This is a genomic window from Cupriavidus sp. 05T41 (assembly GCF_056396525.1).
In genome coordinates this window covers 1-43,236 of sequence record NZ_JBFTLQ010000068.1, presented here as the reverse complement: position 1 = coordinate 43,236, position 43,236 = coordinate 1, and the positions used below count along the sequence as shown (strand labels likewise).

Genomic DNA, 43,236 nt, shown 5'->3' with positions numbered 1-43,236 from the left:
TTGTAAGCTCCGATGCTTGCGCACCGGGCATCCGCTATCAAGCGCCCACACTTATCGGTTGTTTGTTTGTTAAAGAACTTGCCGCGATTCGCTTTGCTTACCGCGTCGCTGCTTTGTTGTCAGCAGCAGAGAAACGAGATTATGAAGAACTTTCTACGTTTCGTCAACAGGTTTCGCAATCTTTTTTTGCTCCGGTTCGCCGCGCTATCCGCACCGCCAACCTCACCCGTTCACCCCGCAACCCTTGTCCCGTCTGCTTTGCAGCCGCGCTTCGTGTTGCGAGGGAGCGAATATTAAGGTCCCGACTCCGCCTTGGCAACCGTTTTGTCACAGAATCATGAGTGGCATCCGCGATCGCGGGAAGCAAGCCTTTGATATTCAAAGGAAATATGGCTTTTCAGAAAGTCGCGGAGAAAGGAATACCCAATTGAGTTACTCGGGTATTTCCCTATCAAGTTTTTAGCGATGGCGGAACTCGGGTGCTCGTTTCTCCACAAACGCCGCCATTCCCTCCTTCTGGTCGTCCGTCGCAAAGGTCGAATGGAACAGGCGCCGTTCCAGATGCACGCCTTCGCTCAGGCTGGTTTCGTAGGCGGCGTTGATCGACTCCTTGATCATCATGACGACAGGCAGGGAAAAGCCGGCAATCGTCTCCGCCGCGCTCACGGCTTCATCCAGCAGCTTGTCGGCAGCAACCACGCGCGACACCAGGCCTGCGCGCTCGGCTTCGGCCGCATCCATCATGCGCGAGGTCAGGCACAGGTCCATGGCCTTGGCCTTGGAGACGGCGCGCGGCAGGCGCTGCGTGCCTCCGGCGCCCGGCATGGTGMCCAGCTTGACTTCCGGCTGGCCGAAGCGGGCGCTGTCCGCCGCGATGATGATGTCGCACATCATTGCCAGCTCGCAGCCGCCGCCCAGCGCGTAGCCGGCCACCGCGGCAATCACCGGCTTGCGGATGCGGCGGATGGTTTCCCAGTTGCGCGTGATGTAGTCGCCCTTGTACACATCCATATAGGAGTACTTGGCCATCATGCCGATATCGGCACCGGCGGCGAAGGCTCGCTCGCTGCCGGTGATGACGATGCTGCCGATGGCGTCATCGGCGTCGAACGCCAGCAGGGCGGCACCCACTTCGTCMATCAGGGCATCGTTGAGCGCGTTGAGCGCCTTCGGCCGGTTCAGGGTCACCAAGCCCACGCGTCCGCGCGTCTCCACCAGAATGTTCTCGTACGGCATGTGTTCTCCTCTTTGGATATGKATCGGGATGGGGATATATCAGTCGTCCGCGAGACGATACTCGCTCCGGGAATCGCTGGCTATACGGCGCGCGGGCCATGCTGGCACCTGCCGGCCGCTGAGGCACGCTCGCCCGATCGCTTCGAGCGGAGCCGGAAATGGCCAACCCGTTTGCCCCAGATCGTGGCGCCGCCGCCTCAGCGTGGCGCCCGGCAGTATTACGCTACTGGTCGGTTTGCCGGGGGCGCTCGGCGCTTGCCTCGTCGTGCTCATCCGGGCCGTGCGGTGCGCCGAAGTCCGCCTCGCGCCATACCTGGCGGCCCTGGGTTTTCATCCGTGCCACACCATCCCTCACCCGGCCGAAATAATGCTACCATTGCCCGACCGACTGGTCGGTTAATTTTTAATGTGCGGCAGATCCCTCTATATAGAAGAGGAACCGCGGCCGCGTGCCGGGTACCGGGATCCGCGCCATCGGCCCCGATCCGCGATCGCACCGCGGCCAGGACTACCAGCCACCATCAAGGCAGGAGACAAAGATGCCAGATACGCCCCCTCAGGCCAGCCTGACTTCCGGCCCGGTATTGCTAGCCTGGCATGGCCAGGTCKCAGTGATCACCCTCAATCGTCCCKACAAGCTCAATGCCTTCACGCGCGAGATGCATGGCGTGCTCCAGCAGGCGCTCGACCATGTCGAGGCCGGCGGTGCCCGCGCCCTCCTGCTGACGGGGTCCGGCCGCGGCTTCTGCGCCGGGCAGGACCTGGCCGACCTGGACTTCACCCCGGGCGCCATGACTGACCTGGGCGAGTTGATCGATGTCTGGTTCAACCGGCTGATCCGCCGCCTGCATAAGCTGCCCTTGCCGGTGATTGCCGCCGTCAACGGTACCGCCGCCGGCGCCGGCGCCAACCTGGCGCTGGCCTGCGACATGGTGCTGGCGGCGCGCTCGGCCAGTTTTATCCAGGCCTTCGTCAAGATCGGCCTGGTGCCGGATTCCGGCGGCACCTGGCTGCTGCCCAAGCGCATCGGCATGGCGCGCGCCATGGGCCTGGCCATGACCGGCGACAAGCTCAGCGCCGACGAGGCCGAAAAATGGGGCTTGATCTGGGAGGTCATGGACGATCCCTTGCTGCCCGAGCAGGCGCTGGCGCTGGCCACCCACCTGGCGGCGCAACCCACGCGCGCGCTGGCGGCCATCAAGCAGGCCATGCACGCCGGGGCGACGCAGGGGCTCGATGCCCAGCTGGACCTCGAGCGCGACCTGCAGCGCGAGCTCGGCGCCTCGCACGACTACGCGGAAGGCGTGAACGCCTTCCTGGAAAAGCGCGCGCCCCGCTTCAGCGGGCGCTAGCACCACGGCTTTCGTCCCCCGCCCCACCAGGAGACCAGCTTGACCCAGCTTCCCCAGACTCCCCAGGCCCTCGCCGAAGCGGCCGCCGCCAGCATGTACGAAGCCGATGCCTGCAGCCGCTGGCTCGGCATCACCCTCGAAGCCGTGCGCCCCGGCTATGCGCGCCTGTCCATGCCGGTGCGGCAGGAGTTCCTCAACGGCCATGGCATCTGCCACGGCGGCCTGATGTTCACGCTGGCCGACTCGACCTTCGCCTTCGCCTGCAACAGCCACAATATCAATACGGTCGCGGCCGGCTGCAGCATCGAGTTCCTCAAACCCGTGCAGGGCGGCGACCTGCTGACGGCCGAGGCTACCGAGCAGGTCCTGTCCGGGCGGCATGGCATCTACGATATCCGCGTCACCAACCGCGCCGGCGAGACGGTGGCGATGTTCCGCGGCAAATCCGCCCAGATCAAGGGGMACGTGGTCGCCCCGCCCGGGCCCGCGCGGTAAGCTCCCTATCCGTACGCATACCAATCGAACGCATACCAGTCGAACGCAAGCCAGAAACATAAGCCCCGCGCAGGAGACAATATGAGCACGCGCCTCACAGATCTGCCGCTAGAGCCGATCGAGACCGCCAGCCGCGACGCATTGCAGGCCTTGCAGCTTGAACGGCTGAAATGGTCGCTCAACCACGCCTACGGGAATTCGCCGGTCTACCGGCGCAAGTTCGACGAGGCCGGCGTGCATCCGGACCAGTTGCGCACGCTGGCCGACCTTGCCCGCTTTCCGTTCACCTCCAAGCAAGACCTGCGCGACAACTATCCGTTCGGCATGTTCGCCGTGCCGCAGGACCGCATCGCGCGCATCCATGCCTCGTCGGGCACCACCGGCAAGCCGACCGTGGTGGGCTACACGCTCCGCGACATCGAGACCTGGGCCACGGTGGTGGCGMGCTCGATCCGCGCGGCCGGCGCGCGGCGCGGCGACAAGGTGCACATCAGCTACGGCTATGGCCTGTTTACCGGCGGGCTCGGCGCGCATTACGGCGTGGAGAAGGCCGGGCTCACCGCGATTCCCTTCGGCGGCGGCCAGACCGAGCGMCAGGTGCAGCTGATCCAGGATTTCAAGCCCGAGGTGATCATGGTCACGCCCAGCTATATGCTGGCCATCGCCGACGAGTTCGAGCGCCAGGGCATCKATCCGGCCTCCACCTCGCTGCGCGTGGGCATTTTCGGCGCCGAGCCGTGGACGCCGGAAATGCGCCTGGCCATCGAGAAGCGCATGGGCATCTCGGCTGTGGATATCTACGGGCTGTCCGAAGTGATGGGCCCGGGCGTGGCCAGCGAATGCGCCGAGACCAAGGACGGCCCGACCATCTGGGAAGACCATTTCTATCCCGAGGTGATCGACCCGGACACCGGCGCAGTGTTGCCCGACGGCGAATTCGGCGAACTGGTCTTCACCACGCTGAGCAAGGAAGCGCTGCCGATCGTGCGCTACCGTACCCGCGACCTGACCCGGCTGCTGCCCGGCACCGCCCGCGCCGCCTTCCGCCGCATGGAGAAGGTCACCGGCCGCTCGGACGACATGATGATCATCCGCGGCGTCAATGTGTTTCCCTCCCAGATCGAGGAGATGATCCTCAAGCACCCTGAGCTGGCGCCGCATTACCAGTGCGTGCTGACCAGGGACGGCCATCTCGACGTGCTGACCGTGCGCGTGGAATGCGCACACGGCGTGGAKCCTGGCGCCACGCAGCAGGCCAGTGCGCAGCTGACCTACGACATCAAGGCATATATCGGGGTGACCGTGGGCATCGAGATCCTGCCCGCGGGCGGCGTGGAACGCTCGGTGGGCAAGGCGCGCCGCATCGTCGACCAGCGCCCGCGCTGACGAGGCAGCCCGGCCCGCGGCGGGCCGGGCGTACTCGCGTCAGCTGCGCGGCATCAGCACCCACATGCGCCCGCCCTGCTTCATGCGGCCGGCCGCTTCGCCCGCCGCATCGCCGGCGCCCCAGAAAAAGTCCGCGCGCACTCCGCCCTTGATGGCCGATCCCGTATCCTGCGCGAACATCAGGCGCTGGATCGGTTCGGCCGACAGCGGCCTGGTGGTGGAGAGGAAGACCGGCACCCCCAGCGGGATCGTGGCCGGGTCGACCGCGATCGAGCGCTCGGCCGTCAGCGGCACCCCCAGCGCGCCGACCGGGCCTTCATTGGTCGGCGGCAGCTCACGGAAGAACACGAAGCGCGGATTGACGTTGAGCATTTCCTCGACGCGGCCCGGATTGGCGCGCGCCCAGCCCTTGATGCCCTGCATGGTGGCCTGCGCGGGCGTGATCTCGCCGCGATCCAGCAGCCACTTGCCGAAGGAGCGGAACGGCTGGTCGTTGGTGCCGCCGAAGCCCACGCGCATCACGGTGCCATCTGCCAGGCGGATGCGGCCCGAGCCCTGGATCTGCAGGAAGGCGGCCTCCACGGCGTCGTCCACCCACGCCAGTTCCTGCCCGCGCAGCGCCGGGTTCTGCAGCAGTTCGCCGCGCGCCGGCAGCGGCCGGTTGCCCCATTGCGGCGGCTTGCGGTAGAGMGGGACCTGGTACTGGCCCTGGCGCGTGCGCGAACCGTGCAGGATGGGTTCGTAGTAGCCGGTGATCAGGCCGCTGTCGGTGCCGTCGCCGTTGACCACGCGGAACGGCTGGAAGTTGGACTCGAAGTAGGCGCGCATGGCGCCCAGGTCGCCGGCGTCGACCATCAGGCCGATCGCGCAGACGCGGTTCCACTCGGCGCGCTTCTTCAGTGCCTGGCAGCTGGCCTGCAGCGCCGGCCACGCGGCGCGCACGTCGTCCTGGCCCCAGCCGCCGATTTCGGCCCAGCTGGCCGCCTGCAGTTGCCCCTTCTGCGCGGAGGCGGCCGGCGGCGTCACGGGCTGCGTGCCAGGKCCTTCGATGCGCGGCGGCGGGCCGCTCATGCAACCGGCCAGCAGCGCAGCCGCGGCGGACAGCCCGAGCCAGCCGAGCCGGCGGGCCCCTGCGGCGCCGCGCGAAGCGCGCGCGGGAGGAATGGGTAAGCGGAAAAAGGAATCCAGGTATGCCATCTTGATTGGGTGAGTACGCGGAGACAGGCGGCCGGTCGCATCTGCGGATGCCCTACAATGCCCAGCGTCGCCTCCACGTGGTCCTGTCATGAGCAAGTTTTTCGAAGCCCATCCCATGCTGCTGTTCGCCCTCGAGGCCGGAGTGGCGCTCTTCTTGCTGATCTTCATCGTGGTCTGGACCATGGGCACGGCGAAGAAGAACCCCCGCCCCACCCGCGCGCCGGACGATCACCCTTCGCGCGCCGGCCAGGGCGACAGCCAGTCCGGCGCCCACGCCCGACAGGATCAGGACAGCACGCCAGGCCGCTAGGTTTCGCACCGCGCGGGCGGAAGGCCGCTCTCAGTGGAGCATGCGCGGCAGTACCAGCGCGAACTCCGGGATCGGCACCTCGAAGCGATGGCCATCCTCGGCCACGCAGAAATACTCGCCCTTCATCGAGCCGATCGGCGTCGAGATCGTGGCCCAGCTGGTGTACTCGAAATGCTCGCCCGGCTTGAGCAGCGGCTGGTGGCCCACCACGCCGAGGCCCGCCACTTCCTGCGTGCCGTTGTCGCTATCGGTGATCACCCAGTGGCGAGAGATCAGCTGCGCGGCCACCTCGCCGGTGTTGTGGATGGTGATGGTATAGGCGAAGGCGTGGCGCCCGCGCTCGGGGTCGGACTGATMGGCCAGGTACTGGGTACGCACGGCCACGGAAAACGCGTATTCGCTCATTGTCGGCACATCACGGCGGGCTAAGGTAGGCGCATTGTGCGGCAAGGCCGGGGGGGCGGCAAGCCGGGCCCCGCCGGCAGGAGGGCCGGCGGCGGGGCCGCCCGGCAGCGAAACCCCGCCCGGGAAGGGTAAAATAGCGGACTTCGCGCTGGAATTGCGCTGAACGCACCCCACGAGCCCGCCGCCATGAGCACCCCCGACTACCGCATCGCCCCGTCCATCCTGTCCGCCGATTTCGCCCGCCTGGGCGAAGAAGTCAAACGCGTGACCGCGGACGGCGCCGACTGGATCCACTTCGACGTGATGGACAACCATTACGTGCCGAACCTGACCATTGGCCCGCTGGTGTGCGAGGCAATCCGTCCGCACGTGACGGCGCCCATCGACGTGCACCTGATGGTGCGCCCGGTGGACCGCATCGTCCCGGATTTCGCCAAGGCCGGCGCCAACATCATCACCTTCCACCCGGAAGCCAGCGAGCACGTCKACCGCACCCTGGCGCTGATCCGCGACCACGGCTGCCAGGCCGGCCTGGTATTCAACCCGGGCACGCCGCTGAACTACCTGGACCACGTCATGGACCGCCTCGACGTGATCCTGCTGATGTCGGTCAATCCCGGCTTTGGCGGCCAGTCCTTCATCCCCGAGACGCTCAACAAGCTGCGCGCGGTGCGCCGGCGCATCGACGAATACGCGGAGCGCAGCGGACGGCGCATCCTGCTGGAAGTGGACGGCGGCGTGAAGGTGGACAACATCGCCGAGATCGCCGCGGCCGGGGCCGATACCTTCGTGGCCGGCTCGGCCGTGTTCGGCAAGCCGGACGCCGACGGCGGCTACAAGGGCGTGCTGGGCGCCCTGCGCGCCGAACTGGCCAAGGCCGGCAAGGCAGGCCAATGAGCGCGGCCCGGCTCAAGCGCACCGACTGGCACGGCATCCGCGCCGTCATCGTCGACCTGGACGGCACCATGGTCGACACCGCGGGCGACTTCCATGCCGCGGTCAATGCKATGCTGAGCGCGCTGGTGCGCCTGCACCCGCAGCTCCGCCCCGCGGCGCCGCTGGGCCGGGAAGAAATCGTCAGCTTCGTCGGCAAGGGCTCGGAAAACCTGATCCGGCGCGTGCTCGACGCGCGCTTCCCGCCGGCCCACGCCAATGGCATGTTCGCCGATGCGCTGGCCCTGTACGACCGCGAGTACCTGCGCATCAACGGCCAGTTCTCGCAGGTCTACGCCGGCGTGGGCGAGGGGCTGGCAGCGCTGAAGGCGGCCGGCCTGCGCCTGGCCTGCGTGACCAACAAGCCACACAACTTCACCGAGCCGCTGCTGGCCAAGACCGGCCTGGCGCGCTTTTTCKAACTGGTCTACGGCGGCGACGCCTTCGCCCTGCGCAAGCCCGACCCGCTGCCGCTGCTCAAGGTGGCCGATGCATTCCGGCTCGAGCCGGCCGAGATTGCCGCCATCGGCGACTCGGAGAATGATGCCCAGGCGGCACGCGCGGCCGGCATGGGTGTGCTGCTGGTGCCCTATGGCTACAACCATGGCAATCCTGTACAAGGCGTCGACGCCGATGGTATAGTCGATTCCATTGCCCAGGCTGCAGAGGTGTTTGCAGCACACCGGGCATGATCCCCGCGGCCCGAGGCACCACCCGAACCGCCGCATCCAAACCGTAAATCGCTGAACACGATTTCATGTTTCTGAACCGCAAACGCATCTCTTCTGGCAGTGATCGGCAGGCCTGGCCCTGGCGTCGCTGGCGCGCCTCCCAACAGGCGTAAAGTGCGTTCGCGAGTCTCCTGACCGCCCCCGTTTTCCTGCATCGCCGCGGTACCGGCCGATGCACTAAGATGGAACGGGGCCGGCCAGGCCGGCAGGTTGCCGGACCTTCACAGAATTTCCAGCCGCMCGACATCCCAGGCATTGCGCCTGCTGTCACCCGAACGCGCTGCACGCCCACCCCGGCCGTGCGCGGACTGCTGTCCGTGCCAGGTCCTTCCCCGGGGCGGGTCTGACGACCTTCCAGCCCCAAACTGCCGACACCGCGGCCGAGCGCACAGCCCAGGGCACCCGCGCCGCCGCACAAGAGGATCGACATGACCGAACTGGAATTMAAATCGCTGGCCGAGCAGGGCTACAACCGCATCCCCCTGATCGCGGAAGCCTTCGCCGACCTGGAAACGCCGCTGTCGCTGTATCTCAAGCTGGCGCAGTCGCAAACGCGCGGGGTCAACACCTTCCTGCTCGAATCGGTGGTGGGCGGCGAGCGCTTCGGCCGCTACTCCTTCATCGGCCTGCACGCCCGCACGCTGCTGCGCGCCTCCGGCATGCGCACCGAGGTGGTCACCGACGGCCGCGTGGTGGAAACCCACGAGGGCAACCCGCTCGACTTCATCGCCGATTTCGAGAAGCGTTTCAAGGTGGCGTTGCGCCCKGGGCTGCCGCGTTTCTGCGGCGGCCTGGCCGGCTACTTCGGCTACGACGCGGTGCGCTACATCGAGAAGAAGCTGGCCAGCACACAAAAGCCGGACGACCTCAACCTGCCCGACATCCAGCTGCTGCTGTGCGAAGAGCTGGCCGTGATCGACAACCTCTCGGGCAAGCTCTACCTGATYGTCTACGCCGAYCCGACCACGCCCGAGGCCTATGCCCGCGCCCGCCAGCGCCYGCGCGAGCTGCGCATGAAGCTGCGCCAGCCGGTGGATGTGCCGATCACCAGCCCCTCGGTGCAGACCGACGTCTACCGCGAATTCGACAAGGCCGACTACCTCACCGCCGTGCACAAGGCCAAGGAGTACATCATGGCCGGCGACATGATGCAGGTGCAGATCGGCCAGCGCCTGGTCAAGCCGTACCGCGACTCGCCGCTGACGCTGTACCGCGCGCTGCGCTCGCTGAACCCGTCGCCGTACATGTATTTCTACAACTTCGGCGACTTCCAGATCGTGGGCGCGTCGCCCGAGATCCTGGTGCGCCAGGAAAGCCGCCGCACCGGTACCAACGGCGAGCAGCGCGAAGACCATATCGTCACCATTCGCCCGCTGGCCGGCACCCGCCCGCGCGGCAACACGCCGGAGAAGGACGCGCAGCTGGCCACCGAACTGCTGAACGATCCCAAGGAAATCGCCGAGCACGTGATGCTGATCGACCTGGCGCGCAACGATATCGGCCGCATCGCCGAGATCGGCTCGGTCAAGGTCACCGACCAGATGGTKATCGAGAAATACTCGCACGTGCAACACATCGTCAGTTCGGTGGAAGGCACGCTCAAGCCCGGCATGAGCAACCTCGACGTGCTGCGCGCCACCTTCCCGGCCGGCACGCTCTCCGGCGCGCCCAAGGTGCACGCGATGGAAATCATCGACGAGCTGGAGCCGCGCAAGCGCGGCATCTACGGCGGCGCGGTGGGCTACCTGTCCTTCGGCGGCGAGATGGACCTGGCCATCGCTATCCGCACCSGCATCGTCAAGGACGGCAACCTGTATGTGCAGGCCGCCGCCGGCATCGTCGCCGACTCCGACCCCGAAGCCGAATGGAKGGAAACCGAAGCCAAGGCGCGCGCCGTGATCCGCGCCGCCGAGCAGGTCCAGGACGGACTGGACTCGGATATCTGACGGTTTCGACACGGCGGGCCGCGGCGGGCCCGCAGAGGCCGCAGAGGGCAGGACCCCGGCACCGGCGTCCTGCCCCTGCCGCGCTACATCCCCCAGCGCAGCGCCGGCGTATGCACCGGGCTGTCCCAGTGGTGCAGCATCTCGTCGTCAGGCACGCATAGCGTGACAGACGCGCCCGCCATMTCGAGCGAAGTCGTCAGGGCGCCGACCAGCGCCCGCCCGACCCGCAGGTCCCGCTGCTGCAGCCACAGGCGCGTCGAGTTGAAGAGCAGGTATAGCTCGCTCAGCGGCGTACCACCCAGGCCGTTTACGAGCACCAGCAACTCGGTGCCAGCCGGCGGCCGGAGGTCGTCGACGATCGCCGTGAGCAACTCGCCCGCAATGGTATCGGCCGATGCGAACCTGGCGCGGCGCCTGCCCGGCTCGCCGTGAATGCCGACGCCGACCTCGATCTCGTCCTCGCCGATCTTGAACGTGGGCGTACCCGCCGCCGGCACGGTGCAGCTCGTGAACGCCACGCCCATGGTCGCCGTGCGCTTGTTGATGCGGTCGCCGAACGCCTTGCATTGCTCGAGGCTGGCGCCGCCTTCGGCCATGCTGCCGACCATCTTCTCGACGATCACCGTGCCCGCCACGCCGCGCCGCCCGGTCGTGTAGCTCGAGTTCTCGACCGCGACGTCGTCGTTGATCAGCACCATCTCGTTGGGCACTTCCGACATCTCCGCGGCCATCTCGAAGTTCATCACGTCGCCGGAATAATTCTTCACGATGAACAGGACCCCGGCGCCGGTATCGACCGCCTTGGCCGCGGCCATCATCTGGTCCGGCGTGGGCGAAGTGAAAATCTGCCCGGGGCAGGCGGCGTCCAGCATGCCGTAGCCGACGAAGCCGCTGTGCAGCGGCTCGTGCCCCGCGCCGCCGCCGGACACCAGCGCGACCTTCCMTGGCTTCAGGGCCTGGCGCCGCACGAACACCGGTTCGGTATTGAGCGCGACCAGCTCGCCGTGCGCGGCGGCGAACCCGGCCAGGCTCTCGGTCAGAAAATCGTCGACGTGATTGATGAATTTTTTCATGGTCTCTACTCCTTGCCGTCGATCGATTGAGCCAGTCGTTCGCACACCGCCTTGATCATGAGCTGGCTGGAGCGCGCGCCGGGGTCCAGGTGGCCGCGCGAGCGCTCGCCGAGGAACGATGCGCGGCCCTTGGTGGCGACCATGTCGCGGGTGGCCAGCATGCCCTGCTCCGCCACGCGCGGCAGTTCGTCGAGCACGGTGCGGGCGGACGCGCCCGCCGCGGCGAGCTCCTCGCCGCGCATCGCCACGGGAATCAGCACATCCATCATGGTCTTGCTGCCCACGCCGGTCTTCCCGCGCAGGCCGACCGCGTCGACACCGGCGGCGTAGATGCGCGCGAACCCCGCGACATCCATGGCCTGCGCGKGCACCGCCTTCGCCATGCCGCTGAGCAGCGAATAGAACAGCGGACCGGCCGATCCGCCGACCGTGGACAACACCTTGGCCGCGGCGAGTTCCAGCGCCGCCCCGGGTGCCGCCGCCTCGATCTCCGCGCGCAGCGAGCGCAGCGCCTCCATGCCGCGCAGCAGGTTGAAGATATGGTCGCCGTCGCCGATCTGCTGGTCGAGCAACGCGATCTCGTCCATGTTCTCTCGCAACGCCGCATGCGCTGCGTCGATGCATGCCATGACCGTCTTGCCGTTCATGTCGGGATCCTCCTGCCGTCGGAGCGGAAATATAAGAGGCTGCGTGCTGGCAGCGAAACGCCAACGGATTGCCCGAGGCTGAAATTGCGCTCGCCCACGCTGGTCGCGACCACGGTCGTGCCTTGGTGATCCAGGATCAACAGGTGCCGCAACGGCGAGTACTCGAGCACCTTCAAATCGAGCACGTGGCTCTCCTGCGCCTCGTGCACCACGATGTCTTCCGGGCGGATGGCCACCGTGGCCGTCTCCGCCGGCACCGCCACCGAGTCGAACAAGGCCGGCGGCAGCAGGTTGATGGGGGGCGAGCCGAGCCGCTGGGCCGCGCTCAGCGACGCCGGGTTGCCGTAGACCTCGCGCGGCGTGCCGATCTGCACCAGGCGGCCGTGCTCCAGGATGCCGATGCGGTCGGCCAGCGTGGTGGCCTCGACCTGGTCGTGCGTGACGTAGAGGATGGTCGCGCCGATGGTGCGGTGCAGGCGCTTGAGCTCGATACGCAGTTCCTCGCGCAGCTTCGCATCGAGCGAAGACAGCGGCTCGTCCATCAGGAACACGCGGGGTTCGCGCACCAGCGCGCGCCCGATGGCCACGCGCTGCATCTCGCCGCCCGACAGGTGCGTTGCCATATTGTCGAGCTTGGAGCCGATATGCAGCATCTCCGCCACCGCCTGCACGCGCGCGCGGATCTGCGCCKCGCCGGTGCGCCGGCGCGGCGCGCGCAGCGGGAAAGCCAGGTTGCCGAACACMGTCAGGTGCGGATACAGCGAGTATTGCTGKAAAATGAACGCCACATCGCGATCGGACGGGTGCACGCCGGTGGCCACCTCGCCGTCGATCAGCACATCGCCGGCATCGGGCCGCTCCAGCCCCGCGATCAGGCGCAGCGTGGTGGTCTTGCCGGCACCGCTCGGCCCCAGCAGCACGACGAACTCGCCGTCCTTCACGTCGATCGAAAGATCGTCGACCGCGCTCACGTCGCCAAAGTGCTTCGACACATTGCGCAACTGGATTTCAGCCATGCCGGTCTCCCGCCTGCGTCGCGCCGGGCAGCAGGCGCCCCGACGCCTCGTCGTAAAGCAGCGTGCGCTCCTTGCGGAACGACAGGCCKACCGGCGCGCCCGCCGCCAGGCCTTCGTCCTTGCCGACCCGCGCGCGCACCACGCCCAGCGCCGTCTCGATCATCAGCACCTGGTGCGAGCCGAGGTACTCGTCCGCGATCACGCGCCCGCGCAAGGGGCTGCGCTCGTCGATGACGATATGCTCCGGGCGGATGCCCAGCAGCGCGCGCTCGGCCGCCATTGCKCAGCGCGGGACMGGCACCGGCGCGCCGCGCAGGAAGACCTGTTCCTGGCCGGCGGCGACGGCGCCGTCGACCGCCAGGAAGTTCATCGGCGGGCTGCCGATGAAGTTGCCCACGAACACCGTCGCCGGAAAATGATAGATCTCGTGCGGCGCGGCAGCCTGCAGCACCTCGCCCTCGTTCATCACCACGATGTCGTCCGCCATGGCCATCGCCTCGCTCTGGTCGTGCGTGACGTACACCGTGGTGGCGGCGAGCGCGTTGTGCAGCTTGCGCAGCTCCAGGCACATCAGCTCGCGGAAATCGGCGTCCAGCGTGCCCAGCGGCTCGTCCATCAGGAATGCCTTCGGTTGCCGCACGATGGCGCGGCCGAGCGCCACGCGCTGGCGGTCGCCACCGGACAAGCCGCCGGTCTTGCGGTCCAGGATGGCTTCGATGCGAAGCATGCGCGCCGCCGCGCCGACGCGCGCGGCGATCTCATGGCGAGGCAAATGCTCGTTGCGCAGCGGAAAGGAGATGTTGTCGCGCACCGTCATGTGCGGGTAGAGCGCGAACATCTGGAACACGAAGGCGATGTCGCGCTGGCGAGCGCGCAAGGCGGTCACGTCCTCGCCGTCGATCAGGATCTGACCGGCGCTCGGCAGCTCCAGCCCGGCAATCATGCGCAGCGTGGTGGTTTTGCCGCAGCCCGAAGGGCCGAGCAGGACCACGAAGCGCCCGGCGCCGACAGTGAGGTTGGTGTTGCGCACCGCGACGAAATCGCCGAAGCGCTTGTGCAGGTTCGCCAGCGCGATGGTGGCCATGGTTCAGTCCGGGAAATGGCTGGTGACGACGAACGCGGCCGCGCCCACGAGGATCACCGGGAACGACCACGTGAACAGCGCCAGCGAAAACGGCTGCACAAGCATCGCGATACCAGTGCCGATCACTGCCGTCGCCGCACCTTCGCCGAAGCGCCGGCGCAGCATGCGGGGCCGGCGCGCAACTGTCGGGTTTTTCATTTGCGGACCGCTCCGAAGGTAATGCCCCGCAGCAGGTGCTTGCGCAGCACGACGGTGAAGAACAGGATCGGCAGGACGAACAGCGTGGTGGCCGCCGCCACCGCCGGCCAGTCCTGCCCGCCCTCGCCGATGATGAAGGGAATGAACGGCGGCATGGTCTGCGCATCGCCGCTGGTCAGCAGCAGCGCGAACGCGTATTCGTTCCAGGCGAAGATCAGGCAGAAGATCGCGGTCGCCGCGATGCCGGTGATCGCCTGCGGCAGCACCACCTTCACGAAGGCCTGCAGCCGCGTGTATCCGTCGACCAGCGCCGCCTCTTCGTACTCGCGCKGGATCTCGTCCATGAAGCCCTTGAGCAGCCACACCGCCAGCGAAACGTTGACKGCCGTGTACAGCACGATCATGCCGAGATAGCTGTCGCTCAGCCCCAGCGCGCGGTACATCAGGTAGATCKGGATCGCCACCGCGATGGGCGGCATCATCCGCGTCGACAGGATGAAGAACAGCAGGTCATCCGCCCACGGCACCTTGAAGCGCGAGAACGCGTACGCCGCCAGCGTGCCGAGGAAGACCGCGAGAAAGGTCGAGCCGAAACCGATCACCAGCGAGTTGACGAAGCGCGGCAGGACCTTGGACGGCCCGGCGATCACCATGCCGCGCTTGCGCACGTCGCGCTCGTACCAGGTCTGCGCGGGCGGCAGGCTCGCGATGAACTCGGGCGTCTGCCGCGAGCGGATCGTGAACAGGTTGACATAGCCTTCGAGCGACGGCTGGAACGAAACGACGGGCGGATAGGCGATGGCGTCTTCCTGCGTCTTGAAGCTCGTCATGATGATCCAGACCATCGGCAAGGTCGCGATCAGCGCATAGGCGATGACCACGATCGCCGCGAAGGTCTTGCCGCGCGTCGACGCGGCCACCACCGAATGCGCGCCGGCGGGCTGTGCTGTCTTGCTCATCGCTGTTTCACCCGGTTGAGTGCCTTGATGTAGATGTTCGCCGCGCCGAACACCGTGACGAACAGGATGATCGCCAGCGCCGACGAGTAGCCGGTCTGCCACTTCTCGAACGCGGCGCGCTTGAGCGTGATCGACACCGTTTCCGTGACCGAGCCCGGGCCGCCCGAGGTCAGCAGGTTCACCAGGTCGAACATCTTGAAGTTCTCGATGGCGCGGAACAGCACGGCCAGCATCAGGAACGGCAGCGTCATCGGCAGCGTGATCGACCAGAACTGCCGCCACGGCGTGGCGCGATCCACTTCCGCGGCTTCGTAGATGTATTCCGGGATCGAGCGCAGCCCGGCCAGGCAGATCAGCATGACGTAGGGCGTCCACATCCAGGTGTCGACCATCACGATGGTCCATGGCGCAAGCGAGACGTCCCCGATCATCTGGAACGAGCCTGGCGCAACGCCCGTGAAGAAGCTCACGATATCGTTGAACAGGCCTGTCTGCGGCTGCAGCAGGAAGGTCCAGAAATTGCCGACCACGGCCGGCGACAGCATCATCGGCAGCAGGATCAGGGTGGTCCAGAAACTGTGCGTGCGAAAACGCCGGTTGATCAGCAAGGCCAGGCCGAAGCCCAGCAGCACCTCCAGCCCGACCGACCAGAACACGAAGCGCGCGGTGACMTGCATGGCGTACCAGATGTCCTCGTCCGTCAGGATGTCGACGTAGTTGTCGATGCCGACGAAGCGCGCCGGGATGCTCGGCATGTTCGACTTGAAGTTCGTGAACGACAGCCGCAGCGCCCAGATCAGCGGAAAGATGTTGACCGCGAGCAGCAGCAGGATCGTGGGGAGAATGAACAGCCATGCGATCGTGCGGTCCGACAGGCCGCGCAGGCGCGCGGCACCGTGCACCGGCGCAGCGGCTGCCAGGTTCTGCGCGGGAAAAGGCTTGTCTGCCAGCATGGCTGACTCCTTGTCGCGGGCCGGCGGCGGCCGGCAAGCCCGATGCATGTCGCCGCAATGCCCGCTCGTCTCGGTTTCAGTTCTTTCCTTCCGCCTTGAACACCTTGTTCCAGTCCTTCACCAGCAGGTCGAGCGCCTCCTTCGCCGTACCCTTGTCGGCGACGACGTAGTCATGCACGCGCTTCTGCATGTCGAGCAGGAGTTCGGCATAGGCAGGCTCGGCCCAGAAGTCCTTGACGATTGCCATCGACTTCAGGAACGCCGGCGCGAAGGGCTGGCTCTTGGGAAAGTCAGGCGCATCGACCACCGACTTGGCCGCCGAGTAGCCGCCCAGCTCCCACCACTTCTTCTGCACCGCGGGCTGGGCAAACCACTTGATGTACTCGAGCGCATCGGCCTTGTGATCCGAATAGGAGACCACCGAGATGCCCTGCCCGCCAAGCTGCGTGAACTGCTGCACCTCTTTCGGATTGACGAAGAAGCCGATCTTGTCGCCCCCCACGTTCGGGTCCTTGTAGAGGCCGGGGAAGAACGCGAACCAGTTCATCTKCATCGCCACCTGCMCGGACTTGAACGCGTCGAGCCCTTCCTGCATGTACGCGTTGGTCATGCCCGGCGCGGTGCAGCACTTGTACAGCGCCTTGTAGAACTCCAGGCCCTTGACCGCACCCGGCGAGTTGACGAAGCCCTCGAGGCGATAGGGCTTCTTCGGGTCCTGGTACTGGAAGCCGAAGTTATAGAGCACGTTGGTCACGCCCATCGTGATGCCCTCGGAGCCGCGTTCGGTGAAGATATACGCGCCGTACACGGTCTTGCCGTCGATCTTGCGCCCCTGGAAGAACTCRGCGGTCTGCTTGAGCTCATCCATCGTGGTGGGCGGCTCCAGTTCCCTCTTGTACTTCTGCTTGAACTCCGCGCGCAGCTCCGGCCGCGCGAACCAGTCCTTGCGATAGGTCCAGCCCACCGCGTCCGCCATCGCGGGCAGGGCCCAGTAGTTGGGCGTGTTCTTCGGCCATTCGGCATACCCCACCACGGTGGCCGGCACGAAGTCGTTCATCGAGATATTGTTCTTCGCGAAGAAATCGTTGAGCTTGACGTAGTGGCCGTTCACCGCCGCGCCGCCGATCCACTGGCTGTCGCCGATGATCAGGTCGCACAACTTGCCGTGGGAATTGAGTTCGTTGAGAAACCGGTCCGCATAGCTGGTCCAGGGCACGAACTCGAATTTCATCTGTATGCCGGACTTGGCCGTAAAGTCCTTCGACAGCTCGACCAGCGCGTTGGCCGGATCCCACGCCGCCCAACATAGCGTCAATTGCTTCGCCTGCGCGTGCGCGCCGGTTGCCAGTCCCAGTGACAAGGCGGCCGCCGCCATCACCCTTGCTAATAGACGTAACATTTGTCTTCTCCTTTTACTTCCCAGTTGTCTCCATTCCTGCTGACAAGCAACGTCCATGCGCCGGGCGCTGTATTTCGGCTCTGGCAAATTCAAGCGTCAGTCCGGGTGTCGCGAGCATCAGGCATGCGCATTCTCACGAAGATAGATTCGGGTTTCCGGCGTGGGGATCGCAAGCGCCCCGCGCACATCGTTCAGGAAGTCCACCGCGGCAAGACCCGCGCGATGCACGATGCCGCGCACGTCCTGGTCCAGGATCACATCGATCGCGCGCCCGGACAGTTGCTCGCGCGTGTCCGCCGTGCGCTCGTGGCCGATCAGGAAGATGCGGGCCTTGTCGCCGGAATCMTGCAAGGCCGAGGCAATGCCGCGGATGCCGCCGCCGGTGACGTAGATGCCGACCAGGTCGGCGTGACGCGCCAGCAAGCCCTGCACGGCCAGGTCGGCGCCGTCGTCGTCCTCGGTGAAGTCCGGCTCGGCGATGCCGCGCAGATTGCGGAAATCCTCCTCCAGCACCTGCGAAAAGCCGGTGCGCCGCTCCACCTGGTCATGCAGGCGCGACGACCCCGACAGCACGGCGACCGAGCCGATCCGCGAGCCGAGAAAGCCGCCCATCAGCAGCCCGGCCGTGCGCCCCGCAATGCGGTTGTCCACGCCGATGTAGGCGGCGCGGCGGCTGCCCGGCAGATCGGAGAACGCCGTGACGACCGGCACGCTCGCGTCGCTCAGTTCCTCGATCAGGCGGCCGACCCACGGGTAGTCGAGCGGCACCAGGACCAGCGCGTCGTACCCCGCCGCCTGCTCGGCAAAGCGCGACGTGTCGCGCTGGCTGGCGAAGTCGCAGCGGTAGAACGAAGGGATGACGCGGTGCTCGCGAAAGAAACTGGCAGACAGCGCGATGTCGCGCTCGACCTGGTCGAGGAAGCGGGAATTGATCTGCGGGAGGACGAATGCAATGCGAAACGCAGCCGCCTTCGGCGGGCGCCCGCGGCTGGCCCGTTCGTCACGCAGGTCCGCGAGGGCCTGGTGGACGCGGGCAGCCGTCTCGGCACGCACGGAGGCATCGTCGCGCAGCACACGATCGACCGTGGCGACGCTGACGCCAGCCCGGCGCGCAATCATCATACGTGTCGCCGGCATGGTCTCCTCCAGTGCCGAGATACGGTTCACTTTGTATGTCTAAGGTAGTTTTCCGGACGCCAAATGCAAGCATTTTCGCGAGGATAAATGCGTCATTTGCTGACGTCATTTCCGCTGCAATCCGGGGGCGGGATGCAGCCGGCAGCAACGGACATCGGTCGAGGCTCGTGATKAAAAATGCACAACCTTCGGGCCGCGCGTGCCGTGAAGAAGCGAAGGTTTTCAAAGCGCGTCCGGCGACAGTAATGGCCGGCCGCATCGTATTGGCTAGCCGGTGCGGGCACCGGCACCACCAACGCCATATCCGGGACCCGCGAGCGCAGTTTGATGCCCMGGGCCCGGCGTGATCGGCCAGGTGATGCCGGTTGGCATGGTGTGGGGTACGTGATCGCGTTCGGCGCTTATCTTCCCGCCCTGCTCCGAAAGGCCTTGGTGAAAGGAGTCCCCCCACGGGCTTGTGCCGCCGTCTGTCGATGCGCTAGGGAAAATACCCATTTCTCCTGCTTATCCACTGTCCCAGAATCATCGAAATTGTTCAACAATCCTCGGCAGCAAAATGCCTCTCGGTGCAAGGAAGACCGAGTTTTTTGCGGGTTCCAGTGCGTTMAGCAGGAGTAATCATGTCCACTTCGACCTTGGCGTCGTCGCGGCGCCGACGCACGGCCGCCGTGGCCGCGCTGATCTTGTGCGCGGCMTCCACATGGGCGCTTGCCGCCTCCACCATMAAGGCCGACAGTCTGACGATCGGCTCGGACCTTACCTATCCCCCCTATGCCTACATGGAGGCTGGCAAGCCTGTTGGCTTCGATGCCGACTTCTCCCGTTTGCTGGCGGCCAAGCTGTCGCTCAAACCCGTATTCGTGGATACCCGCTTTCCTGACCTGATCCTGGGGATGCGTGCGCGCCGTTTCGATGCGATTGCTTCGGCGCTCTACGTGACGTCGGAGCGCTCGAAGCTGATCGATTTCATTCCCTACCTGAAGACGGGCGCGTCTCTGGTGGTGCTGGCGGCAAGCCCGTATGCGCCGCCGTCGCCCGAGGCGCTTTGTGGCAAGCGTGTGGCATCGATCAAGGGCGCCTCCTGGACGCCCAAGCTGCGCAAGGTGTCGCGCGAGACTTGCCGGCCGAAGGGCGAGKACGAGATCAAGGTGCTGGAGTTTCCTACTTCGCCCGAGGCCATGATGGCGCTGCGTTCGCAGGCAGCGGACGTCATGATCGAGGATGCGGCCGTGGTCCACGGCATGCTTGCGCAGTCGCAGAACAGCTTGAAAGTCACCTCCACCTCGCTGCTTTACCCCATCGTGATAGGGCTGGGTCTCCACAAGGAGGCCCAGCAATTGCAGGGCGAGCTAAAGATGGCTTTGCAGCGCGCCCACGATAGCGGCGAATACCAGGCCTTGCTCACCCGCTACGGGCTTGAAGCGCCTACCGCCGCAGAAGTCCAGAGCGCGCTCATCGGCACGAGCCAGTAACGCCGCAGCGGAAGGGGAGGCAGGACAAATGCGTTTTGATTGGGACTATACCGTCAGCTTGTTCTGGGATGCCGATTTCTGGCATGCATGCTGGGTAGTGGTGAAACTGAGCACGGCCACCTGGTTCGTCGGGGTCGCGGCGGGCTTTCTGCTGGCGCTGGGCAAACAGGCGAAGAACCMTGTGCTCAGGCGTCTGGCAGGCTTGTATATCTGGTTCTTCCGCAGCCTGCCTTTGCTGGTGCTGCTGGTGTTCATCTACAACCTGCCCCAGGTCTTCCCCGCGACTGGCGCCGTGCTGGGCGACCCGTTCTACGCGGGCCTGGCCGCGCTGGTGGCGAGCGAGACCGCGTTCATTGCGGAGATACACCGCGGCGGCATTCTCGGCGTACCGCGCGGGCAGATCGAAGCGGGCCGCGCGCTGGGCATTCGCTACACCGGCATACAACGCATGGTGGTCATTCCACAGGCGTTGCGCATTGCCCTGCCGGCGCTGAGCAACGAGTTCATTACCATCGCCAAGCTGACATCGCTGGTGTCGGTGATTTCTCTGGCCGAGATCCTGCTGGTGGGGCAGCGTTTGTACACACAGAACTTTCTGGTGTTCGAGACCATGCTGGCGGTCGCGCTTTACTACGTGCTGATCGTCACCCTGTTCGACAAGCTGTTGGGTTGGCTGGAGTCGCACATGAACATCCTGCGCCGCGCGCCCAAKCCCCTGGCATTGGATGCGGAAACCCGGCGTCAGGTGCAGGAGGGGATGGCCCAGCCCACGCTGACCGCCAGCGGCAACGCGGCGGCACTGGAGGTGCGGCAGGCGCGCAAGCGCTTTGGCGACCACGAGGTGCTCAAGGGCATCGACTTGCGGGTCAGGGCCGGCGAAGTCATCAGCATCATCGGTCCGTCCGGTTCGGGCAAGACCTCGCTGATACGTACACTCAACGGCCTGGAGACGTTGGATGGCGGTCAGGTGCTGCTACACGGCAAGCCATTCCTGGGGTCGCCCGAGACCGGCACCACGGCCGCACAGGGGGACCGCATCCTGGACATCGGCATGGTGTTCCAGAGCTTCAACCTGTTCCCGCACAAAACCGTGCTGCAGAACGTGATGCTGGCGCCCGCCTACCACCGTCGGGGCAAGCCGGCCTCATTGCGGCGCGAGGCGCTGGTACTGCTCAACAAGGTGGGCATGCTCGACCACGCCCATAAATACCCGCACCAACTCTCCGGCGGCCAGCAGCAGCGTGTGGCGATTGCCCGGGCCCTGGCCATGCGGCCATCCATCATGTTGTTTGACGAACCCACGTCGGCGCTCGACCCCGAGTTGGTCGCGGAAGTGCTCAAGGTGGTGGAAACGCTGGCGCGCGAAGGGATGACGATGCTGATCGTGACGCACGAGATGGCCTTTGCCTTCAAGGTGTCCGACCGAGTGGTCTTCATGGAAAACGGTCGCATCCTTCTGGATTCCCCGCCCGCCGCMGTGCAGGCAAGCCAGGATGCGCGTATCAAGGACTTTCTGAGCCATGTMCATGTGTCCTGAACGCACGGGCACGCATGCCGGCGCGTTKACGCAATGCCTGCGGAATATCGAGGCCTATCCCACTAGCGCGTCGAGCGCTTTGCTGGCCCGCCGCGACGACGACGCGCGGCGTGAAGCCCATGCGCGCGATGCGATGGCACGGCTGTCTGGACATGATGCGCCGCTGGCGGGCGTGGTGCTGGGCGTGAAGGCCTGCTTTGACGTGCGCGGATGGGTCACCCACGCGGGATCGCAGGTGCTGGCGGACGCTCCTGCCGCAAGCGAGGACGCGGCGCTGGTGCGCGCGTTGCGGCAGGCGGGCGCGGTGCTGCTGGCGCAGAACAACATGACCGAGTTCGCCTATGGCGCGCTGGGCTTGAACCCCTGGTTCGGTACGCCGGTATCGCCGTTGCCCAGCGACGTGCCTCGCGTGGCCGGCGGTTCAAGTAGTGGCGGCGCAGTGGCGGTGGCGCTGGGCATGGTGAGCCTTGCGCTCGGTTCGGACACCAGCGGCTCCGTCCGGATTCCGGCCGCGTTCTGCGGCGTCGCGGGTTTCAAGCCTTCGCGGGGCCGTTACGACGATGCGGGCATGATGCATCTGTCTCCCAGCTTTGACGTTCCCGGGRTGATCGCCGCGGACGTCGCGCAATGCTTGCGGGTGGATCAGGCCCTGGCGCCGTGGGACCGCTCGGCGCCGACTGCCGGCACATCGCTGGCGCGAACATCGTTCGTGATACCGGACCACCTGGATGATGAACTGGAGCCTGGGGTACGGCACGTGTTCGCAACATGGATGGAGCGCCTGGGCGCGGCGGGCGCCGTGTTGCGCCGCGCGCCCATGCCCAGCCTGCCGTTGGCCGGCAAGGTGGCGCGGGAGGGAGGCATCATCGCGGCGGAAGCCTACGCCCTGCATGCCGGCCGGCTGGCTGCCAAGGCGTCGGCCTATGACCCTCGCGTGGGGCCGCGCATGCTGCTGGGCGCGCAGGTGCCGGCCCACGCCTATGCGCTTGCCCAACAACGGCTGCTTGCCCTGGGCAGGCAGTACGAAGACGAACTGGGCGGCGCCGATGCCGTGCTGACACCCACCGTGCCGATGCTACCGCCGTCGCTGGCCGAACTGCGTGACGACAGCACGTACCTGAGCAAGAACGCCAGGGCGTTCAGCCTGACCGAATTTGCGAACCRCCTGGATCTGCCCAGCATTTCCCTGCCGGGCGACCTGAATGCCAGGCAGGCAGTGGGGCTACTCGTGACGGGCCGCACCAGGCGCGACCGTKGGCTGCTTCAGATGGCGCGCGCGATCGAGTGCGTGCTGCGTCCCGGGACGCAGCCCATGTCGCGGCATTGAGTCATCGTCACTACTTTTCCTCTGGAGCGTCTCCATGATCGTCATTCACAGCGAAGACCTGACCGATACCGAACGCCATGCCCGGGGGCCCGGTTGGGAAAGCAGGCGCATCGTCGTCAAGCGTGATGGCATCGGCTATTCGGTACATGAAACCCGAGTCTTTGAAGGCGCGGAACTGCACCTGCATTACAAGCACCACTACGAGGCGAACTACTGCATGGCCGGCGAAGGCGAGGTGCTGGACGTGGCCAGCGGCGCCGTGCATGCCATCAGGCCGGGCACGCTGTATGCGCTGGACAAGAACGACAAGCATGTGTTGCGKGCGACCAAGGGCGACCTGCGGTTGGTGTGCATATTCAACCCGCCCTTGAGCGGGTGCGAGACACATCGCGAAGACGGCAGCTACGCGGAGCCGGAGGATGCAACGCCGACGTGAAGCCGGTCGTGTGCAACCCATCAAGCGGACAGGGTGTGGTGGCCGGATTGCCCTGGCATCCGGCACCGCGTGATGGGTGACGCGCGCTTGATCTCCGGTGGCATGCCGCCAAGCCTCCGCACCCTACCTCTGCCCTACTTGGCTGGCTKGTTTTTCAGGCGTGTAAGCACGGCCATCAGGGTGCGCTCGGAATCGTCGAGGTAGGCTGACAGGGCTTGTGCCGCTTCTCCGCGTTGGTCGCGCACCAGCAGGTCATGAATCCGGTGTTCACGCTCGATCCAGTCGGGTGTCTGGATGCGACTTTCATCGGCCTCCGAGGCAAACACCAGGCGTAGCTGCGCGCACAGTGTGCGAAAGAATTCGTCCAGCAATCGGCTGCCCAACTGCGCCACGATGTGCTGGTGAACTTGCAGGCTCAGCGTGCCGACATGGCGCCAGTTCTTCTTGGCCAGCGCGCGTTCGGCGGCATGGATGGCGGTGAGCATCTTGTCGAGCAGGGCGGGCTGCAAGGGTAGATCGCCGTTGATGGCTTGCAGCTCCAGTGCGCGGCGCGCGGCATAGATTTCGCGCAAGTCCTTGCGTTCCATGCGCCGCACGACAACGCCTTTGTGGCGGATAAACGTGGCCAGGCCCTCCCGTCCCAGTTGGTGCAGAACTTCGCGGACGGTGTTGCGCGAGGCCCCGTAGAGGGCCGCCAGGTCCACCTCGACCAGTTGCGTGCCCGGAGGGAGCTTCCCTCCCATGATGTCGTCGCGCAGTTGATGACTGATGCGCTCGGCGATTGAGATCCCGTTCTCGCGTTCTGCAGGCATGAAGGTGTGGCTCCGGTTGTTATTTCCACTCGATCTTTTCKGGGTGCAGTCCGTGGACGCCCTTATACGGGGAGACTTCGGGTGAGGCCCAACCTTGAAGCAAGGCGGGATCCAGCTCATAGACCTCGACGCCCAACGGCCGGCACACGTCGATGGGATCGCGCGCATCCGGTCCCCACATCGGCACGGAGAGATCGCCGCCCGGGCAGGTGGACAACGCACACAGCAGGTCCATTTCCGCGAAGCACTCCAGGTAGTCGCCTGGCTTGGCGGGGCACGCCTTCATGAAGTACTTGTCGTCGTCGTTCAGGCCCGTTACCTGGAATACGTTGAGCACGTCATGTACATCGAACTCCGTCAGGCCATGCGGTGCCACCGCGCGTGTCAGGTTGGAGTGGCAGTGGAAGTGGAAGTCCTCGCCCGTCAGCAGCTTGTTGACGTAGGGGTCGCAGCKGGTGCCCAGCAGGTCATGCACGCGGCCGCCATCGCCATCCTTGCCGTAGTCGGCCAGCGTGTCATCGGTGATGGTGACCATGGGACGCAGGTACGGCAGCGTGGACCAGAGTCGGTCATACGTACTGACATGCGCCTGCTGTAGCTGCCGGGTACGGGAGGCCCACATGCGCTCGCGCGGATTGTGCAGATTCCACATATTGAAGTCCGCGACCTGGGGGCCTTCCAGGGTCACGATGCGAAAGACGTGGCCCGCGGGGACCTTCCAGGCAAAGCCGCTGCGGATGGGGACAACGTGGGAAGCGATCAGCTTGCGCTGGGACGCATCGGTGGCGATGGCACGGTAGAAGTCCCGGTCCACATGCAATACCGAGCCCTTGCTTACCTGGTACGCCGCAGGGTAATTCGACATGGTCTGCCTCCTGAAATCATCTTGGCTTTGCTGGCAATGATTGTTGAACAATCAATCGCCAGTATAGGGCAGGAGTCGTGCGTTGCGGGCGCTCTTTCTGAGGGCTGCCGTGGCGTCGGCCGAGTGTCGCCTGGTGCGGTCAGCGGCGGGCGGATCGCTGACCAGCCCGCGCGGGACATACCAACAACGAAAGGATGCGGCACATCTGCCAAGTCCTCCGGCGCACCGGCAGCAAATAGTTTGCTGTTCGTTTTGTAGTTCCTCGTTTCTGCCCCGGAGGCATCCTTTGCCTGGCGTGGAAGAACGGCGTTACCGATTTGCCGTCTCCACACCTGGGCKAACGCACAAGTGCAGACGGGGCCGCCATGGAGACGGGCGCCGACCCCGCCACAATGGCGAAAAATAGGAATCGACGAGACGACAAAATCGACGCTACAATCACGCGTGTGTTTGATCAGGCATGGCCGTCGACCATGTCCCGTTTTCCCCTCTATGGCTAGGTAGCATGACCTGCATCGCAACGAACCGTTTCGCTCAGTGGTGGCGCTTCCAATAGGAAGCGGCACGTCGTTGCGGTTTGAAACCGAACCCTGCCGCCATCATCGGCAAGCAGGTTTCMAGGACCCCGATAGCTCACCGATGTGGCGGCTCCAATCTCTAGGAGATCGCCCCATGCCAAGCAAGTCTTCCCTGTACTGCAAACCTGCTCCAGGACGCCCGTTGCGCGCGTTCCGTGGCCGGGCTTKGCGTGCCGCAGCGGCAGGCATGGCATGGCCCACTTCCAGCGCCTGGCATGCCGCTCCGGCATTGCCTGCAACGGCCATGGATTGCCGTGGGCTCTCCGACACGCTGAGATCAGCACCCGCGGATGCCTTCGGTCGCCCTTTTGCTACCGCTGTGTATATCAAGGCGCATATCAAACAGTAGTTGCTAGAATTTTCCCCTTTAAAATCAAGTAATTAGGTGTGATATGCTGCTGATKATCGACAACTACGATTCGTTTACCTACAACATCGTCCAGTATTTCGGCGAGCTCGGTGCCGACGTGCGCACCTATCGCAACGACGAAATCACCCTCGAGGAAATCGAGGCGCTGGCGCCCGACCATATCTGCGTCTCGCCCGGACCGTGCAGCCCCAGGGAAGCCGGCATCTCGGTGGCAGTGCTGCAGCACTTCGCCGGCCGCGTGCCCCTGCTGGGCGTGTGCCTTGGCCACCAGGCCATCGGCRAAGCCTTCGGCGGCAAGGTGATCCGCGCCAAGCAGGTGATGCACGGCAAGGTCAGCCGCATCGAGACCACGCAGGAAGGCGTGTTCGCCGGGCTGCCCAGGCATTTCGACGTGACGCGCTATCATTCGCTGGCGATCGAGCGCGAGACGCTGCCGGATTGCCTGGAAGTGACGGCCTGGACGCCGGACGGCGAGATCATGGGCGTGCGCCACAAGGAGTTCGACATCGAAGGCGTGCAGTTCCACCCCGAGTCGATCCTGTCCGAGCACGGCCACGCGCTGCTGGCCAACTTCGTCAAGGCGCGCCGATGAGGCGCACCGACACGCCCAGCGCGCCCACGCCGGCCAGCGGCCACCCGAGACTTCACGCGAACGCCGAAGAACAACACCAGACCGAGACCGCYATGTCCATCACGCCCCAGGAAGCCCTCACCCGCTGCATCGAACACCGCGAGATCTTCCATGACGAAATGCTGCACCTGATKCGGCAGATCATGCAGGGGCAGATGTCCCCGGTGATGGCCGCGGCCATCCTGACCGGGCTGCGCGTGAAGAAGGAAACCATCGGCGAGATCTCCGCGGCCGCGCAGGTCATGCGCGAATTCGCCAACAAGGTGCCGGTGCAAGACCGCGAGAACTTCGTCGACATCGTCGGCACCGGCGGCGACGGCTCGCATACCTTCAATATCAGCACCGCCTCGATGTTCGTCGCGGCCGCGGCCGGCGCGCGCATCGCCAAGCACGGCAACCGCGGCGTGAGCTCCAAGTCGGGCAGCGCGGACGTGCTGGAAGCGCTGGGCGTSAACATCATGCTCACGCCCGAGCAGGTCGGCCACTGCATCGAGCAGACCAGCATCGGCTTCATGTTCGCGCCSACSCACCACCCGGCCATGAAGAACGTGGCGCCGATCCGCAAGGAAATGGGCGTGCGCACCATCTTCAATATCCTGGGCCCGCTGACCAACCCGGCCGACGCGCCCAATATCCTGATGGGCGTGTTCCATCCCGACCTGGTCGGTATCCAGGTGCGCGTGATGCAGCGCCTGGGCGCCAAGCACGCGCTGGTGGTCTACGGCAAGGACGGCATGGACGAGGTCTCGCTCGGCGCCGCCACGCTGGTCGGCGAGCTCAAGGACGGCGAGGTGCGCGAATACGAGATCCACCCCGAGGACTTCGGCCTGTCGATGATCTCCAACCGGGGCCTCAAGGTGGCCGACGCCACCGAGTCCAAGGAAATGCTGCTCGAGGCGCTGACCGATGTGCCTGGCACCCCGCGCGAGATCGTCTCGCTCAACGCCGGCGCCGCGCTGTACGCCGCCAACGTGGCCAGCTCGATCGAGGACGGCATCCGCCGCGCACGCGAAGCCATCGCCAGCGGCGCCGCGCGCGAGAAGCTCGACCAGTTCGTGCGCGCCACCCAGCAGTTCAAGTAAGCCGGGCCGCGAGCCGCGCCGACACACCGCAAGAGAAACACGCATGTCCGATATCCTGCAGAAGATCCTGGCCGTCAAGGCCGATGAAGTCAGCGCCGCGCGCAAGAAGCGCGACCTGCCCAGCCTGCGCGCCGAAGCCGAGAGCCTGCGCGCCGAGCCCGGCCTGGCGCCGCGCGGCTTCGAGCGCGCGCTGCGCGAGAAGATCGCCGCCGGCCACGCCGGCGTGATCGCCGAAGTGAAGAAAGCCTCGCCGTCCAAGGGCGTGCTGCGCGAGCAGTTCGTGCCCGAGGCGATCGCGGAAAGCTACGCCAGCCACGGCGCGGCCTGCCTGTCCGTGCTGACCGACGTGAATTTCTTCCAGGGCCACGCCGATTTCCTCAAGCGCGCGCGCGGCGCCTGCCCGCTGCCCGCCCTGCGCAAGGACTTCATGGTCGACCTGTACCAGGTCTATGAAGCGCGCACCTGGGGCGCCGACGCCATCCTGCTGATCGTCTCCGCGCTCGACCCCGGCCTGATGGCCGAGCTCGAAGCCTGCGCCCACGAACTCGGCATGGACGTGCTGGTGGAAGTGCACGGCGGCGAAGAGCTCGATGCCGCGCTGCGCCTGAAGACGCCGCTGCTGGGCGTGAACAACCGCAACCTGCGCACCTTCGAGGTCTCGCTCGACAACACGCTGGAACTGCTGCCGCGCATCCCGTCCGACCGGCTGGTGGTGACCGAATCCGGCATCCTCGGCCCGGCCGACGTGCAGCGCATGCGCGATGCCAATGTGCACGCCTTCCTGGTCGGCGAAGCGTTCATGCGCGCGCCCGATCCGGGCGTCGAGCTGGCACGCCTGTTCGCCTGAATGTTCGCCTGAACGTTMGCCCGGGCATTCGCCCKACCCGCGCCCGTCCGCGGCTCCCACCGGAATCCTCGATCAAGATGGCCCAGGAAATCGAACTCAAGCTGGCAGTGCCGGACGGCGCCATGCCCGCGCTGGCGGCATGGCTGGACGCGCACGGCGAGGCCCGCGGCGAGCACACGCTGCTCAACGTCTACCTCGACACCCCCGCGCGCGACCTGGCCCGCGCCCGTGCCGCGCTGCGGCTGCGGCGCCGCGGCGAGCAATGGCTGCAAACCCTGAAGACGGCGGGCAAGAGCGAGGCCGGCCTGGCCGCCCGTCATGAATGGGAAACCAAGGTCGCCGCCGAGGCCATCGAACTCGACGCCTTCCCGCCCGAGGCCCGCGCGTTGCTGGCGCCGCTGGCAGCCACGCTGGGCCCGGTGTTCCGCACCGATTTCACGCGGCGTACCTGGCTGGTCGAGCAGGACGGCGCGCGCATCGAAGCCGCGCTGGACGTGGGCGAGATCACGGCGCCGGGCACGACTGCGCGCGACACCATCCACGAACTCGAGCTGGAATGGCTGCCAGGCGAGGCAGACCAGTCGCCCACGCAGGCCGTGGCCGAAGCCGCGCTGCGCGCGCTGGCGAGGCGCCTGCAGAACGTGGCGCCGCTCACGGCATCCGACCAGAGCAAGGCCGCGCGTGGCTACCGGCTTGCCGGTGTCGCCGGAGCCTGACGCGCCGGCGTGCCGCACCCGGGGTGCACCCTGCGCCCCACCAACCCCTATCCTCCGCAAAGCACCCGCATGAGCAAACCAATGAGCGCACAGGCCGACCTGTTCGCCCCGGCCGCCGCCAGGGCGCCATCGGCCCCGGCCAGCCTGGCCGCCCAGGCGGCGGCGCTGCCCTCCGCCTGGCGTGAACTGCTGGCGCCGTGCATGCACGGYGCCGGCTGGCAGGAACTCGCCGCCTTTGTCGACGGCGAGCGCGATGCCGGCAAGCCGGTCTTCCCGCACGACGTTTTCCACGCCCTGCATCTCACCCCGCCCGGGACGGTCAAGGTGGTGATCCTGGGCCAGGACCCGTATCACGGCACCGGCACCGTCGGCGGCAGCGAGATCCCGCAGGCGCACGGCCTGGCCTTCTCGGTGCCGGACGGGGTGCGCGTGCCGCCGAGCCTGCGCAATATCTTCAAGGAGATCGCCGCCGAATACGGCGACGGCGTACCCGCGCCCGCCTCCGGCAACCTCGAAGGCTGGGCGCGCCAGGGCGTGCTGCTGCTCAACACGGTGCTGACGGTGGAACAGGGCCAGGCCGCCAGCCACGCCAAGCGCGGCTGGGAAGCCGTGACCGACTGCCTGATCCAGGCACTGTCCGCCGCCCGCCCGAACCTGGTGTTCCTGTTGTGGGGCAGCCACGCGCAGGCCAAGAAGCCGCTGCTGGCCGGCGCGCATTGCGTGCTGGAAGCGCCGCACCCGTCGCCGCTGTCCGCCCACCGCGGCTTCCTTGGCTGCGGCCATTTCAAGCTGGCCAATGCATGGCTGGAGAAGCACGGCGTGGCGCCGGTGGACTGGCGCGCGAGCTGAGCCGCCAGGCCCCGGCCCCTGGACCCTAGGCCGTCGGACGGAAGTCGAAACTGTCGAACTCGCCCTCCCCGGCCTGTACCTCCAGCCCGCTGACCTGCGCGGCGGGCGGCCCGCGCCGCATCCATTCGCGCAGCGCCGCCAGCTGTTCGGGCGGGCCGTAGGCCATCACCTCCACCGAACCGTCGTGCCGGTTGCGCACCCATCCGCCCAGGCCCAGCGCGCGGGCCTGGTCCTCGCAGGCGGCGCGGTAACCCACGCCCTGCACCCTCCCCGTGACAACGATGCGCCAGGCTACCGGCCGATGCGCCCACTGGGGTCCCGTGTGCTGTTCCATCTGGCGATCCATCTGGTCCCTCCTCGCCGTTGCTTGAAACGGCTGCAAAACACAATACAGGTAAACTAGGCGGCCACCCCGAGCGTTACCAGTATGGGCATGCCACCCGGGGTAACGCCGACAGCGCCGCGCCGGYGCCCTGCCGGGGCMTCCGGGTTCCGTGCACAACCCGCCCGCGGCCACGCAGCGCCGCACGCCCCGCGCGCCGGTCTTTCCGGGCCAGCCGGGCCATCCGATCCCGCCGGCAACCGCGGCCACCGAACTTCAGCCAACAAGATGCAGCAAGCCGAACACGACCAKGCCAGCTCGATCAACTCTCCTGGCTACGTCAGCCAGTTGCTGACCGCGCCACCGAACCGCTTCGACCTGGCGCTGCTGCCCATCATCCTGGCGGTGATCGTGCTGGTGGCCTTCGCCGCGCGGGGGATGGACGTGCCCTACCGCCCCGGCGAGCCGCTGGAAGTGCACCTGGACATCGCCTACCTGCCGTACTACCTGCTGCGCACCAGCATCCGCATGCTGCTGGCGCTGGCCGCCTCGCTGCTGTTCTCGTTCGCCTTCGCGGCGCTGGCTTCCAAGAACCGCACCGCCGAGAAGGTCATGGTGCCGGCGCTGGACATCCTGCAGTCGATCCCGGTGCTGGGCTTCCTGTCGATCACCGTGACAGGCTTTATCGCGCTGTTCCCGGGCAGCCTGGTCGGGGTGGAATGCGCGGCGATCTTCGCCATCTTCACCTCGCAGGCGTGGAACATGGCATTCAGCCTGTACCAGTCGATCCGCACCATCCCCAGCGACCTGGTCGAGGCCGCGGCCATGTTCCGGCTTTCCGCATGGCAGAAATTCTGGCGCCTCGAAGTGCCGTTCGCCATGCCGGGGCTGCTGTGGAACATGATGATGTCGATGTCCGGCGGCTGGTTCTTCGTGGTGGCCTCCGAAGCCATCTCGGTGTCTGGCAACGATATCAAGCTGCCAGGCATCGGCTCCTATATCTCGCTGGCCATCCAGCAGCAGAACCTGGCGGCCATCGGCTGGGCCATCCTGGCGATGCTGGTCGGCATCGTCCTGTACGACCAGTTGCTGTTCCGCCCGCTCATCGCCTGGGCCGACCGCTTCCGCTTCGAGACCATGGCGCAGGAAAACGAGCCGCAATCGTGGCTGCTMAACCTGCTGCGCCGCTCGGAATGGGTCAGCCTGCTGCTGGGCCGCACCGCCGCGCTGGCCGAGCGCACGCTGGCCTGGGGTTCCGCGCGCAAGGCAACCGCATCGCAGAACGGCGACAGCCGGCGCACGCTGTGGTTCGAGCGCGCCAGCACCATCGTCATTACGCTGATCGCGGTGGCGGCGCTGTACCGCGTGATGCACTTCGTGCGCACCGAGGTGGGCTGGAGCGAGGTCGGCCACGTGCTGTGGCTGGGCACGCTGACCATGGTGCGGGTGATCGTGCTGATCTCGCTGGCGGCGGTGATCTGGGTGCCGATCGGCATCCGCATCGGCCTGAACCCGAAAGTGGCGCGCATCGCCCAGCCGGTGGCGCAGTTCCTGGCGGCCTTCCCGGCCAACCTGATGTTCCCGCTGGTGGTGATGCTGATCGTGCGCTTCGGCCTGAACCCGGAAATCTGGCTCAGCCCGCTGATGATCTTCGGCACGCAGTGGTACATCCTGTTCAATGTGATCGCCGGCGCCTCCGGCATCCCCACCGAACTGAAGCTGGCCGCGCGCAACTTCGGCCTGCGCGGCTGGCTGATGTGGAAGCGCTTCCTGGTGCCGGCGGTGTTCCCCAGCCTGCTGACCGGCCTGGTGACCGCGGCCGGTGGCTCGTGGAACGCCAGCATCGTGTCCGAATACGTGACCTGGGGCGACCGCACGCTGGTCGCCACGGGCCTGGGCAGCTATATCGCGGAGATGACCGCCAAGGGCGACTTCCCCCGCATCGCGCTGGGCATCGGCGTGATGGCGGTGTTCGTGGTGGGCTTCAACCGCCTGCTGTGGAACCGCCTCTACCTGCTAGCGCAGGAACGCACCCGTCTCTGATTTTCAGCATCCGTACCGGAATTCCATCATGGCAAGCTCTCCCGCAACCACAGCCGCAACCGTAGCCGAACCCGTGGTCGAACTGCGCGGCGTCTCCAAGATGTTCCGCACCGCGGACCGCACCGACCGCGCCGTGCTTGAAGGCGTGGACCTCACCCTGAAGCGCGGCGAGATCGTCGCCATGCTGGGCAAGTCCGGTTCGGGCAAGTCCACCCTGCTGCGCATCATGGCCGGGCTGGTGCGCGCCGACCACKGCGAGKTGCAGTTCCGCGGCCASCCGCTGCGCGGCACCGCCGAGGGCATCGCCATGGTGTTCCAGTCGTTCGCGCTGTTCCCGTGGCTGACCGTGCAGCAGAACGTGGAGCTCGGGCTCGAAGCGCAGGGCGTGCAGAAGGAAGCGCGCGCACGGCGCGCCGAGGCGGCGATCGACATGATCGGCCTGTCCGGCTTCAACAGCGCGCTGCCGCGCGAGCTCTCCGGCGGCATGCGCCAGCGCGTGGGCATTGCGCGCGCGCTGGTGACCGAGCCCGACCTGCTGCTGATGGACGAGGCTTTTTCCGCGCTCGACGTGCTCACCGGCGAGACGCTGCGCGACGAAATGCTCGACCTGTGGGAAGACGGCCGCACCAATATCAAGTGCATCCTGATCGTCTCGCACAATATCGAGGAGGCAGTCATGATGGCMGACCGMATCGTGATCCTGTCGAGCGACCCGGGCCGTATCCGCGCCGAGGTGAAAATACCCTTCCCGCGTCCGCGCAACCGCGATTCGGCGCAAGTGCGCGGGCTGATCGACGAGGTCTATACGCTGATGACCTCGCCCGCCGCGCTGGGGCCGCGCGTCACCGCGCTGGCGKCCGCCAGCAATATCGGCTACCGCCTGCCGGACGCCGACATCAGCCAGATGGAAGCCATCCTCGACCTGCTGTGCGAGGCGCCCTTCCACGGCCGCGCCGACCTGCCGCACCTGGCCGAGGAAGCCGGCCTCACCGACGACGACCTGCTGCCCGCCTGCGAGGCGCTGCATCTGCTGCAGCTGGCCACCATCGAGCGCGGCGACATCAGCGCCACCGGCCTGGGCCGCGTCTATTACGAGACCGAGCCGCCCGAGCGCAAGGTGCTGTTCGGCAAGCAGTTGCTGCTGCACGTGGCCCTGGCCGCGCATATCCGCCGCGAGCTCGAGCAATCGGAGGACGGCGAGATCCGCGAGGAACATGTGCTGCGCGAGCTCGAGGACTTCCTMAAGCCGGAAGAAGCCGAGCGCGTGCTGACCGCCGCCATCGAATGGGGCCGCTATGGCGAGGTGTACGAGTACAGCTACAACAGCGGCATGCTGACGCTGCCGCGCGAGGAGCATCCGGCCGGCGGCACAAGTACCCAGCCCTGAGCGGCCGCACGCGACGCTAGCGCTGGCGCATGGCGCGCCCGATGGCGCCGGTGCGCAGCGCGATCTTGGCGGCGTCCTCGCGCAGCGCGCGCAGGCGGCGCTCCAGGATGGCGTTGGCTGCGCGGCCCGTGGAACTGGCCGTGCTGGCGGTGCCGCCCGGCTCGCGGGTGGYGCTGCTGGCGCGGGACAGCTCGCCCGAGGCGGCGGCCTGCGCCAGCACGTCGGCGCGGCGGCGATCGGCGGAATCGGCCAGGCGGGCCCGGCGCTCGCTGGCCTCGTCTGCGGTGGAGGTGGCCTCGAGCGCAGCATTGAGCGCGGCCGCCGCCAGCGGGGCCGCGCGGGCAGGCCCGGCCTCGACACCGGATTGCGGCGCGGCATGCGCCACGGCGGTTGCCGGCTCCCCCGCCGCCCGCACGAACCCCGCCCCCCGGCCGCCCGCGCGGTCATCTTCCACCAGCCGCTCGCTTGCCAGCGCCAGGCTGTTGGTGGCGGCGTCGGTCGCCTGGCGGATGGCGCCTTCGGCGGCCGGCAGGTCAAGCTCGCCGTAGTGCTCCCGCACCTGGATACGCATCGCCGCCACATGCGCGGCCACCAGGTAGTTCTGCACGATAAAGCGGTTCAGGTTGTCCACCGCGCGGTGCCGGCTCTTGGGCTCGTCCAGCATGCGCTGGAACGAGCCGATCAGTGCCGACAGGCTGTCCATGAACTGCTTGCGCTGCACGCGGTAGGCAAAGTCGTCCTTGGCCACGCGCAGCAGCAGGTCGCGCGTGGCGGCGATATAGCGGCGGTTGGACTGCAGCACGTTCTCTACCAGCGCGGGCAGCGCGCGGTACTCCCAGCTCGGCAGCACGAAGCTGAACACCGAGGCGATCACCCCGCCGATCACCGTGTCGATCAGCCGCTCCCCCGCCACCGTGGCGCTGCCCGGCATCAGCAGGTTGATCTGGATGAGCACCTGCACGCAGGCGGCKATGGCCGTGTAGCGGTACTTGATGGTGGAGAACGCCGTGCTCGCCACCAGCGCCAGGAACAGCACGCCCAGCAGCACCAGCGGCTGGTGCACCACCCGCAGCACGGCCACCGAGATCACGCAGCCGATCAGCGTGCCGATCAGGCGGTCGTTGTAGCGTTGCTTGGTCATGCTGAAGTTGGGCTTCAGGATGACGATGATGGTCAGCAGGATCCAGTAGCTGTGCGAGACATAAGGCAGGTGGTCGGCGATCCACAGCMCTGCCCACACCGCCATCGTGATGCGCAGCGCAAAGCGGAAGGCCGGGGACTTCCAGTTGAGGTTGTCGCGCAGCACCTTCAGCTCATAGCGCTGGCGCGTGAGGAACGGCGTCATGTCCGGGCCCGGCAGCACCTTGGAAGGCTCCACCGGCGTGCGTGACGCCTCGTGCAGCTGCCCCACCAGCGCGATGGCGCCCTTGATCATGTCCAGCGTCTCGACCACCGCTGTCATCGCCGCGGGATTGATGTGGTGATGGCGCAGCTGCGCGATCTCGTCCTGGACCGCGCGCAGCTCCTGCCGGTAATCCACCTCGGCATAGGAGTAGCGCCCGCGCGTGATGTCGTAGGCGATCGACTCCACGTCCTCGCACATCAGCTGCACCAGCCGGCGCAGGTGGTCCAGCACCGGCGTGGCGGCAAAGGTCTGGCGCAGCAGCGGGTAGTCGTTGTTGGTGGAGAGGATGTACTCGTAGAGGTCCAGCATGCGCATGTGGACCTGCACCAGCAGCCCGTCATGCGTGGTGCGGTTGCCGCGCAGCACGAGGTCGCGCGCGGCCTGCTGGCGCTCGGCCACCACGATCTGCTGGCGCACMAGCTGGTTGAACTGCGCTTCGTAGTCGTTGCCGGCGTCGTAGAAGCCGGCCTTGATGTCGAGGTAGCCCGCCATCTCGTACAGCGCTTCGGCCAGGATCTGCTGCTTGGTACGCCGCTGCGTGGCCCAGCTCACCACCATGGCGTAGGCCATGTAGGCCACCGCGCCCACGCCGAACAGCAGCGCATGCTCCAGCGCGCGCCGCACCACGAAGTCCTCGTTGATGGTGAGCGTCATGACGAACAAGGCCGAGAACTGCAGCGGCAAGGTCTTGTTGCCGTACACCGTCATCATGCCGGCCATGAACGTCACCAGCACCAGCACCACCGGCATCACGCGCGGGAACGGCGTGGCCATGGCCACCGCCAGCGTGACTGCCGTGCACAGCAGCACGCTGGCCAGCATCTCGTTGAACTTGTGGTTGAACGGGCTGGGCAGGTCCATCAGGCTGGTGCACAGCGCGCCCATCGACACCACCATGGCAGTGGGCAGGTCCGCGAACTGCATGGCGATCAGCGTGGCGCCGATCACCCCCGTGGCCGAGCGCAGGCCACGGTACACATAGTGCGAGTAGATAAAGGTGCGGGCGTCGTGCGCGTATTGCATGTGGCGGCTCGGGGGCTGGGCCTTGTCGGCGGAATGTCTGCCTGCCGGCCTACTGGCCGAGCCAGCGCGCCCGCATGGCCTGGCGGCCACCCTCGGCCGTCACGGTGTACTGCAGCGCCGGCTCGCGCGCGAAGGTCACCGGCAGCACATGCAGCTCGTCGCGGCGGAATACATGACATTCGGCGCTGTCGCCGGCGCGGTAGCGCGCCAGCAACTTGTCCAGCTGCCCGGGCGCCGCGCGCAGGCCGTCCACCGCGGCCAGCAGGTCGCCCGCCGACAGCCCGGCCGCCTGGCCGGCGCCGCCGTCGAGCACCTGCGTGATACGCACCCAGCCGTCCTCGCTCTTGGTCTTGATGCCGAGCGCGGCATTGCGCTCCGGCTTGGTGGGCACCGCCTTGATGCCGAACGGCTTGAACAGCGCCGCCAGCTGCAGCTCGCCCGTGCCTTCGGTCAGCGCGCGCAGCAACGAGCCCAGGCGCAGGCCGCTGACCTCGTCGACCAGGGCATGAACTTCGGCCTCGGTCACGCCGCGCTGCTGCGCGCCCGGCGCATAGAAGCCGCTGCMGTAGCGCTGCCACAGCGCACGCATGATGTCGTCGAGCGAGCGGCGGTTGCGGGTCTTGGCGCGGATGGTGAGATCGAGGGCCAGCGCCACCAGGGAACCCTTGGTGTAGTAACTGACGATGGCGTTTGGCGCGTTCTCGTCCTGGCGGTAGTACTTGGTCCAGGCGTCGAAGGAGCTGTCGGCCACGCTCTGCTTGGTGCGGCCGTTGCCGCGCAACACGCCGTTCCAGGTCTTGGCCAGCAGCTCGACGTACTGCGCCTCGGTGATGGCGCCGCTGCGCACCAGCATCAGGTCGTCGTAGTAGCTGGTGAAGCCCTCGAACAGCCACAGCAGCGGCGTGTGCGTTTCCTCGCGCAGCCGGTACGGCACGAAGGCCGCCGGCTTGATGCGCTTGACGTTCCAGGTATGGAAATACTCGTGGCTGCACAGGCCGAGGAAGGTGCGATAGCCCTCGGTGGCCTCTGCCTTGCCGATTGCCGGCAGGTCGGCGCGCGCGCACATCAGTGCGGTGCTGGCGCGGTGCTCCAGGCCACCGTAGCCATCCGTGGTGACCATCGTCATGAAGACGTAGCGGCGGTTGCTGTCGAGGAACGGCGCGCGCTCGGTCTTGGGCTCGAACAGGCGGATCTGCGCTTCGCAGATCCGCTTGAGGTCGCGGCACACGCGCTCCAGGTCCAGCTGCGGCACGCGGCCGGTGAAGACCACGTCGTGCTGGGCGCCACAGGCGCGGAAGCTGCCCAGCGTGAAGGTGCCCATCTCGACCGGGTGGTCGACCAGCTCGTCGTAGTCGGCCACCTGGTAGCGGCCGAAGCCGTAGCGCCTGGCGCCGCCGCGGCCCGGGGCCTCGCGCATGGCGGTGGCAACGCGCCAGCCGGCATACGCCTCGCCCGCGGGCGGCAGGATGTCCACCGTGCAGGGCTGATGTTCCTGCCCTTCGGCGCAGAGGAAGACCGAGCTGCCGTTGAAGAAGCCGTGCGTGGCGTCCAGGTGCGCGGCGCGCACCGACAAGTCCCAGGCATAGACCTCGTAGCTCAGCGTCAGCGGCCCGCTTGCGGGCGCCGCCTGCCAGCTCTGCTTGTCCAGCTTGGTCAGCGCGACCTGCTTGCCGGCGGCATCGGCGCGGATGCGCACGATATTGCGGGCGAAGTCGCGGATCATGTAGCTGCCGGGAATCCACGCAGGCAGGTAGAACTGCTGGCCGGCGGGATCGGGGGCGTCCACCGTGACGGTGACGGCGAACAGGTGCGCTTCGGGTTGAAGCGGGGCGATGGCGTAGTGGATCGGCTTCATGAGCGTGATTGTAGCGCCATGCCCGCGCGATCCTCCGGAGCCGCCCGTGCCCGGCGCGGCTCCGGACGCTGATGTTCAGGCGTTCACGTTGACCACCACGCGCCCGCGCATGCMGCCCTCGACGATCTTGCGCCCGGCTTCGATGGCCCCGGACAAGCCGATCTCGGTCGTGATGGCGCGCAGGCGGTCCGGCGCCAGGTCGGTCGCCAGCCGTTGCCAGGCCTCCTCGCGCCGGGCCATCGGCGCCATCACGCTGTCGATCCCGTACAGCGTGATGCCGCGCAGGATGAAGGGTGCCACCGAGGCCGGGAAATCCAGCCCCTGTGCCAGCCCGCAGCATGTCACCGCGCCGCCGTAGCGCACCTGCGCGCAGGCATTGACCAGCGTGTGCGAACCTACCGAGTCCACCACCGCGGCCCAGCGTTCCTTCTGCATCGGCTTGTTCGGCTTGCCCAGTTCGGTCCGGTCGATCACCTCCGACGCACCCAGCGCCTTGAGGAAATCGGCCTCGGCGGTCTTGCCGGTGGACGCCGCCACGCGGTAGCCCAGCCTGGACAGCAGCGCGATCGCCACCGTGCCCACGCCGCCCGAGGCGCCGGTCACCAGCACCTCGCCGTCGCCCGGCTTCACGCCGGCGCGCTCCAGCGCCAGCACCGACAGCATGGCGGTGTAGCCGGCCGTGCCGATCGCCATGGCCTGCTGCGCGTTGAACGCGTCGGGCAGCCTGACCAGCCAGTCGCCCTTGAGCCGTGCGCGCTGCGCCAGGCAACCCCAGTGCGTCTCGCCCACGCCAAAGCCGTTGAGCACCACGCGGTCGCCGGCCTTCCAGCGCGGATGCGCGGACTCCAGCACCGTGCCGGCCCCGTCGATGCCCGCCACCATCGGCCATTTGCGCACCACCGGCGCGCGGCCCGTGATGGCCAGGCCATCCTTGTAGTTGATGGTGGAATAGTCGACCGCGACCAGCACGTCGCCGTCGGCCGGCAGTGCGGATTCTTCGAGCGCGGTAACGGCGGCCTGGGTGGCGCCGTCGGCCTGGGTCAGCAGCAATGCCTGGAACGTCATGATGTCTCCCTCCGGATATGCGGATGTCGAAAGTCTGATGAACGAGGCGCCGGCCGGTCCGGCACGCACGGCGCCGGAAAGGCCGCCGGCGCGGAGCTTACTTCTTGAGGCTGGCGAGCTTGCGCTCGAGCGTGGCGGCGTCGGCKGCGCCGGGGATGCGGGTGCCGTCCATGAAGAACACGGCCGGGGTGCCAGTGATATTGAGGCTCTGGCCCAGGCTCAGGTTCTCGTCCACGGGGGTCTTGCAGCTGCCGTTGCCGGTCAGCGCGACGCGGTTGAGCATCCAGTCGCGCCAGGCCTTGGTGCGGTCGGTGGCGCACCAGACCTGCTTGGCCTTCACCTCCGAATCCGGCGACAGCACCGGGTAGAGGAAGGTGTAGACCGTKATGTTGTCCATCTGCTGGAAGGTCTGCTCGATGCGCTTGCAATAGCCGCAGTTCGKGTCCGAGAACACCGCCACCTGGCGGCTGCCGTCGCCCTTGCTCCACTTGATGGCGCGCGCCAGCGGCAGGTCCGACCACTTKATGCGGTTCAGGTCGGCCACGCGCTCTTCGGTCAGGTTGGTGCCGGTCTTGGTGTCGACCATCTCGCCGTTGATGACATAGCGCCCGGTGGCGTCCGTATAGACCACCTGCCCGCCGATATTGACCTCGAACAGGCCCGGCACCGGCGTCTTGGACACGCTCTTGACCTCGGCGCGCCCGCCCAGCATCTTCTGGATCGACTCCTTGATGCGATCGGTGCCGGGCTCGCCCGCCGCCATGGCGTGCAGCGCGAAGCCGGCCGCAGCCAGGCCGCMAGCGATGGTGGCGACGGTGGCCGACAGTGCGGGGCGGCGGCGCAGGAATTGCAACATGATGACTCCAGAAATTCGGTGATTCGGCGCGCAGTGTTCAGGGCTCAGCCCAGCGCACGGCCGATAAGAAAGCGTTTGAGCAGCGGTTGCCCGCCCACCGCCCGCATGCCGGCATTGCGTACCGTGTGCGCAATGCCGCCGGGCAGCGAAAACAGCCGGTGCAGGCCATCGGTGGCAGCCGTCAGCGACAACAGGTCCGTGGCGCGCGCGCGCTCGTAGCGGCGCAGCAGGCGCAGGTCGCCCTCGCCGCGGAACGATTCCCTGGCAGCCATCACGCGGCCAAGTTCCGCCACGTCGCGCAAGCCCAGGTTCATGCCCTGGCCGGCCAGCGGATGCACCACGTGGGMGGCGTCGCCCACCAGCGCCACGTGCGGCTGCACGAACTGCTCGGCCCGCTGCAGCACCAGCGGGAAACCCTGCGCCGGCGTCACGCAGCGCAGCGTGCCGAACTGGCGGCCCACGGCGCCGCTGGCTGCCTGCATTACGGTGTCGGCCAGCGCCTCAGGCGACAGGGCCAGCAACTCGGCGGCATGGCCCTCGTCGGCAGACCACACCATCGACACGCGCCGCCCCGGCAAGGGCAGCAGCGCCAGGATCTCGCCGTTGGCCGGCTCCTCGTCGGCCATCAGCTTGGGCGGCACGCCCAGGAACCACTGCCAGGCCGTGTCCTGGTGCGGATGCTCGCATTCGAAATTGGCCACCACGCCAAGCTGGCGGTAGCGACGCTTGGAAACCGGGATATGGCACTGGTCGCGCAACCACGAGCGCGCGCCGTCCGCGCCCACCACCAGCGCCGYGCGCACCTTGTCGCCACCGCCCAGCGTCAGCGTGGCGCCATCGTGATCGCGCAGGAAGGCCGCGGCGGTATCGTCGAACCAGTGCACCTGGTGCTGGAAGCGCAAGGCAGTATCGAGCACCCGCTCCACATGGCCCGACTCGATGATCCAGGCCAGCTGCKGCACCGTGGCCGCGTAGGCCGAGAAATGCAGGTCTCCGGCAGCGGCAGCATCCTCGCGCGCCGCGCTGGCATCGCCGAACACCCGCATGTCGCAGACCGGCTGCACGCGCGCCGGGTTCAGCGYCTCCCAGACGCGCAACTGCGCCAGCAAGGCCTGCGAGCTCGAAGAGAATGCGTAGATGCGGCTGTCCCACTGGTCCGCCTCCGGCGCGGGGGCCTGCGGACGCGGCGCGATCAGCGCCACCTGCATGCCCTGCTGGGCCAGCAACAACGCACAAGCCTTGCCGACGATGCCGCCGCCGACCACGGCAACCTGGAAACGGGAGGGGGATGGACGAGTCATGGGGAGATTATAGCCACCCCGGCACTTTGGCTCTGAGCGCCACGTGCGGCGGCCAACGCCGCGGGGCAAGCGGCGTAGCACCCCGGTTGACKGCGCCTCAGGCACGGCCCGGCGACGCCCATCCGCTAGAATAGGGGTTTTGCTATTTCAAGCCTTCTACCATGAGCCTCAAATGCGGCATCGTCGGCCTGCCCAACGTCGGCAAGTCCACGCTGTTCAATGCCCTGACCAAGGCCGGCATCGCCGCCGAAAACTATCCGTTCTGCACCATCGAGCCCAATGTGGGCGTGGTGGAAGTGCCGGATTCGAGGCTTGCCAAGCTGGCTGAGATCGTCAAGCCCGAGCGCATCCTGCCGGCCGTGGTCGAATTCGTCGACATCGCCGGCCTGGTGGCGGGCGCCTCCAAGGGCGAAGGCCTGGGCAACCAGTTCCTGGCCAATATCMGCGAAACCGACGCCATCACCCACGTGGTGCGCTGCTTCGAAGACGAGAACGTGATCCATGTGGCCGGCAAGGTCGATCCGCTGTCGGACATCGAAGTGATCAATACCGAGCTTGCGCTGGCCGACCTCTCCACCGTCGAAAAGGCCCACGCCCGCTACATCAAGCCCGCGCGCGCCGGCGACAAGGAAGCGCTGCGCCTGGTGGCCGTGCTGGAGAAGGCCCAGGCCGTGCTCAACGAAGCCAAGGCCGTGCGCACGCTCGACCTCTCCGACGAGGAATGGGCCGCCATCAAGCCGCTCTGCCTGATCACCGCCAAGCCGACCATGTACGTGGCCAACGTGCGCGAAGACGGCTTCGAGAACAACCCGCACCTGGACGCCGTGCGCGCCCACGCCGCCAAGACCAAGTCGCCGGTGGTCGCCGTGTGCGCCGCCATCGAAGCCGAGATCGCCGACCTGGAAGACGAGGACAAGGCCGTGTTCCTGGCCGACCTCGGCATGGAAGAACCGGGCCTGGACCGCGTGATCCGCGCCGGCTTCACCCTGCTMGGCCTGCAGACCTACTTCACCGCCGGCGTGAAGGAAGTGCGCGCCTGGACCATCCACGTGGGCGACACCGCCCCGCAGGCCGCCGGCGTGATCCACACCGACTTCGAACGCGGCTTCATCCGCGCGCAGACCATCGCCTATGAGGACTTCATTGCCTTCAAGGGTGAGCAAGGCGCCAAGGAAGCCGGGAAGATGCGGGCGGAAGGGAAGGAGTATGTGGTGAAGGATGGGGATGTGATGAATTTCTTGTTTAACGTCTGATCAACGTTTGAGCTGAATCGACCCGCTCCCGTCGTTCCAGACCACCTGAAAACCCCCGTCGGCCGTTGAGGCGACGGGGGTTTTTGCCATGTGACGACCCTATTCAACAGCGGTCGACGCCGATACATGGGCCAAGGGGTAAAACCATACGCCTGCGACCACGCGCAATCGGTGTAAATGACATCGGCTCATCTGCCGAGCAGCGCGCTCCTGACTGCGTTTGGCGCGTGCTGCCATGGCAGAAGTATTCGGTCGCATGGCAGACGTTTCACCGTAAAAACCAGCCTTTTCCTACATCCAGGCTGAGTTGGCTGGACCAACATTCCAAATAAGCTTTGTTCAAAGGAAGTCCGGCTCTTTGTGTCGGCATGCCTGAGCGTTCGCGTGCGGGCGCTCCGATCCCATGGGGCAGGCTGCTTGGCTTCGACCCGTCGAACGCGGCGTGATGCAGCGGCATTGCCCGGCGTCCCCAAAAAAGGGGGTCAACGATGCCAGGTCAGTCCGACCTGAGATTCTCCTTGCAGCACACGGCCGGCGACTTCTTCTTCCCGTCTCGGGCGATTMGCAAGCGCACGGAGTGACCATGCCCTCGTTCAAATTCCCCTTCAAAGACAAGGCCGGCAAGGAGGTGCGCGACGCCGCGCTCTACTACACGGCGCTCAGCCTGGCCGACAACGGCTTCTATCCGCTGGGCCCCTCCGGCGTGCATTGCGGCATTCACTACGTCCAGGCGATGGCCAACACGCT

40 protein-coding genes are annotated in these 43,236 nt (G+C 66.8%); 20 read left to right on the top strand and 20 right to left on the bottom strand.

Annotated features, from left to right (window positions below; genetic code table 11):
- Positions 1–341 (top strand): hypothetical protein (locus tag AC1DKV_RS30305; protein ID WP_477138676.1); only part of this gene is annotated, 341 nt, incomplete at its 5' end.
- A 118-nt stretch (positions 342–459) separates the two neighbouring features.
- Here the strand turns inward: AC1DKV_RS30305 and AC1DKV_RS30300 are convergent.
- Positions 460–1,236: an enoyl-CoA hydratase gene (locus tag AC1DKV_RS30300; protein ID WP_477138675.1), complete on the bottom strand. Its 777-nt coding sequence runs from the start codon at positions 1,234–1,236 to the stop codon at positions 460–462.
- A 539-nt stretch (positions 1,237–1,775) separates the two neighbouring features.
- On the opposite strand from AC1DKV_RS30300, the gene paaG reads away from it, so the two are divergent.
- The 3 genes from paaG (at position 1,776) to paaK (ending at position 4,469) form a co-directional block, all read left to right on the top strand.
- Positions 1,776–2,588: a 2-(1,2-epoxy-1,2-dihydrophenyl)acetyl-CoA isomerase PaaG gene (paaG, locus tag AC1DKV_RS30295; protein WP_477138674.1), complete on the top strand. Its 813-nt coding sequence runs from the start codon at positions 1,776–1,778 to the stop codon at positions 2,586–2,588.
- A 93-nt stretch (positions 2,589–2,681) separates the two neighbouring features.
- Positions 2,682–3,083 carry a hydroxyphenylacetyl-CoA thioesterase PaaI gene (gene paaI / locus AC1DKV_RS30290; protein ID WP_477138679.1) on the top strand — a complete coding sequence of 134 codons (402 nt, stop codon included), beginning with the start codon at positions 2,682–2,684 and terminating at the stop codon, positions 3,081–3,083.
- Positions 3,084–3,164: 81 nt separating this feature from the next.
- The gene (gene paaK / locus AC1DKV_RS30285) at positions 3,165–4,469 is read left to right on the top strand and encodes a phenylacetate--CoA ligase PaaK (RefSeq protein ID WP_477138673.1); all 1,305 of its coding nucleotides are present in this window, start codon (positions 3,165–3,167) and stop codon (positions 4,467–4,469) included.
- A 39-nt stretch (positions 4,470–4,508) separates the two neighbouring features.
- Here paaK and mltA read toward each other — a convergent pair whose 3' ends face one another.
- Entirely contained in the window at positions 4,509–5,666 is a 1,158-nt protein-coding gene (gene mltA, locus AC1DKV_RS30280) for a murein transglycosylase A (RefSeq protein ID WP_441622712.1), read from the bottom strand.
- 88 nt (positions 5,667–5,754) lie between these two features.
- Between mltA and AC1DKV_RS30275 the strand changes: the two genes are divergently transcribed.
- Positions 5,755–5,976, top strand: coding sequence for a hypothetical protein (locus tag AC1DKV_RS30275; RefSeq protein ID WP_441622710.1), 222 nt, complete (start codon positions 5,755–5,757; stop codon positions 5,974–5,976).
- 30 nt (positions 5,977–6,006) lie between these two features.
- Here the strand turns inward: AC1DKV_RS30275 and apaG are convergent, their stop codons facing one another.
- Positions 6,007–6,381, bottom strand: a complete 375-nt coding sequence (apaG, locus tag AC1DKV_RS30270; RefSeq protein ID WP_477138672.1) for a Co2+/Mg2+ efflux protein ApaG — start codon at positions 6,379–6,381, stop codon at positions 6,007–6,009.
- Positions 6,382–6,567: 186 nt separating this feature from the next.
- Here apaG and rpe point away from each other — a divergent pair, with 186 nt between their 5' ends.
- From rpe to trpE, 3 genes are all read left to right on the top strand, one after another.
- Positions 6,568–7,278, top strand: coding sequence for a ribulose-phosphate 3-epimerase (gene rpe / locus AC1DKV_RS30265; protein WP_477138671.1), 711 nt, complete (start codon positions 6,568–6,570; stop codon positions 7,276–7,278).
- Entirely contained in the window at positions 7,275–8,006 is a 732-nt protein-coding gene (gene gph / locus AC1DKV_RS30260; protein ID WP_477138670.1) for a phosphoglycolate phosphatase, read from the top strand. The genes rpe and gph overlap by 4 nt, the downstream gene beginning before the upstream one ends.
- Positions 8,007–8,473: 467 nt before the next feature.
- Complete coding sequence (gene trpE, locus AC1DKV_RS30255; RefSeq protein ID WP_477138669.1) at positions 8,474–9,991, top strand: anthranilate synthase component I; 1,518 nt, start codon at positions 8,474–8,476, stop codon at positions 9,989–9,991.
- A gap of 83 nt (positions 9,992–10,074) precedes the next feature.
- Here the strand turns inward: trpE and dhaK are convergent, their stop codons facing one another.
- The 9 genes from dhaK to AC1DKV_RS30210 form a co-directional block, all read right to left on the bottom strand.
- Positions 10,075–11,064, bottom strand: a complete 990-nt coding sequence (gene dhaK, locus AC1DKV_RS30250; protein WP_477138668.1) for a dihydroxyacetone kinase subunit DhaK — start codon at positions 11,062–11,064, stop codon at positions 10,075–10,077.
- 5 nt (positions 11,065–11,069) lie between these two features.
- Positions 11,070–11,711 (bottom strand): dihydroxyacetone kinase subunit DhaL, encoded by a 642-nt coding sequence (dhaL, locus tag AC1DKV_RS30245; RefSeq protein WP_477138667.1) that lies wholly within the window; start codon positions 11,709–11,711, stop codon positions 11,070–11,072.
- Positions 11,708–12,727 (bottom strand): ABC transporter ATP-binding protein, encoded by a 1,020-nt coding sequence (locus AC1DKV_RS30240; protein ID WP_477138666.1) that lies wholly within the window; start codon positions 12,725–12,727, stop codon positions 11,708–11,710. The genes dhaL and AC1DKV_RS30240 overlap by 4 nt, the downstream gene beginning before the upstream one ends.
- The gene (locus tag AC1DKV_RS30235) at positions 12,720–13,811 is read right to left on the bottom strand and encodes an ABC transporter ATP-binding protein (protein ID WP_477138665.1); all 1,092 of its coding nucleotides are present in this window, start codon (positions 13,809–13,811) and stop codon (positions 12,720–12,722) included. The genes AC1DKV_RS30240 and AC1DKV_RS30235 overlap by 8 nt, the downstream gene beginning before the upstream one ends.
- 3 nt (positions 13,812–13,814) lie before the next feature.
- Positions 13,815–14,009, bottom strand: a complete 195-nt coding sequence (locus AC1DKV_RS30230) for a hypothetical protein (RefSeq protein WP_441622694.1) — start codon at positions 14,007–14,009, stop codon at positions 13,815–13,817.
- A complete protein-coding gene (locus AC1DKV_RS30225; protein ID WP_477138664.1) occupies positions 14,006–14,968 on the bottom strand; it encodes a carbohydrate ABC transporter permease in 963 nt (320 codons plus the stop codon). Before AC1DKV_RS30225 ends, AC1DKV_RS30230 begins: the two co-directional genes overlap by 4 nt.
- Entirely contained in the window at positions 14,965–15,921 is a 957-nt protein-coding gene (locus AC1DKV_RS30220; protein ID WP_477138663.1) for a carbohydrate ABC transporter permease, read from the bottom strand. The genes AC1DKV_RS30225 and AC1DKV_RS30220 overlap by 4 nt, the downstream gene beginning before the upstream one ends.
- 76 nt (positions 15,922–15,997) lie before the next feature.
- On the bottom strand, positions 15,998–17,320 hold the full coding sequence (locus AC1DKV_RS30215) for an ABC transporter substrate-binding protein (RefSeq protein ID WP_477138662.1): 1,323 nt from the start codon (positions 17,318–17,320) through the stop codon (positions 15,998–16,000).
- 117 nt (positions 17,321–17,437) lie between these two features.
- Positions 17,438–18,457, bottom strand: a complete 1,020-nt coding sequence (locus AC1DKV_RS30210) for a LacI family DNA-binding transcriptional regulator (protein WP_477138661.1) — start codon at positions 18,455–18,457, stop codon at positions 17,438–17,440.
- Between the two features lie 620 nt (positions 18,458–19,077).
- Between AC1DKV_RS30210 and AC1DKV_RS30205 the strand changes: the two genes are divergently transcribed.
- From AC1DKV_RS30205 to AC1DKV_RS30190, 4 genes are read left to right on the top strand one after another with little or no spacing between them, the layout of a single operon-like run.
- Complete coding sequence (locus AC1DKV_RS30205; RefSeq protein ID WP_477138660.1) at positions 19,078–19,929, top strand: ABC transporter substrate-binding protein; 852 nt, start codon at positions 19,078–19,080, stop codon at positions 19,927–19,929.
- 28 nt (positions 19,930–19,957) lie between these two features.
- Complete coding sequence (locus AC1DKV_RS30200; protein ID WP_477138678.1) at positions 19,958–21,466, top strand: amino acid ABC transporter permease/ATP-binding protein; 1,509 nt, start codon at positions 19,958–19,960, stop codon at positions 21,464–21,466.
- Entirely contained in the window at positions 21,450–22,793 is a 1,344-nt protein-coding gene (locus AC1DKV_RS30195) for an amidase (RefSeq protein WP_477138659.1), read from the top strand. Before AC1DKV_RS30200 ends, AC1DKV_RS30195 begins: the two co-directional genes overlap by 17 nt.
- Before the next feature lie 34 nt (positions 22,794–22,827).
- Positions 22,828–23,229 carry an ectoine synthase gene (locus tag AC1DKV_RS30190; protein WP_441622680.1) on the top strand — a complete coding sequence of 134 codons (402 nt, stop codon included), beginning with the start codon at positions 22,828–22,830 and terminating at the stop codon, positions 23,227–23,229.
- A gap of 134 nt (positions 23,230–23,363) precedes the next feature.
- On the opposite strand, the gene AC1DKV_RS30185 is transcribed toward AC1DKV_RS30190, so the two are convergent.
- Together AC1DKV_RS30185 and AC1DKV_RS30180 are read right to left on the bottom strand one after the other, a co-directional pair.
- Entirely contained in the window at positions 23,364–24,041 is a 678-nt protein-coding gene (locus AC1DKV_RS30185) for a GntR family transcriptional regulator (protein ID WP_477138658.1), read from the bottom strand.
- A 19-nt stretch (positions 24,042–24,060) separates the two neighbouring features.
- Positions 24,061–24,906 carry an urea carboxylase-associated family protein gene (locus AC1DKV_RS30180; protein ID WP_477138657.1) on the bottom strand — a complete coding sequence of 282 codons (846 nt, stop codon included), beginning with the start codon at positions 24,904–24,906 and terminating at the stop codon, positions 24,061–24,063.
- 970 nt (positions 24,907–25,876) lie between these two features.
- On the opposite strand from AC1DKV_RS30180, the gene AC1DKV_RS30175 reads away from it, so the two are divergent.
- The 5 genes from AC1DKV_RS30175 (at position 25,877) to AC1DKV_RS30155 (ending at position 29,979) form a co-directional block, all read left to right on the top strand.
- A complete protein-coding gene (locus AC1DKV_RS30175; RefSeq protein WP_477138656.1) occupies positions 25,877–26,446 on the top strand; it encodes an aminodeoxychorismate/anthranilate synthase component II in 570 nt (189 codons plus the stop codon).
- A gap of 92 nt (positions 26,447–26,538) precedes the next feature.
- Positions 26,539–27,567: an anthranilate phosphoribosyltransferase gene (gene trpD, locus AC1DKV_RS30170; RefSeq protein WP_477138677.1), complete on the top strand. Its 1,029-nt coding sequence runs from the start codon at positions 26,539–26,541 to the stop codon at positions 27,565–27,567.
- Positions 27,568–27,610: 43 nt separating this feature from the next.
- Positions 27,611–28,414 carry an indole-3-glycerol phosphate synthase TrpC gene (trpC, locus tag AC1DKV_RS30165; RefSeq protein ID WP_441622672.1) on the top strand — a complete coding sequence of 268 codons (804 nt, stop codon included), beginning with the start codon at positions 27,611–27,613 and terminating at the stop codon, positions 28,412–28,414.
- 77 nt (positions 28,415–28,491) lie between these two features.
- Positions 28,492–29,130: a CYTH domain-containing protein gene (locus tag AC1DKV_RS30160; protein WP_441622670.1), complete on the top strand. Its 639-nt coding sequence runs from the start codon at positions 28,492–28,494 to the stop codon at positions 29,128–29,130.
- 69 nt (positions 29,131–29,199) lie between these two features.
- On the top strand, positions 29,200–29,979 hold the full coding sequence (locus tag AC1DKV_RS30155) for a uracil-DNA glycosylase (RefSeq protein WP_441622668.1): 780 nt from the start codon (positions 29,200–29,202) through the stop codon (positions 29,977–29,979).
- Between the two features lie 25 nt (positions 29,980–30,004).
- On the opposite strand, the gene AC1DKV_RS30150 is transcribed toward AC1DKV_RS30155, so the two are convergent.
- Complete coding sequence (locus tag AC1DKV_RS30150) at positions 30,005–30,313, bottom strand: acylphosphatase (RefSeq protein WP_441622722.1); 309 nt, start codon at positions 30,311–30,313, stop codon at positions 30,005–30,007.
- Between the two features lie 276 nt (positions 30,314–30,589).
- Here AC1DKV_RS30150 and AC1DKV_RS30145 point away from each other — a divergent pair, with 276 nt between their 5' ends.
- A complete protein-coding gene (locus AC1DKV_RS30145) occupies positions 30,590–32,344 on the top strand; it encodes an ABC transporter permease (RefSeq protein ID WP_477138655.1) in 1,755 nt (584 codons plus the stop codon).
- Positions 32,345–32,372: 28 nt separating this feature from the next.
- The gene (locus AC1DKV_RS30140; protein ID WP_477138654.1) at positions 32,373–33,731 is read left to right on the top strand and encodes an ABC transporter ATP-binding protein; all 1,359 of its coding nucleotides are present in this window, start codon (positions 32,373–32,375) and stop codon (positions 33,729–33,731) included.
- Positions 33,732–33,747: 16 nt separating this feature from the next.
- Here the strand turns inward: AC1DKV_RS30140 and AC1DKV_RS30135 are convergent, their stop codons facing one another.
- The 5 genes from AC1DKV_RS30135 to AC1DKV_RS30115 all read right to left on the bottom strand — a co-directional run bounded on the left by AC1DKV_RS30135 (position 33,748) and on the right by AC1DKV_RS30115 (position 41,236).
- Positions 33,748–36,159 (bottom strand): FUSC family protein, encoded by a 2,412-nt coding sequence (locus tag AC1DKV_RS30135; RefSeq protein WP_477138653.1) that lies wholly within the window; start codon positions 36,157–36,159, stop codon positions 33,748–33,750.
- 49 nt (positions 36,160–36,208) lie between these two features.
- Entirely contained in the window at positions 36,209–38,014 is a 1,806-nt protein-coding gene (locus AC1DKV_RS30130) for a M61 family metallopeptidase (RefSeq protein WP_477138652.1), read from the bottom strand.
- A 75-nt stretch (positions 38,015–38,089) separates the two neighbouring features.
- On the bottom strand, positions 38,090–39,079 hold the full coding sequence (gene acuI, locus AC1DKV_RS30125; protein WP_477138651.1) for an acrylyl-CoA reductase (NADPH): 990 nt from the start codon (positions 39,077–39,079) through the stop codon (positions 38,090–38,092).
- Positions 39,080–39,176: 97 nt separating this feature from the next.
- Positions 39,177–39,935, bottom strand: a complete 759-nt coding sequence (locus AC1DKV_RS30120; RefSeq protein WP_477138650.1) for a DsbC family protein — start codon at positions 39,933–39,935, stop codon at positions 39,177–39,179.
- A 44-nt stretch (positions 39,936–39,979) separates the two neighbouring features.
- Complete coding sequence (locus AC1DKV_RS30115; protein WP_477138649.1) at positions 39,980–41,236, bottom strand: UbiH/UbiF family hydroxylase; 1,257 nt, start codon at positions 41,234–41,236, stop codon at positions 39,980–39,982.
- 161 nt (positions 41,237–41,397) lie between these two features.
- Here AC1DKV_RS30115 and ychF point away from each other — a divergent pair, with 161 nt between their 5' ends.
- Complete coding sequence (gene ychF, locus AC1DKV_RS30110) at positions 41,398–42,489, top strand: redox-regulated ATPase YchF (RefSeq protein WP_477138648.1); 1,092 nt, start codon at positions 41,398–41,400, stop codon at positions 42,487–42,489.
- Positions 42,490–43,236 lie beyond the last annotated feature (747 nt).

What these genes read in the sequence shown, in the direction of transcription:
- AC1DKV_RS30150 (WP_441622722.1), bottom strand. Translation starts at nt 30,313, where the DNA reads ATGGAACAGCACACGGGACCCCAGTGGGCGCATCGGCCGGTAGCCTGG.
- AC1DKV_RS30160 (WP_441622670.1), top strand. Translation starts at nt 28,492, where the DNA reads ATGGCCCAGGAAATCGAACTCAAGCTGGCAGTGCCGGACGGCGCCATG.
- trpC (WP_441622672.1), top strand. Translation starts at nt 27,611, where the DNA reads ATGTCCGATATCCTGCAGAAGATCCTGGCCGTCAAGGCCGATGAAGTC.
- AC1DKV_RS30230 (WP_441622694.1), bottom strand. Translation starts at nt 14,009, where the DNA reads ATGAAAAACCCGACAGTTGCGCGCCGGCCCCGCATGCTGCGCCGGCGC.
- AC1DKV_RS30275 (WP_441622710.1), top strand. Translation starts at nt 5,755, where the DNA reads ATGAGCAAGTTTTTCGAAGCCCATCCCATGCTGCTGTTCGCCCTCGAG.